Source organism: Pseudoalteromonas sp. JC28 (assembly GCF_013319255.1).
Classification (GTDB): Bacteria; Pseudomonadota; Gammaproteobacteria; order Enterobacterales; family Alteromonadaceae; genus Pseudoalteromonas.
In genome coordinates this window covers 1-57,671 of sequence record NZ_QOKX01000011.1, presented here as the reverse complement: position 1 = coordinate 57,671, position 57,671 = coordinate 1, and the positions used below count along the sequence as shown (strand labels likewise).

Here is a 57,671-nt window from a genome sequence, read left to right as displayed (position 1 = left end):
ATCAGCCTAGACTTATTGGTAACGAAAAGTGCTAATGGCTTGGTGGTTACACCGGTAAATGCATTTATTCTCGATTCTAAGCAGTTTGGGTTAGATAAAGGAATTGAAGCGCTACGAGAAATTGCGGGTCTGAAGACTATCGCGACTAGCGTGCCTGTTAGCTTCAACTTGGTTTTTGATGAACAAAATTGATGCGTTAATCAAACAGTATGTTACGACTCATGCGCCGACCGAAAATTGGTCGGCGCCGTCGTGCGGTTTTTCTGACATAAAAATTGCTGCGGATGGTCGTTGGTTTCATCAAGGGCGTGAAATTAAACGGCAATCACTTGTTGCCTTGTTTGCTAGTGTTTTAACCTTTGATGGTCAACAGTATTGGTTAAAAACACCAGCAGAAAGTTGTGAGATTGAGGTGCTTGCTCATCCTTTTATTATCGAGCAATGGCGTTATTGTGATGAAGCATCGGCTTTGGAGTTATCACCTTGTATTATCGCGATAGATAATTTAGGCCGTGAGTGGCCCATTTGTGATGTGTTTCCACTAGCCCTTGAGCATGTTAATGGAGGAGATATTCCATTTCTCACACTCAATTATGGTTTAACCGCTAGAATTTCACGAAATGTCTATTATCAGTGGGCTGAATTGCTCGAGGAAGATGAAAAAGGTCTTTATCTGATGTCGGCAAAGACGCGCTTTTATCTTAGCTAAGCGCGCCCTACGTTTGATTATTCGCTCGCTTCTTCTTGAGCTTCTTTCACAAACGGACCTAAGTACCAATCATCCAGTTTCCACGCCAATTCGTTCAATCCGATACCTTTCAAAGAAGAAAACGCGTGAACGGTGATATCACCGTCTATTTCAGCTAGCGCTCGACGTACTTGTAGTACTTCTGCTTTGCGCTTACCTTGTTTTAGCTTATCGGCTTTGGTCAACAACGCTAATACCGGTATATTGCTGCCAGTCGCCCAGTTGATGAGATCCATATCGAGGTCTTTAAGAGGGTGACGAATATCCATTAATACCACAATCCCTTTAAGACATTTGCGGCGTTGTAAATATTCACCTAATGCTTTTTGCCATTTCTTTTTCATCTCTAATGGGACTTTCGCAAAGCCATAGCCAGGTAAATCAATCAAACGCTGATCTTCACCTAGAGAAAAAGTATTAATAAGCTGAGTCCGGCCAGGTGTTTTACTGGTGCGTGCCAGCTTTTGGTCTGTAAGCGTATTGAGCGCGCTCGACTTACCAGCGTTAGAACGACCCGCAAAAGCAACTTCAATTCCAGTGTCTGGTGGCAGTTTACTGATATCTGGGGCACTTGTGATAAATTGTGCCTGATTGTATTTAACGCGAGATTTTAGCACGCTGACTCCTAACTGATTAAACTTTCGCGGATGGAATTGCGTATTTTATAACAGTATGACGGAAACCAAAAGCATTGTGAGATTTGTTCTAAACGCCGCTTTTGTCGCTAATTGACCAAACCGTCGTCCCAATATTAATTAATCTAGGTCAAGTCCCTATAAATTATAAGCTTAATATGGGCAGAAAACGTGCCAGAGAAAGTAATATCGTGTAGAATGTAGAAATTGCAATGTCAATCTAAAGTGTATACCTATCAGTAGTCACTACTGAGCAAGGCGTATTTAGATGGATCGGTGCTGTTTGGCGTTATATTTGCTAAGTTTGCATGTATGATTCATCTGATTAACATAACAACCTAATTAGTACTGATTGGTATTATTTGCCCGAGCAATAAAGAGAGCGACTTTGTTCGCGAGGGTACAAATTACAGGGTCGGAAACAGAGAATTTACCATGAAAAAAATAGCATTAACTTTAACAATGTTGCTTGGTACGTTGTCAGCAAGCAACGCATCGGCATTCGATGGTGACGCGGAAGCAGGTAAAGCAAAGTCTGCAACGTGTGCAGCATGTCACGGTCCAGATGGCAATGCCCCTGTGACTATGTATCCTAAAATCGCAGGTCAGCATGCAGATTATATCTATAAGCAGCTACAAGAGTTTAAGCTAGGTATGACGTCTGGTGGTAAAGAAGGGCGTATGGATCCTGTGATGAGTGGTATGGCTATGCCGCTGTCAGATCAAGATATGAAAGATTTAGCTGTATATTTCTCTTCTTTACCTATGTCTGCGGGTTCAACGCCTGAAGATGTTGTTGCTTTAGGTCAAAAGCTATACAAAGCGGGTGATGCTGAGCGTGGTATTCCAGCTTGTGCTGCGTGTCACGGTCCTCGTGGTAATGGTACTTCTTTAGCTAAGTTCCCGAAAGTGTCATTCCAGCACCCTGAGTACATCAAATCACAGCTTGAGAAGTTCCGTGATGGCACTCGCAACAATGACATGAATGGTATGATGCGTGATATCGCGAAGAAGCTTACGGATAAAGACATCGAAGTATTATCTAAGTACTTAGGTGGTCTACACTAAAGTCGTATAGTGAGTTTACCTCTCTCAGTGTAAACTCCTACTATTGAAAAAAGGGCAGCATAGGCTGCCTTTTTTTGTTGTTGAAGTTGTGAGATATATCTCACTTTTAATGTGAGATATTTGCTCGTGCAACATGTGAGTTTTAGCTTATTTTTAAGCTGTTGTTCAGTGTAAGTTTATGTAATTCATCTTTTTTCTGTTTAATTAAAAAAATTAAGGTAAGAAATTTGTTATTAAACAGTTGTAACTCAAGCTCAGGAGCGTAGATTATTCGTTGTCGCCAAGCAATACAAAAAAAGGGACAATTCGATACGGAAGCGTAGGTGGCAAAGTTATGTATCTAGTTGGATACGAAGGACTATCAAGAAAGCGTCAGGAAGGCCGAGAATAAGAAAATCACGGAAGTCTCATAATAAAAACAATATGGAAAGTGTCACGGAAGTCTAAAATAAAAACAATACGGACGACAATAAAATAAAAAGAATAATAATAAGACTTAAAAGTCGAAGGGAGAAGTGTCCAGTTGTGACGCTCAGATTAGTAGGCGGTAGAGAGTGATCTCTGCCGCCTTTTTATTTGGTTGCCTCTATTATACCTGATACAATAGCCGCCTTATTAAGCAATCACTGTTGACCATTGCAAGATTCAACTCTATTCAGTTGTGGCCTGTGCCAAGGTAATCAGCTTGAAGCCTACCATCAAGACAAGTATCGACTGTACTGGCAATGTCAAACCTGCCAGTTGGTGATGGTTGATCCCAAGTCGAGATTAACACCAGCTCAAGAAAAGGCCATTTATGATAGCCATGAAAACGATCTGGCTGATGAAGGCTATCGTCGCTTTCTAGCACGAGTGGCGGATCCACTGTTGGCACGTTTGGTGATACCAAGCCAAGGCTTAGATTTTGGCTGTGGGCCAGGGCCGCTGCTTGCGAAAATGCTTGAAGAAGCTGGGCATCAAGTTGCTTTGTTTGACCTGTACTATGCTAATGATGCCAGTGTACTGACTCGTCAGTACGACTTTATCGTCAGTACAGAAGTGGTGGAACATTTAGCAGAACCGGCAAAAGTATTAACGCAATTGTTAGCATGCTTAAAAGTGGGAAAGCCGCTAGCCTTGATGACCAAGCTCGTCATTGATAAAGCACGCTTTGCGAATTGGCACTATAAAAATGACCTGACACATATTTCATTTTTTAGCCAAGAAAGCTTTGCGTATTTTGCCGCGCAGCAGGATTGTGAATTAGAATTTATTGGGAATGATGTCATCATTCTCACCAAGCGTAGTTAACGCGAGAATTTTGGATAACCAATTATGACCAGAAAGAAAAAGACACGTAAAGTTGCAGCCAATGGAACACCAAGGCTGAGTAAAGAAAAGCTACAAGCGTTACGTGCACTCAAAGAGCAGCGTAGCAAAAAAACCAAAGGTAAAAAGCCGGGTTCTAGAAATGCACCAGAGATCCTAGTGAAAGAGCAATCAAACACGACGACCAATAAAGATCCGCGTGTTGGTAGCAAAAAGCCCATTTCTTTGGTTGCAGAGCCACAACCGACTAAGTCGAATACACAACCAGAGATGAAGCGCCATCTACAGCCGCAAGTTAAGTTAACTACAGCGGTAGAGACGTTAACTCCAGAGCAAGAACTTGAGCAGTTAGAAAATGATGAACGCTTGATGGCGCTACTTGAACGCCATGAGCGCGGTGAACTGCTAACAGGTAAAGATGCGAAATACTTCAATCGCGGCATTGCACGTCATCAGGAGCTATGTGAGATCTTAGGAATTGATGATGAGTTTGAAGAAGGCGATATGCTAGAAGATGATCCAATGGATCAGTTTATGAGTAATGATCTAGCAAATGAATGGTTAGATGACGACTTTGAGGAAGATGATAAGTAATGAATACTGCATGGATCATCGCAATCATTATTGGTGCCCTGATTATTGCTGGACTGGCGTTTTACGCGGGTAAATTACTATGGCAACTGAAGGTGCAAAAAGAGCAGATTGCCAAACATCGCGAGCAAAAGGCTGCTGAGCTTGAAAAGTCACGGCAGCAGCGCAATGGAAAAATTGCGGATAGCGTTAACTTGATCGCGCGTGCGATGAAGGAAAAACAATGTGAATATTCTGAAGGGTGCTTACGAGTTTGGGTACTCATCTCGCAATATAGCTTTGACGAGGAAGTTGACTTACAACAAAGTTATCCTGGTGTTTATCAGATGTATGATGAAGTCAAAGAAATGCCAACTCATGACGCGCGTAAGAAGTATTCTAAAAAAGAGATTTTCAAAATGGATAGCCAGCGTTGGCGTGCTGAAGAGCGCCTAGAAGCGGAGATCTTACAGGACTGTGAAAAGCTGATAGCGCGCTTTAAAGCGGCTGCTGGCAGTGAAAATGTTGTGTTTCAGTAAGTTGGCTTTGGAAAACGGCTAAGTGAATCTTTATCCAAACTTCAGATTAAACGCCCCAAGTGGGCGTTTTTAGTTCTAAATGAGAAATTTTTAACGCAGCTAGGGTTAGGTTTACTCTTTCAACAAGTTGAGTAAGTATTAAGTCAAATAGATATGACTTTACTGTGCGATGTATTCACACTCGGTTAGCACTAAGGCGTCTTTGCATTGGTAATATACTTCCACTTGTTGTCCTTTGCTTAAATCCTTGTGTAGTGTTTCCATCAAAGTGAAAATAAGTTTCTTGTCATCAAACTGAGTCAGCTTGACAGCATCAAAACCAAAGAACTTTTGCACCGTGCTATAAAGTGCCTTAAATATGCTCTCTTTGGCCGAGAAAATAACAGTCAACGGGCAGTGCACTTGCTCGCCGAACAGTGTAAAAATTTCAGCTTCTTCAGGATGTAGAATTTGTCGTTGTAGTTCGACTTCTTGCTTCGGTTTCATATCTCTTTCGATATCAATGCCTAAGCCTTTCACGGCGATATCATCTGTAGCAATCGCAGCCGCGATCCCTCGAGTATGCGTGATACTGGCAACAATATTAGCAGGCCAGATAGGCGCCCGATCAGAGCCGTTAAGCAGTGTAAAGTCACCTTGTCCAAAATGCGCTAGGCAAGTTTTGGCACATATTCGTCCCGCTAAAAACTCGGCTCGCCTTTTCGCTACCGCTTTATCAAGTGAAGCGGGCAGGAGTATATTTTGCTGTTCAAAGGAATGCGCGTCAAAGCTGTCAGGATCAAACTGAATGCAATGAAAATGGTGTGAGAGATAGGGGGTAAATAGGTGACTCTGAGTGCTTTGCAAAGCTGACTCCCGTTATTCGTATCCATTATTACAAGGCTGATATTGCGCCTCTAATTCGCTTTGGACGCTTAGTGTGCATGAGCTAAGCGTCCATAGCAAGATATGAACGAGAGATTGAAAGTTATTTTAGCTTACTTGCAACTGACACCAGTTGCAGGGCGAGGCTTGATACTTTTTCAGCAAGCTCTGGGTCTTTAATTTTACCTTGGTCATCAAATACATTAAATGCGCTAGGTACAGCCAATTGGTCTGCGAGTACTAAACTGCCAATGCCAGATAACACATCGCGGACATGGTTTAGACCGCGTAATCCACCTAAGCCGCCTGGTGAGGCTGCATAGAGTGCCACTACTTTGTTTCTAAATGCTGGCACTGCACCTTGTTCTGTTCTAGAGGCCCAGTCTATTGCGTTCTTGAGCACCGCAGTGAAAGAACCATTGTATTCTGGGCTTGCTAATAGAATACCATCGGCATCGCGCAGCTTGTCTTTTAAAAGTTGAGCACCTTTTGGTGTGCCTTGCGCTTCAAGATCTTCATCGAACATTGGAATATCTAAATCTTGTAACTTGATCACTTCTACTTCTGCGCCACTTTCTAGTGCAAAGTTTGCCGCGGCTTGGATGAGTAATTGGTTGTAGCTGTCTTTTCTTAAACTGCCTGCGAGTGCGATAATTTTTGCTGTAGTCATCTTGCTGATACCTTATTTTGTTTCGTTAAAGTGATAGTAGCAAAATTTTACTTGCACAAAACCGAAATAAACGCAAAGCTTGTGTGCATATATGCACAGAGGTGGTTATGGATAAATTCACAGATTGGCAGGATCTTAAGGTCGCTTATACGGTTGCCAAGCTTGGTACCTTATCAGCGGCGGCAGAGCATTTAGAGATCCACCACAGTACGGTACTGAGGCGAATAAATAGCTTAGAAGAAGCACTGGGAACGCGGTTATTTCACCGTCATGCCCGAGGTTATCAGGTAACACAGGCAGGAGAAAAGTTACTTGCGACGGCGAGTCAAATAGACGAGCGCTTGATGGAGTTGAGTACTTCTATTGTTGCTTCGGACAGCCAGCTTAGAGGTAAGCTTTTGGTGACAACGGTCAGTGGTTTTATGGATATGCTGTCGGAGCCTTGTTTGACTTTTCAGCAATTACACCCACAGGTACAACTTGAAGTCATTCTCGACCAAAAGCGTTTACGCTTAGATCATGGACAGGCGCATGTTGCGGTGAGGGCAGGACCAAAGCCCGATGAGCCCGACTACATAGTGCAGCATCTAAATACTTTAGAAGCAGGCTTGTATGCGTCTTCAAGCTATATCAAGCGTATGGGGATCCCTAAAACACTTGAAGCGTTACAGGCGCATTATTTTGTCTCTGGTGTGGCCGGGTTTAATGCAAGAGTGCCATATTTCGCTTGGGTAGATGAACATATCCCTGAGACACAAGTGACACTTAGGGTATCTGAAACGTCAGACGCGTCGCGTGCCATTGTTAACGGTTTAGGTATTGGTGGGCTACAGCATGATGTGGCAAAACGTTATCCAGATTTACAGCCGGTGTTGCATGATGAGTTAAAATGGTTAAGCCAAGTTTGGCTAGTTACCCATGTACTGGTTCACCGAACTGCAAAAGTACAGGCATTGTGTGACGTGTTAAAGCGCCATTTTGCTAATTTGAGTTGAGGCTAATAGATTGAGATCAGGCGCTATTTTTCCAGCTTTTTGCAGCTAACTTTACTGAGCACGACATAAGTATCCTTTTTCGGATAGTAGAGTACACACTGGGTGTCACGAAGCTGCAAGATGAAACTCTCATAAGCGAGATTATGGGCACCTAAAATTGGACTGCCATTGCCATCTAGGCTTTGGCCATGCTCAAGCAGTAGTGTTGGACTACGTTGAAAAACGGTGCTTGCGAGCGTCGGTGGTACGCCGCCTTTGAGTTTTACTATAGCTTGCTTGAGTTGTGATAACACCTCGGGCGTAGAAGCCGAGAGTACAGCCTCATTAACCGAAGTTGATGCAGGCGCGCTATTGCATGCTTGCATCAATAAAGCCAAAGCGATGATTTTCACCGCTTTTAGCGGCGCCATTATTGCGGCTCCTTAGGCTTCATTAAAATTGCATTTTCCCGCAGTGGATAGACTGGGAGCGTAACCGCATGCTCCTTATTTGGATACTGTGGCAGAGCAGTAGGCGCAAATTGCGCTACATTTGGGCAACGACCGGTATCTATATGTGTCAGTGCTGCGGCGAAAAGATCTTCCTCTTGACTGCCTAGCGGTGCTGAGAAGTCATCTGCGACAATACAGCCTGGCACTTGTGCGCTTAGGCCAATTTCACCACTGCTTGACGCTCCTGAAGGGGTAAAGCCATCGGCATAAGCATCAAAGCCCTTCGCATTTTCCGAACCAAACTGAATGGTATAGTAAACCGTGCCGCAGTTTTGCGCGGGCACAAAGCCATAGGGCTTACCTCGAGTGGTACCACCGATCAAAAAGACTTCAACATCAATGCCGCGCAGGCCATTAATTACATTTTCACTGGCAGAGGCCGTGCCTCGTGTCGAGAGGATATAAACTCTAGGTAAAGTTACGGTGGGTAAAGAGGTGGTTGTAAACTTGTTTTCAGCCCAGTTAATTGCTCTAGACTCAAAAGCGGTGCGCTCTTCTTCAGCAGTACGCTTGTCATTTAAGGTGCTATAAGTGAAGGTTTTGTTTAGGCTGCTGTTGCCCGCAACCATATAGCCTAGTTGCGCTGCCATAATGACGCGACCACCACCGTTGTAACGCATGTCGAGTACCAGATCGTCTATTTGCCGTGTTTTAAATAGATTAAATGCTTCAATTAATCCTTCTTGGGCTGTTGGAATAAATTGATTGAACTGCACATACCCAACCTGCTTGCCGCCATAGCTAATGACTTTAGCGTTTTGCACCGGTGAGGTTTCAATATCGACTGAAGTCAGGGTGACGGATTTTTCGTTGCCTGATTTATCTTCAAATACAAAGTTATGTGGCTCGCTTTGCTCTGGTGACAGGCCTGCATTCAGCGCAGCGGTATTATCACTTGAAATAAAGTCGACGCCATCTATCGAGAGGATCTTATCTCCACGTACGATCCCCGCATTCGCGGCTGGTGAATTAGGCTCTACTGCGGCGACAGTAAAGTTACGTGGTGGTGATGTGGATATGGCCGCCCAACGAATGCCATAACCGGTTGCAACACCCGATTGCGCTTCTTTTTGGAAGCTTTCATAAGATTCGTAGAAATGAAATTGATCTTTGGCATTGCCCGACGCCGTCGTTTGGTTTGTCTTTAATTGCTCGAAGTAATCAATAACAGTATCGAATTGTGTTGGGTCGTTATCTAGTACTTCGTCGTACCAAAGGTAGGTTTCGTTGGTAAAAGAGCGGAGCCACATTTTTTCATGCATCGCCGTACCAACCTTATCGGGATAAGGTTGGTCGTTGTTATATTTGTCTGTACCCGTCCTTGGGGAGGCGCAATAGTTAATTAACTGACTTGACGCAGGAAATTGATTAAACGTCCAAGTGGGCGGCTCGGTTTGTCCCGTGTTACTACCTGGGTTATCGGTGCCTAACGAATCGCTGCCACCGCCACCACAAGCGGCTAATAACAAGCTCATTGCTGTTGATGCGAAAACTAGAGTAATACGTTGCATCGTATTCACGTTCCTGTTTTAGTTGTATGACTAAAAACTAGCACCGCTTGGGTTATCTCGCAATCACTGTTTCTGCCAAGCCGTGAATAATTTCCGCTGTTGTGGAGAGATTTTTAACCCGTAGGTTTTTTCCATGTAAAAGTACGCATCAGCAATGCGTTTCCTAGCGTACTCTGGTGGTTCAATTCGGCGTAACTTAAAGTCAATCTTTACTGGACACGCGCCATAGTTTGCTTCAGTACTTGGTAACATGCCAAAACGAAAATTAGACCGATCCCCATTGATTTCACCAATCGCTGGAGCAAGGTTGTGAATATCTGCTTCCATCTTCCTGAATTGCTCACTGACTTTACGGCAGTGCTTTCTGCCGCCATCTTGCCAGCACTGCAACTGATGTCCAAATTCCCACGCGGGCATGATATGCTCCCACTCAATGCGCTGAGCACGGGCGTTTTCTTTGCCATTGCGAGTGTAAGGTAACCTCGGGGTATAACCACAACTTGCGGGATCAGGCACCAGCTTTTTGCCTTGCTTTTTGATATTACAATTACAATAAAGCGTGCGGGTATTGTCGGTAACTTGTTGTGATAAATGTTTCTTTGCTTTTGAGAAAGACGTGAACTCTTGAGCGTTAGCTGTTAATACAAATAAGCTAAGCGCTAAGATATAGCAATATCGTGACATAACCTCTCACCAAATGGTGGAATACAGGGAATGTCACTATATCAAAAAAATCATCAATACCAACAAGCGTGTACAGTAAGTCCCTTTATTTATTCGGTGCAGGGCGACGTTTTCGCCAAGGTGGAGATTGCAATAATAACAATATCCCTGTTAGACAAAAGAGTACACTCGTAGCGGCGAAGGAAATGAGCAAGGGGTTATTAAAATCCTCTCGTTCGTCGTAATCCATAATGTGTAGCATCCAAAAAAAATCAAAGATGCGCCACAACGTGCTACGCACCGTCACAACTTCACCGCTAGTTGCACTTAGATACAGCGTGGTGGAGAGGATATCGTTATATTCGACTCGCCAAACATCTTCCTTGTAACCTGCTTCTCTGGGGGCTGTGGCAAGTCGTTCAATATGGCTCACATCCGCTGTAATTAATAGGTGTTGCTTGGCCTGTTGTATTATTTGCTGTTGATTTGGAGTGGTAAAAGGTGCGCCTGTTATCCCGTTGAAAATGAGCTTTTCATCTTGGTTGAATTTGATGATGGGAGTATCGAGAAAATGGCCGAACTGGATTTGACGAACTTGCACCGTGCCTTGTACTAAATGATTGAGATCAGCTTGGTACGCGGCGGTGGGAAAGGGGTTATCTAAGCTTCTATGCGCTAAGTGTTTACCATGGATCTTTGCCAATGGGATCGCACTCATGACCAGCCCGCCTAATAGCCAAGCAAAGATCTGTAAAAACAATAAATAGCCAAGGTACTTGTGGAGTTTACGTGCGGGTTTTAGCAGTTTTTTAATCATCACAATATGTTATTCTAGTTGCTCGTGAGTATGATAACTATAATGCACGGTGCTTAGAATGTGACAAATTGTCGCATTGTCCAATAAGTAATGTCCTTATCACACTGATAAATAAGTCATTACTAGATTTAGCTTTACAAGGTAGCTTTTAATACATGTCTGAAATTCAATTTTTAAATGTCGATTTGGAACTGGAGTCAAAGCAGGATATCAGTGCGCTAGTTTCGGATTTAAAGAAAAATGCTATCGTGCTGCATTACGATCAAGATGACTATCGTCAATTGGCTCGAATCGAAGCAAATACTAATGAATTAACCCCTGATAAAGCGATTAACCAACTGTGTGAGTTAATTGAGTCTTGCTCTAAAGCGGCACTTAAGCAATGGCTAGGTTGTACCAAGCGAACTTTTGATATTGGCTTTAACTCAGGCAAGTCGCCAAAGTGCTTTTCGCAAGCACTACAGGCAGATACGTTGCTTAGGATCTCTGCAATAGGTGCCGGTATAGAAATTACTATCTACCCAGTAGAAGAATAAAAACTCTAAAAGCTAGATTAAATAGTTTTATATGTTAACTATGTTAATGTATTGATAATTTATTTTTGTTGTTTTATCTTGTTTATTCCACAACACGGATTATTTCTAGGAACGCAAGATGAAACAACATGTAACCCTCTCTACCCTAATGATAGCCATGCTCGGCGGAATGTCTTTCGCAAGTTCTGCGGCAGACAAGGTTAACCTTAATACCTACAGTTCACTTAAGCAGCTTGATAAATTTAACGCTGCACCAGTTCAAGTTGCTGATATAAAGAAGCAAATTGCGAAAAAATTAGCGCTATCACTTAGTCAAATAGGTCCCCAAGTTCAAACTCAACTTAGCCAGTATCAGGATGCAGTTTCACTGGAGCAGCTACAAGTTCAGGGATCAACTAAGCAGCTCATGACAGAAGCGAGCCAGTACACTCGCTCATTAAAAGGCCTGACTGACTATAGCTCTAATCTATACCAGCTGCGTATTGCTTCTAGCGAAATGCTAACAAAGTGGCAACAAGGTGAAGTGCCATTAATTGCTTTTGCGCCTAAAGGTGATGATAAGCACTGGCAATATGTAGAGGCTTTTGATGAGCACGGTCAATTGCATTTACTTGACGCACATACAATGCCAGAGCGACCTGTGCTAGTTGTTGAACTTGATAGTGATAAGGTAAAACAAGAAGGCATTCAGGTAATGAAGCAAGTGTTTGCCAAGCAAGGCTTAGTAATGCCATCAATAGAAGTGCAGAGCAACGATGATGCAGAGCCGATTTCAACCAGTGTATTGAAGAAAATCAGACTAAATGACGATGAAGAGCCTTGGGTATCTGGGGCTGCGGAAGTTTACGGCATTGTAACAGGCGTCAACCCATCCCGAGATGAGCCCGTTCTAGATATTGTGGATATGCCATATTTGGATCACGATGGTACGGACTATACGCCTAATCAAATTATCATTCACTGGGAGCGATATCGTTGGCAAGCGGCAGATTTATTGCTGATGGAGCAAGACGACAATACTAACTATCAAGACTTAGCAACAACACTTTTGGATATTGTGACGCAAGTGATGCGCGCTATTCCTGATCCTAATGTTCAAGGCTATGCGATTATCCCGCAACTGACGAATCAATTGATCAAAGCGATGCCAAGCCATTGGTTTACTAACGATGATGACTACGTTGATGTGTTTTACACCTTGTTTGAAGGACAAACTTACAACGGGCATATGGGCGCAAGTGGTAATGCGAAAGTGACGATTGAGCCACTTACAATTAACCCTCGCTAAATATTAGCCAAATATGTTATTGAAAAAAGGCCAGTTACTGGCCTTTTTTATTTATAGTTACCAAATTGCTTCGACAAACTCTGGATGGTCTACAAATGGATTTCGGTTACCCTGAAATTCATAAGCCGCTTGGTTGCGCGCTTGCTCTAGGGCATCGACAGGATCTTCGTTATGCCATCTTTTTAGCATGTTGACGACCCAAGTTTCGAATACCTGGTGTTGTGTGCCATTGAGTACTGCATTGCTGTAGCTGGTATTATTTTGCCAGTTTGCAATCACATCTTGATAACGTGTTGCCATATAAAAGTAGACACGAGCAAAATCGCCTTTGAAATTGTCAATTGGCTCAAATACAGTGCCACTGTAATTAATACCAGATGCTGAACCTAGACGACTCCCGTTACTAGAGGTATAAGAAGCGCTTCCTACTTCACCAAATGGATAGTTACTGCGCTTTGAATTTACATAGCCATCAGAAGCAAAAATATGATGGATATCCGAATTCATCGGTTCTACTTGACCGCCAAACCAAGATTTGGGGAAGGAGTGTTCTCGGTTATAGCAATCGCCTTCGCTTCTGTAACTGCCGCACTGGGATCCTGTAGAAACATAGCTAACACTATCATTTGCCGTTGGCTTCTCAGAGTAGCGATCTAAGATGCTGTTATCTTTTTCAAAATGGCGATCGCGCTCGTTCTGATCGATAAAGCCCCAAATAGCAGAATAACCTTGTGATTGGTGGTTACGAATAATCTGGTGTAACTCTGTTTTCAGTGCATAACCGCTCAGTCCAGTAGTAGAGGCATAGTAACCATCGCCTGAAGGGGGAGGCGTGGTTGAGCCAAGCGTAAAGGTATGATCTTGACGATTGCTGAACTGGCCGCCGGAAGCGAGCGTTGTACCTGCATGCGTCAAGGTATATTGGCCATTACCATTGGTGCAACAAATTCCGTCGCCATAGCTGTCTAAAATCGTAAAGGTATAACTACCGTCGTTAAGGCATAAGTTTTCATTTACTGATTGATTATTGCTATAGCCACTACCACTAGCAACGGTTGTGTTTGCTGTATTAGTGATTTGCCAGCTTGTTTCGCTACCATAATTATCGGTCATCAAAGCGAGAGTGACACTATTATTTTGACAGCTCTGAGGCGGCTCTGGTGTGGTAGAAGTTGGACCAAAGCCGTCAACGTAGACAGTTTCATTACCGTCAAAACCACTGCCATCGTAAAAACGTAAGCCAACATTAATCGCAGTGGTTGCGGTTGCGGTATAGGTATAGCTAAGTTGTTGCCACTGCCCGACATTGAACTGATCTGAATAGCCATGATAGCCGTCCACCACTAATCGTGCTTTGACACCACCTTCCGTGTGATAGACCCAAGTGCTAAATTGATAGCTTTTACCTGCTTCAACGCTTACTTGCTGTTGTAAGTCTGTGCTACTTTGCGTTGCTGTGGTTACCTGCACCGCTGCGGCAAGATTACCGTCTTTTATTGGTGTCGTAACCGAGCTAAGTGTGATGCCCGAGTCTATCGTCGTCCATCCACTAGGGACTTGACCGCTCCAGCTCTCGAAACTGCCATTTGTAACTTCTGCAGCAGCGCTTAAGCTGAGTATTGAGCAATAAGAACTGAGTATTAGGTTTATATATTTCCCGTGTTTCATTTTTAGTCTCATTATTATGATTATCTGTATTATTGATTTGTCTGTGTATGACAGTTTGATTTTGCATCAAAACTGTTACGGCAATGTTAAACTTTTTAACGGTTAAATATCGAACTTCTTTTAATCTGTTTTCTTTGGACTTTTCAATCTTCAATAACTAAAAGGAATATAAAAGCAGATTCTATTCTTTTTGATCTCTCAATTTGCCACGTATGCTTCACGCTAATAAAAGTAGGCTACGCTCTGTGCGAGCCAGTTATGCAATGAGCAAGCAAAACCTTTTGGGTACGGGGATCCATGATGTTGTTAAGTCAACTTAATGCTGCAGCAAGTCCGCTGACACATGAACAACTGCAAAAACTACAAGGCTTAGTTGGAGAGTTAAATCCAATCCAACAGGCATGGGTAAGTGGCTATTTAGCTGCAACCGCAAATTCAGCTGCATTATCAGGTATTGCTGGACAAGCAACAGCGGGCGCTGACGAGTCTGCACCTCTGACTATTTTATTTGGTTCACAAACTGGTAACGCAAAAGGGGTTGCAAACCAAATTAAAGCTCAGGCGGAAGCGCGTGGCTTGACGACTAAGTTGGTCAATATGGCTGACTACAAACCTGCCAACCTGAAGAAAGAGAAGTTCTTAGTGATTGCTGTCTCTACTTACGGTGAGGGTGAGCCACCAGAAGATGCAGAAGCATTGCATGAATTCTTAGCTGGTAAGAAGGCGCCTAAACTGGAAGGTGTAAAGCAAGCTGTGATTGGCCTTGGTGATTCAAGTTATGAATTCTTCTGCCAAACGGCAAAGGATTTTGAAGCGCGCTTGGCTGCCCTTGGTGCTGAAATTGTTGTGCCGCGAGCTGACTTAGATGTGGATTATGAAGCTGAAGCCGAGGCGTGGATCGCACAGGCGCTAGATGCATTAGAGCCTGCGCTTAAAGCTCAGCAGCAAGCAGGTGGTGGTAACGTTATCAGCATGCCGTTTGGCGTTCCTCAGGCAGCAGTAAGTCAATATACAAAGCAAAACCCATTTGCGGCTGAGCTGAGTGTGGTACAAAAGATCACTGGCAGAAACTCAAGCAAAGATGTGCGTCACATTGAAATTTCCCTTGAAGGTTCCGATATCACTTATCAGCCGGGTGATTCACTTGGCGTGTATTTCTTAAATGACCCACAAGAAGTGGCGGCGGTGATCGATGCCTTAAAACTCGACAAAGCACAAACCGTAAAAATAGGTGAACTCACCGTTTCATTAGAAACGGCGTTAATTGAACATCTTGAGCTAACACAGTCGTATCCTGGCTTTGTTGAAAAGTATGCGATTGCGACTGGGAATGAGGAGCTAAGCGCACTTGCAAACGATAAAGCGGCATTGCGTGCTTATATTGAAGAACGCCAAATCTTTGATGTGATAAAGCAAAACCCTGCCAACATTGAGGCGCAAGCGCTAGTTGATTGCTGTCGAAAATTACAAGCGCGCCTGTACTCTATCGCGTCAAGCCAAGCTGAGGTGGAAGAAGAGGTGCATTTAACCGTAGGTTTAGTTGAATTTGATACCTTTGGTGAAAAGCATTTTGGCGGCTGCTCAGGTTATTTAGCGAATCGTGCTGAAGAAGGCACGAAAGTGAAAGTATTCAGTGAGCACAACGATAACTTTAGATTACCTGTCGACAATGCCACACCTGTGATCATGGTTGGCCCAGGTACAGGTATTGCACCGTTCAGAGCCTTCTTGCAAGAACGTGAGGCGCGTGACGCTGAGGGTGAAAACTGGCTGTTCTTTGGTAATCCACACTTTACGGAAGATTTCCTTTATCAAGTAGAAATTCAAAAGTATGTAAAGTCGGGCTTATTAACACATGTAGATTTGGCATTTAGTCGTGATCAGGCAGAAAAGATTTACGTGCAAGATAGACTGCGCGAGAAGGGCGAAGCTGTATTTGCATGGCTTGAAAAGGGCGCTCATTTTTATGTCTGTGGTGACGCTAGCAGAATGGCCAAAGATGTACACCAAGCACTTATCGACATCATTAAAACCCATGGAGGGAAAGATGATGAACAAGCTGAGCAATATCTTAAAGCATTGCGTAGCGCAAACCGTTATCAGAAAGACGTTTACTAACGCGTCTTGTTATACCGTCAGCCAATTTTAATGTAGGAAAGACAATGAGCAACTCTGAAATCAAACCGAATAGTAAGCTCGATGCAAACGCAAAGTTTTCTGATAATGAGCGTTTGAAGTCACAAAGTGCCCACTTACGTGGCACAATTTCAACGGATCTGACCGATCAACTAACCGGTGGCTTTACTGCGGATAACTTCCAATTGATCCGTTTCCACGGTATGTATCAGCAAGATGACCGCGATATCCGCCCTGAGCGTACTAAGCAGCGCCTTGAGCCACTGCATAACGTGATGCTTCGCGCTCGTATGCCTGGCGGTATCATAAAGCCACATCAGTGGTTGGCGATTGATGAGTTTGCAGCGGATAAAACCATGTATGGCAGCATTCGTCTGACAACACGTCAAACTTTCCAGTTCCACGGTGTACTGAAGCCAAACATCAAAGGGATGCATCAGCTGCTGAATAGCGTAGGTATCGATTCTATTGCGACGGCGGGGGATGTAAACCGCAACGTGTTATGTACAACTAACCCGGTCGAGTCTGAGTTACACCAAGAAGCGTACGAGTGGGCGGCTAAAATTTCAGAGCACTTGCTACCCAAAACCAAAGCTTACGCTGAAATCTGGTTGAACGGTGAAAAAACCGAGACAACGGCAGAGCCGATTTTGGGTGATACGTATTTACCACGTAAGTTCAAAACTACTGTGACTATCCCTCCGAACAATGAAGTCGATGTGCATGCCAATGACCTCAACTTTGTTGCTATTGCAGATGAGGGCAAGCTAGTTGGCTTTAATGTGCTAGTGGGTGGTGGTTTGGCGATGACCCATGGTGACGTGAATACCTATCCACGTAAAGCAGATGAGCTTGGCTTTATTCCGCTTGAGCATACACTTGCCGTTGCTGAGCATGTGGTTTCTGTGCAACGTGACTGGGGTAACCGAGTAAACCGTAAAAATGCAAAAACCAAATATACGCTAGATACATTTGGTACTGAGGTGTTTAAAGCGGAAGTTGAAAACCGTGCCGGTATGACGTTTGAGCCAAGCCGTCCTTATGAATTCACTCACCGTGGCGACCGCTTTGGTTGGGTTGAAGGTATTGATGGTAAGCATCACTTAACGGTGTTTATCGAAAATGGCCGTATTTTAGATTTCCCAGATAAACCACTTAAAACAGGTTGTCGCAAAATTGCAGAAATCCACAAAGGGGATTTCCGCATGACTGCAAACCAAAACTTAATTATTGCTGGAGTTGCAGCTGAGGATAAAGCGCAAATCGAACAAATTGCCCGCGAGCATGGTTTGATAGATAGCGAGCATTCAGAGCAGCGTAAAAACTCGATGGCGTGTGTATCGCTACCGACGTGTCCACTTGCGATGGCAGAGGCGGAGCGCTATTTACCTGAGCTTGTGACAAAGGTAGAAGGGTTGCTCGCCAAGCATGAGGTTGCTGAAGAGAATATTATCCTTCGTGTAGTTGGCTGCCCTAACGGCTGTGGTCGAGCGATGCTAGCCGAGGTTGGATTCGTGGGTAAAGGACCTGGTAAATACAATATGTATTTAGGTGGTAACCGTGCTGGTACTCGCATTCCTAAGCTGTACTTGGAGAATGTCGGCGAAGACGTCTTCCTGCCAGCGCTAGATGAGTTGATTGGTCAGTGGGTCAGTGAGCGCAACGAAGATGAATGTTTTGGTGACTATGTCATCCGCAAAGAAATCGTTGCGGAAGTCAAAGTGTCAAAAACTGATTTCCACGCTTGATTTAGAACGGGCAGCTAGGCTGCCCATTGGATGAGAAAATGAGTGATTTTAAGCAAATATTGACTCTGGACAGCGCAACTCAGCGGATGCTACTGGCGGATGCTAATGCCCTACTGAGTGATAAAACTGCCGAGCAGAGAGTGGCTTGGGCACTGGAAAACTTACCGGATACTCACTTTTTGTCTTCTAGTTTCGGTATTCAAGCTGCGGTTATGTTACATCTTTTGACTCAACAGCAGCCTGATATCCCCGTGGTACTTACCGATACGGGCTATTTGTTTCCTGAGACGTATCAATTTATTGAATCACTGTCAGAGCGTTTGGCACTCAATCTTAAGATATACCGTGCTAAGCAGAGTCCTGCTTGGCAAGAGGCGGTGTATGGTAAGTTATGGGAGCAAGGCGAAGAAGGGATTAAAAAATACAATACCCTAAACAAAGTTGAGCCGATGACTCAAGCGTTACGGGAACTTAGCGCAGGCACTTGGTTCAGTGGCTTACGTCGCCAACAGTCTTCAACGCGTGCGGATAAGCCAATTGTTGAGCTCAGTCGCGGCACGGTCAAGTTTTACCCTATTATTGACTGGCATAATCGTGATGTGTATCAATATCTTACAAAGTTTGATTTGCCTTATCACCCGCTCTGGGAACAAGGTTATGTTTCTATGGGGGATGTTCACACCACCCGTAAGCTTGAACCCGGAATGACTGAGGAAGAAACACGTTTCTTCGGTCTAAATCGTGAGTGTGGGTTGCATATTGATGGTGATGGTATTTAGATCCTCAATGTTCATTTAGTAGATTTGAGTATGGCTGGTTTTTTGACTTGGAAATTCCCAGCGATCGGTCATACTTAGTCTATTATTTGTTCAAGGTCTTGGAGGTGGCTTTGATCTACTTTCCAAAGACGATGTTATTATTGCTACTTAGTTGTACCTTGTCTTTTGCTGGCCACGCTAAAACAGCGGAAGAAAGCAAAACGTTTATCAACTTTGCAGTGCAGTATTATCCTCCCTTTATTATCGAACATGCCCAAGAGCAGGGGGTGCTTATCGATATTTTCGAGCTGTTTGCAGCACAATATCATTACCAACCAAATTACCCTGTTTATCCAGAAAAGCGTTCGACTGTAGAAATCGAACGAGGAAATGTCGATGTGCGGATGGAGTCAGAGCATTGGTATCGTGGCACTATGCAAATGTGTTGGAGTGCGCCAATTTACACAATTGAAGACGTATTTGTTACACACAAGCAGGCTGAGCAATTTGATGTAAATGGCTTAAACGAGCATTTATTTTTAGGTCGATTTGGTTATACCTATCCTCAGCTAGAGCCGTATTTTGACAGTAATTTGCTGCAGCGCAAAGACTACTACTCAGAATTTGATATCTTGTCCGTGCTTGCAGGCGGAAGTGACAAAAGTCTTGCTTTTTCTATTGTTGGCGCACCAACACTACGTTGGTTACAGCTGAAATATCCAGTATTAAAAAGTACTATCAGCGTGCGCGGCGTTTCGGATGTCGCGCCGTTGCAATTGCAGTTTGGCCGCACTCAAAGAGCGAAAAAATTGTGTGATGACTTTAATCACTTTTATGCTGACTTTAAAAAAACGGAGCAATTTAAGCAGATACTGTTAAAGTATGGGCTCTAAGGAAAGTCAGAGTATGAAGATGAAAGCCGCAAGTTACTTAATGATTATGATAATGCTGGTGGCGTTAGCCAGTTTGTTTGTATTGAAGCGCCCTGATGGCAAGCCATGGTTAAATGTAAATTCGTTGACCAACAAGGTTGAGCAGCAGGTAACAGCATTAACGGATCAAGGTGTGACAGCGTTTGATAAAGTGAAAACACACACGAAGGAATTTGTGAGTGACGACACTCAGCAACCTACATCTGGGGTACAAGTGTATCGTTGGCAGGATGCTAAAGGACAATGGCATTACTCTGATAAACCCAATCCAAACGGCGAGTCGCAGTACTATCAATTAGATGAGCGTAAAATTACCGTGGTAGCAGCTGAAGACACAAGTATTCTGAATAAACAACCAGCGCAAGCTGTAAGTAAAGAAACCGCTTCGGCATTACCAACGGCATTAAATCCAAAAGCGGTAAAACAGGTGATGGAAGATGCGAAAAACATCCAACAGCTGATGGACGATAGAACGAAACAGCTTGAAAAGGCGCTGGAGGAAAACCAGCGCTAAAGTCGTTGTTCAATATATTCTGCAATGGCGAGACTTGCGGTCAATCCCGGTGACTCAATCGCCATTAAGTTAACAAAGCCTGATATTCCATGGGTTGCCTCGAACTGAATTACAAAATCACTTTGCTTTTCTTTGCTTAATTTAGGTCTTATCCCAGTGTAATCCGCTGTCAGTCTATTCTCATCCAGAGTCGGCCAGTATCGCTTTATTGCGGTGACAAAGCGCGCTTTTTGGGAGTCATCAAACTGATAATCTATGTTTTCAATGTAGTCGGTATCAGGGCCAAACTTGAGTTGCCCAGCTAAATCCAATGTCGCGTGTACGCCTAATCCATGCGTGTTAGGTAGAGGGTAGATGAGCTGTTGAAATGGGTGCTTACCATGATAGCGATAGTAACGGCCACGACAATAATAGGCGATGGCTTTGTCGCTATCGCCGGTAATTTTATTGAATACATCTGGGGCATTCAGCCCCGCGCTGTTTATCAGCTGGTCACAGCCCATTTCGAACTGCTCGCCATTGCAGCGCATCGCAACAATAAAATCACTGCCTAATTGCTGTGCGTGAATAAACTCACTTTGCGTCGCAACAATCCCCCCATTACTTTCAATCTCAGCGATGAGTGACAGCATAAATTGGTGGCTGTCTACAATACCGGTGGAGGGAGAGAATAGTGCGCTATGTATTTTCAAATAGCTGAGCTGTTGCTCAATGGTCTTGGATGAAGCAAAGTCAATATCCGTGACAGAGTTAGCATGGGCACGCGTCTTAATTTGTTCTAGGCTTTTCGCTTCCTCTGCGTTTGTCGCAATAATGAATTTACCGAGTCGCTGAAAGGGAATGTTTAGCTGCTCACAGTGCGTGTAAAGGAGTGCTTTTCCTCGAACACAGAGCTGGTGCTTTAAGCTACCATAAGGATAGTAAATGCCCGCATGGATCACTTCACTATTACGGCTACTCGTATGCTCACCAATACGAGATTCTTTATCGATAACAATAACGCTGCGGCTCTGGCTGAGCTTTGCTGCTATCGCTAAGCCTACAACGCCTGCGCCAATAATTAGGGTGTCGACCTTTTCCACAAACTGAGTACCTTCATAAACGTAGACGCTCAGGGTGCAGTAAAACCAACCCAATATCAAGCTGGTATACGCTAATCTCGGTGCTCTCGACGCATTAGCAAAATGGTCAGATATATTTTAGTCGGTAAAGAACAAATGAGACCGAGCGCGACACAGCTCGCACCAATTATAAAACCGCTCGGACCAAGATCATTCAGCCAGTCGGTCGTTAACATGGTGTGGCCCGTGAAAATTAAAATCAATCCCGCTACGATGAGCATATGCAGAGGCCAAAGCTTTTGAGTTGACACAGTACCACCTCACTATTTTGTGTGTTGCAATAATAATGAGGTGGATTTGGTTTTTTGTAGTTGTGATAGATCAAGTTTTAGCGTGATACTACTGCGGCGGTCATTCTGGAAATGCAGCATAGTTCATTGCGACTGTTAGTGATGCGGATCTCCCATACAGATGAACGTTTTCCTAGGTGCACTGGCTTAGCTATAGCTGTGAGCATGCCTGTTCTCGATGCTTTTAAGTGATTAGCATTGATCTCTTGCCCTACACAGTAGAATTGTTCGGTATCTACAACAAAGTTTGCTGCGTAACTTGCAACGGTTTCCGCTAAAGCAACGTTTGCGCCGCCATGGACCATACCCATGGGGTTATGATGTTCAGGAATCGCAGGCATAGTAGCAACTAAGTAGTCGTCACCCACCTCGCTGATTTCTATCCCTAACGTTTTCATAAGCGTACCTTTACCTGTCATGCCATCTTCCAGCTTTTTGCATAACTCTACACTTACGGGTTTAAACCAGATTGCCATACTTGTCTCTCTTTTGAATACATATGCTTACATTTTTTTACTATGGCGATTTTTTTTCGTAGTTACAATCGTTTCATTAACATAAAGGGGAAAGTATGAAAGCATTATCACTGATAGGACTGTTAATTTATTCAGGTTTCAGTATGGCCAACTCTCACGAAGTAAGTGTTGGTTTCGGAGAGTTTTTAGAGATTGAGGATGGATTCTTAGGTGTTCAGTATCGACACTACCTTACTGAGTTAGAGAATGATGGTACACCCTATGGTTTACAGGGGTATCTGCAAAAGAGTAATAACTTCTCTGTAGGTGGTTTTAAAAATGATGATTGGCATCTTTATCAAGCTGATGCTGAGTTCTTTATTGGACGAGACTGGCGAGTTGCCGTTGATGTAACTCAATTTAGAGATGACTCTGCACTTTTTACTGCGACGCGAGATACGATAGCGCTGGTACAAGTGGGACGTTTTGTTAGTGAGAATATGCAGCTTGGTGTTACGCTCATTGGCGAGCGCTCAGAATTTGATAACTACGGAGTGGATGAACGAGATACAGAAACGGCAATAGCGCCATTTTTTCGTTATACAGAGATTGATAATGGCGTTGGATGGGATGTAAAAATGCAAAAAGTCGCAGCCGACATCGACTTTTGGCAGATCCATGCTGGCTATTATTTGGCTAAGAATTGGCAGATCTCTGCATCAGCTCGATTACGTGAAGATGATTTTGATCAATCCGTAGTGGAGTTACAGACTGATTATTGGTTTAGTTCACAATCGGCGCTGAAGTTTGGAATTGGCAGTGCGCTTGATGATGGTGGCATCAATACAATTACGCTGATTTACACTCAAAGGTTTTAAAAAAGACGGCCGGTGCCGTCTTTTCCATTAAAGTATTGCCAAATGAGGCCTATAGCATTTGTCTTAAGACGTACTGTAAAATCCCGCCATGTTGGTAGTACTCCCACTCTTTAGGGGTATCGATCCGGATATCCGCCGAAAACTTGATTTCTTTGCCATCCGCATTTGTTGCCGTGACTACCACTTCGGTTGATGTGTCGTATATCCCTTCAATTTCAAACTCTTCTTCGCCAGTTAGTCCCAGTTCTTCGTGGCCATCATCTGGTTTAAATTGTAGCGGTAATACCCCCATACCAATGAGGTTAGAACGGTGAATACGCTCGTAGCTTTTAGCAAGTACGGCTTTAATCCCAAGTAGTAAAGACCCTTTAGCAGCCCAGTCTCGTGATGAACCCGTGCCGTACTCACTGCCCGCGAGCACAACGAGTGGCGTATTACGCTGCTGATAATGCTCCGCAGCATCGAAAATACTCATAAGTTCGCCCTCAGGTAATAGGCGAGTAATACCACCTTCGGTACCCGGAGCCAATTGATTGCGTAAACGTACGTTTGCAAACGTACCTCGCATCATAACTTCGTGGTTACCACGACGCGAACCATAAGAGTTAAAATCAGCTTGTTTCACTCCTTGCGCTTGTAAATACTCCCCAGCTGGTGCCGAAGCTTTAATATTACCTGCTGGAGAAATATGGTCAGTCGTCACTGAGTCGCCCAGTTTAGCGAGACAGCGTGCGCCTTTGATACTTGGGATCCCAGGTGGCTCTTTACTCATATTATCAAAGAAAGGGGCTTTTCGAATATAAGTAGAGCTATCTTGCCAATCATAGCGCTCACTCTGATTTACCGCGATTTGTTGCCAATGTTGGTCGCCTTGGTAAACGTCTGCATAGTTCTTCTCAAACATAGCTTGTGTTACTGTCTGAGATACAAGTTCACTGACTTCAGAGACCGATGGCCAAATGTCTTTTAAGAACACATCTTGGCCATCATCGGTTTGGCACAATGGCTCATTGTAGACATCGATATCAGTGCGACCTGCAAGTGCATACGCAACGACAAGTGGCGGCGAGGCGAGGAAGTTCATTTTTACATCTTGGTGGATCCGCCCCTCAAAGTTGCGGTTTCCTGATAAGATGGAACTGACAACCAGCTGATGTTTAACGATGGCTTCGTTAATTTCTTTCGGTAAGGGACCTGAGTTGCCGATACAAGTCGTACAACCATAGCCCACTAAATCAAAACCTAGTTCAGCAAGCGGTTCCAATAGCTCGGCTTGTTTTAGGTAATCGGTAACTACTTTTGAGCCAGGAGCCAATGAGGTTTTTACCCAAGGCTTAGGCTTTAAGCCAAGTGTCTTTGCTTTTTGTGCAACAAGGCCTGCGGCAAGAATAACACTTGGATTAGAGGTGTTTGTGCAACTTGTGATGGCGGCAATTACGCAGGCGCCATCGACTAATTCAAACTCTTGCTCTTTAAATGTAACCTTACCGACGCCAAGCGTCGCGGGCTCATCTTGATCAACTCGAGAAGTCCCGCCTTCACCAACAGTGCGAGCTTCATCTTGATCTGACACGGCATTTTTTTCACTGCGCTCATGTTGGAATTCACCTAAATGGGCTTGAATTGTTTTGCCTGCGTCATTGAGAGGAATTCTATCTTGTGGGCGCTTTGGACCTGCAAGGCTTGGAACCACTGTCGCTAAGTCTAGTGTCAGTACGTCGGTGTAAAGTGGTTCATCTCCTGGTTCTCGCCACATGCCTTGATGTTTGGCATAACCTTCGATTAATGCAATTTTTTCTTCATCACGATTGGTTAGTCGTAGATACTCCAAGGTTTCGTTATCAATGGGGAAAATACCGCAGGTTGCCCCATATTCAGGTGCCATGTTGGCGATGGTGGCACGATCGGCAAGTGGTAAGTCTGCTAAGCCATCACCAAAGAATTCGACAAACTTACCCACTACGCCGTGTTCACGTAGCATTTGTGTCACGGTGAGTACCAAATCAGTTGCGGTTGTGCCTTCAGGCAACTGTCCTTCCAGTTTAAAACCAACGACCTGAGGAATGAGCAGCGAAATTGGCTGACCAAGCATGGCGGCTTCGGCCTCAATGCCGCCTACGCCCCAACCTAAAATGCCAAGACCGTTGATCATTGTGGTATGAGAGTCAGTTCCCACTAATGTATCAGGGTAGGCGAATGGCATACCATCGATTTCTTTTTCGAATACGACACGTGCTAAATACTCTAGGTTAACTTGGTGCACGATCCCGGTTGCGGGTGGCACCACTTTTAGATTGTCAAACGCGCCTTGCCCCCAGCGCAAAAATTCATAGCGCTCTTTGTTGCGTTGGTACTCTAACTTTGCATTAAGATCAAAGGCGCCATCGTGGCCATATTCGTCTACTTGTACAGAGTGGTCTATGACCATTTCAGCGGGTGATAAGGGATTGATTTTATTTGGATCGCCACCGAGTTTTGCCATAGCGTCACGCATTGCTGCAAGATCCACGATGGCTGGTACGCCTGTAAAATCTTGCATCACGACACGCGCGGGCGTAAATGCAACTTCTTTACTGGGTTTATCTTCCGGCTTCCAGTTGAGTAAGGCATCGATGTCTTGAGCAGTCACGTTCTTGCCATCTTCATGACGCAGTAAATTTTCTAATAAAATTTTAAGCGAAAACGGTAATCTTCTTGCCCTATCGCTTAAAGCTGGAAGTGAGTGAATATGGACCTGACGCTCGCCGACGGTAAGCTGAGTCAGGGTGTTATATGAATTATTCATGCTTGACCCTTTCCTTATACCAACTGCACTTAAGATTTGCTCTATATAAGAGGGAAGTAGAGCATCCAATTAAATGAATTGGTTTTGTTCTAAAAATGCATAACAAGGTGCATAGAATGTACCAGTTGCAGACTTGCCGTTTTTTTGTACTGCTATAGTCCTAGTGTTGATTGGACACTTTTTCAAGGGGGAAGTGCACTTTCGCGAAGCATCGGTGCACTAAAAAGGTGAGCATTTTTGTAATTAAATACGTCAGCGTGTGAGATTGCTAGCCAAAGGAAATGGGTTTTCGGCCTGTATTTTTGTCCACTTGTGTGTAAGATTTTCCTGACTTTTGTCGTTTTTTCTTACTCGGCGTTGGTGCCGTTTCGGCGCGTGGAGTGGCAACTGCACGCGGTTGCGGCGTTGCATCAGGTGCTAAGGTTAAATGAAATTCATCACCATTAAAATGCAGAATATCGCCTGAATAAATCTTTTTACGTTTTTGCGTACATATTTCATCGTTGACTGCTACATAACCTTCAGTGATCAATAACTTAGCATGTCCACCAGTTTCTGCTAAGTCGAGCACTTTCAAAAGGTTACACAATTCTATCGGCTCTTCTTCGAGCTCAATTTCAATAAACCCATCTTGCATTTTCATAACCTCAACATGCCGTATTTACCTAACACAGCTAGTGTCTTATTGCCTTATACGACAGTATATAAAATTACTGCGGTGAATGACGAAACTTTTTCGTTAAATCCGGGGTCTTTAACATTACTGAAGCATTTGGTGTGTATCTTGCAAGCCGTCCACGCGATTTGTTTTTATCAGTATTTTATGGAGGCAACGATGGGTATTCGCACAGCATTAAGAAAAGAGCTTATGAATGTAGATAAGACAGATCTAATGACCGCGGATGATGTACGTCACTATGTCAATGAGTCTCTCACACAAGCCAAGGATAAGCTTTCTGTCATCTCCCGATTTAATGAGCATCATAGTCAGGTGCAAGCCGGGCTGCCAAGTCAGGAACTGCACTTACGTCATCAACAGCATCGATTGTTTAAAGATATTCTTTACCCTAAATCTTCTGTTGAAAATTGGTTGTCTAGGTGTTAATTTGAAGCATTAATAAGACTGAGGTTGAAGCATACTTCCCTAGGAAGGTGCATTTCAAACCGAGGCGTAACACCAAGGATGACAATGCAACGTATCTTCGCAATTGCTACTTTATTATTGGGTGGCTGTAGCACCCAAACTTTACATATCTTTGAATCCGGCCTCGATGAAGGTACTAGAGCTAACTTAGTTCAAGCATTAGAAAAGCGAGATATTCATTATCGTTTTACCGAGCTTCCCGTACCGCTACAATATGAGAGTGCACAATTAAATATTCCACCGATGACTTCAGGCGACAATTGGCTTAGGGATATTGAATATGTAGTGAAAGAGATTGGTTTTGATACGCTGACAATTTCAGAATTTAATATGGAAGGGCACCGTTATACACCGAATAACGCGGGGTTGTATCTGGTGCAAAACAGAGCTGCTCAAGCATTGCCAGATCTATTGTTTGCCCACCAATGTAAAGATGATTCTATCCAATTGCAGCTGAAACCCAATGGTCATTGGCAGCAGGTTGGCACTGAGTATCGGGGGCGTTGGATCTATAAAAGTAATTCTCTTACGCTCACGTGGCATGAGAAATCCGAGCAGCACCCCTACCAGCAAGTGTATGCCGAGCGTGAACATACAGTGCAGACATTACAAGGACCCAAGCCTGCAAAAACATTTACCCGCCAGCAGCTTTTCGATGGGCCTGTGCCTGTATTTAACTGTGACTTACAAGTGATCTTTGCTGAGTGAGTTAATAACTCGTTGGGCTCGTGACACTTGCTGCAGGCCGAGTTTCACCTGTTTCGTGGCGGGGACAAATGGAGTAGGAGCCGTTTGCGAGCTCTGAATCACAGGATATTCATGAAGCAAATTAGCATACATGGATTGAGTACTCGGTTTCAGCAAGAAATCAATAAATAGCTCGGCATTGTGTGCATTGGGTGAATGCTTTGCTATCGCAACCGTGGTGGTAGAAATAGGCGTTTTTCCCGAGTGCATTTTCAGAAAGTGGATCTCTAGCTGTTCGGCAAGTGCCTTATCGCGCTTATTCTCGGAGTGCTGCATCATGCTCCAGTAATAGTGATTCGCCAGCGCAAATTCACATTGGCCTTGTGCAAGCGCTCGCAGTTGATCTCTATCTCCTCCAGCAGGACGCTTTGCTAATAGCGTATTAGCGTGGTTGAGCCATGAGGAGTCATTGCTATTTGAAGAAGCGTAGAGGCTCGATGCTAACGTCAAGTTATAACTATGAGACCACTGGCGAATGCAAAATTTACCCTTGTAAAGCGATTTATCTAAATCCGAAAAGTGCTCGGGCAAGGGTGTAGAAACACCTTTTTTACGGAATAATGCGCGTGTCCTTATCGAAACACTGAGCCAACGCTTATCATCATCCTTGAGTTCAGGATTTACTGCTTGCCAATTTGTGATCTTGTCGATAGGACGCAGTAGTGCTTTGTAATCATGCAGCTGAATTAGGTCGGAGGTGAGCAACACATCGGCCTTTGAGTCCGCGCCATCGCTTTTGAGACGCTCAAGCAGTTGTGCTGATTTACCATTTACGAGGTTTACGGTGATCCCAGTCTCTTTTTCAAATGCCTGGAGGACAGGTTGAATTAATTCATATTTTCTAAATGAATAGACGTTTACTTGCGAGGTGTGGGGTTGCTTCGCAACCGCTTGACCAAAATGTACCCAAAAGAGCAAAAAAAGAAAAAGTTTACTTTTATTCATTGCAAATAAGAATTATTATCGAATAGGTGTAGCATACAATGTTCGATGAAGATGTCCAGATTTAAACGACGCGTTTTTACAAATGCCATTCTCCATAGTGCTCAGCAGGTTTTTAAGCGAAGGCTTCCTGTGTTGGGGTTCATATTGTTGTTCGCCTGTTTGATATATGTTGGCTTGATAGCGAATGTTTACTACCAAAACCAATCAGAAAGCAAAAGCGCGCAGGAGTTGACGCGGTTAGAGTACTTACTGGATAGTAAGTTGCAACACGTTGCCCACCTACTGTATTCGATAGACGCCTACCTCAATACCCATCAAGATGCTGACTTTTATGAGATAGCGCAATCACAGCTTACCACGGCGAATTTAGGGTTGAGTATGGAAACATACGCAGTGGTTTCACCTGAACAATTCTCCATATTAGAGAAAGTGCAGCGAGAAAGAGGGTATTTTGACTTTAAAGTTAGAGGCAATGTAGATGATCAGGCTAACCAATGGCTGGTGGTTACCCGTGCCGCACCTGTGTCTGAAGTTGGCCAGACAGTCGGGCAGGCGGAGGTACTTGAGAGAGATATTTTTGCAGAGCGGGATGAGAATGACTTAACGACCTATGTCCAGCCAAATAGGCAAAAACTCAGTGTATTGATAGAGCAACCGCGTTTTGGAGAGTTTAAAACGCTACTGGGATTAAGTTTTGAGTTACCTTTTTTATTGGATTCACTATTTGGCCAATTATATCAGCAGCGTAAGCAACACTTATTGGTCTCTTCAAAAAAAGAAATTATTTATAGCTCCGATTGGCAGACACGTTTCGACCTTCAGAATTTAACGCCAAGTGCGGTACACACCATTAATTTTTATGGTTTGCCCATTACCATGCAGTTGTATGATGAGGCGTGTTTACATCCAAGTTGGTTAAATAACCATAGCGTACTGATTGTACTCTTTTTAGCTATTCTGGCCGCCTGTATTTTATTGGTGTGGCTCCAGCTAAGACAACTGAAAAACCGCAATGACACCGTCAATAATTTAGTTGTTGAAAGAACTAAAAGCTTAGAGGTGTCTAACCACAGGTTACAAGTCGAATCTAATAAGCGCTTAGGGGCTTTGCAGCAACAGGTCGCTGCAGAGCGTAAGTATAAAAGTTTATTCGTTAATAGCCATGAAGGTTTATTTGTACTAGACCGCCTGGGCTACATTATTGACTCCAACCCCGCTTTCAATGCGTTACTTTTTGGTGGGCGTATTCCTTCGCCAAATACAGACTTTAGTGCGCTTATGCGAGACTCTGAGTGTCATGAGCAGTGGAACCAGATTGTTGCCACGAAGCAAGCTCACCAAGAAATGGAGTGGTTAGCAAAAGCGGAATCGGGAGAGCATATCTGGCTTAGACATTCAGGGCATTGGCTGCATCAACCGGATAGTTGCCAGTATGAGGGGAGAGTGACGGATATTACTCAGGCTAAACTGTTCCAAGAACAATTGCGATATAAAGCGCAACATGACAGCTTGACCGATCTGCTAAATCGTCAGAGCTTTGTGTCTTTGGTTGATAAGCTCCGTGAGCGTAAATGCGCCAAGTTTACTTTGCTATATATTGACTTAGACCGCTTTAAGCTAATAAACGATACCTTAGGCCATCAAGCCGGCGATAGGCTGCTTATCGAGTTTGCAACAAGAATGCGTATGCTGCTTAGTAGCTATGCCGATATTGCTCGGCTTGGCGGTGATGAATTCGCCGTCCTTATTTACGATGAGCATCTACATGAACCAATTGAGGGGGTGCTTGAAGATATTCTTGCACGGATCCGAGCGCCATTTCTGTACCATGGTAACAGCCACTGTGTAAGTGGTAGCGTTGGCGTACGTCACTTTACCGTTCCGTGTCTACATTGCGATGCTGAGAAGCTACTGCATGATGCCGATATTGCAATGTATGAGGCAAAGAAGCGAGGCAAGAACACTTATCATATATTCACTAATGCTATCGCTTGCGAAGCAGGTCGAAAGATCCAGATTGAGCAAGCGTTACAGGCAATAGTTATGTCTCGCGAACTAAACCTGAATTTGCAACCCGTTTATTGTCAAAAAGGGCAGAATTTAAAAGGGTTCGAAGCGCTACTACGCTGGAATAGCCCAACGCTCGGAGAAGTAAGTCCTGCGGAATTTATTCCCATCGCAGAACAATGCGCGAAGATTTCAGAGCTTGGTCGCTGGGTATTTGATCAGGCGATTAAGTTTATCAATGCCATAGGAGACAGCACCCTTTTTGTCGCGGTTAATGTTTCTCCGTTGCAACTCCAGTCGCAGGAATTTATCGATTGGTTAGTGTCTCGCTGTGAGGATGAAAATGTTGCGATGAAACAAATTAAGCTTGAATTGACAGAATCCGCCATGATGGCAGAGGAAAACATGCTTATAGGGCCGCTGGAGCAACTTCATCAGGCGGGATTTGGCATCTATATTGATGACTTTGGCACAGGTTATAGCAGCCTTGCCCGGCTCAATCATCTTCCTGTGGATGGCATTAAAATAGATAGGGCTTTTATGTCCGGCATTGAGCTGGGCGGTAAGGCGACGCAACTCATTGAAGCAATTTGTGCGATTGCGCACAGCTTTAACCTTGTCGTGACAGCCGAGGGCATTGAAACGGCAGCGCAGCTTGATACGTTATCAAGGCTTTATTGTCATCAAACGCAAGGCTATTTTATGTCGAAGCCGCTGGTTGTGGCAGAAGCTAAACGCCTCGCTTTGCCGAGCAAAAAAGTGCATCAGTTATTTGCCTAGTTAACCTGAGGTTTGGATAACAAAGTGACATCTTATGAGGTAATAGAAACAATGGTTGAAAAAGTAAAAATACCTATTGACCTTAACATGGGTTGAGGTTTTAACCTGCCTTCATCAACTTTTGGAGTCAGTCATGGAATTAGAAGCGAATATCAATCAATATCTTAGCAGCTTATCGTTACAGCACTTTGCTGGGATTGAGCTGGTCACCGAGTTACAACAAAAACACCTCTCTCGTTACGCCTTCTCAAGTATTAATGCCATGTATGGTGAGCGTATGTTGCTTGACCCATTACCACTATTTAACCGCTTAGTGATCAACAAACAAGGAGGCTACTGCTTTGAGCATAACAAGGTGGCATTTTTAGCGTTGCAACAGCTTGGGTTTACGGTAAGGCCGATTCTTGCGAGAGTAATGCTAAATGGTAGCCTCTCCAATCCTCGTTCTCATCGGATGACATTGTTAAATTTGGACGGCGAGCAGTATTTGGTTGATGTGGGGTTTGGAGTGAAGTCTCCTCGTGTACCGATTAACATCAATCAGACCTTAATTATCCAAGGTCGGCAGTCTTATCAGGTACAAAAAACAGCAGACACAGTTAAAGTTACTTTGTTAGAGGAAGGAGAAGCACCGCTCACTTTATATCATGTCGACCTTGCTGAAGTGTTCGAATCCGATTGTGAAGTGGCACACTTTTATTCCCATCAACATTCTGAAGCGGCGTTTGTGAATAACTTAGTGGTTTCTCGAATTACAGATTGCCATCGTTATTTACTGCGTAATCAGAGTTATTTTGAATGGCATGAATGTGATGGCTGTGTTACTGAAACTGCAGTTGAGAGCTTTGCTCAGCTGGAGCAGTTGGTCAAAGAGACATTTTTGCTTGAAACGCCAAGAGCGGTTTTAAAAAGCGTATACGATAAACTCCTAACTCGCGTCGCAAATAAACCAGTCGAACGTTAATTCGACTGGTTTTATGTGAATTAGTTTACGGTATTATCACCTTCTAGCTTAGTCTTCCAACCTAGAAACCACAAAATAGGGGTTAAGATACTCGGCTTTTTGATTATAGCGCAGAGGCTCGCCATTCACTTGGCTGACCTTTGCCCCTGCGATACTCGCCACCGCGTGTCCGGCCCCGGTATCCCACTCTGAAGTTGGGCCAAGACGAGGGTAAACATCGGCTTTACTTTCTGCCACTAAGCATAACTTAAGTGAACTGCCTTTAGGCACCATGTCGACTTGCTCGAAGCGGGTAAGGTACTCAGCTAAATCTGGTGAAGGATGTGAGCGCGAGCCAACTACTTTGATTAAACCTTGATTGGGCTTGGTGGTGACTTTGAGCTCTATGCGAGCTTCACCCGTTTGCTTGAACGCGCCAATACTTTTTTCTGCAAGGTAGCTTTCATTAAGTGCTGGAGCATGAACAACACCAAGAATGGGTTCACCGTTATTGATAAGTGCAATATTTACCGTAAATTCGCCATTTTTCTTGATGAATTCCTTGGTGCCATCAATGGGGTCAACCAGCCAATACTCTTGCCATTGTTGGCGTTCTTGCCAATCTATACCCGCGCTTTCCTCGCTTAATATCGGCATTTCGGGAGTTAGAGTCTTTAGGCCTGCAACAATAATTTTATGTGCAGCGAGATCTGCCTCAGTGACGGGACTTTCATCTTCTTTATATTCAACATTAAAGTCCTTGGCATAAATCTCCATAATCGCTTCACCAGCGCGAATACTTAGATTTAATACTTCTTCCAGCAGATCCGTATGATTCATGACTTACCCTATTAAATTTTTTGACAGTAGATAGTGTATTAGATGCTGGACAGATTCTTCCAGCGACTGCTCGGAAGTATTTAAACATATTTCTGGACTGATTGGGGGCTCATACGCCGAATCAATGCCAGTAAAGTGTTTTATTTCTCCAGCACGTGCTTTTTTATACAAACCTTTAGGGTCTCGTTGCTCGCAAACTGCAAGCGGCGTATCTAGGTATACTTCAATAAACTCGCCGCTTGCGACTAAGTTACGCACCATATCTCGTTCTGCTTGAAAAGGAGAGATAAAAGCGGTGAGTACCATTAGTCCCGCATCGACCATGAGTTTGCTGAGTTCACCCACTCGACGAATGTTTTCGACTCGGTCTTCATCGCTGAACCCTAAGTCTTTACACAGTCCATGCCTGACATTATCTCCATCAAGGAGGTAGGTATGTATGCCTTTTGCTTGTAGTGCATGCTCAAGAGCATTGGCCACGGTGCTTTTACCTGAGCCTGAAAAGCCTGTAAACCAAAGCACGCAAGGCTTATGACCTTTTAATTCGCTACGTTTTGTTTTATCTACGGCATAGTTATGCCAAACAATATTTTCGTCCATACTTTGCTCTATTAAAATGGAAAGACAAATGGAATAACAGTCAGTACCGTCGCTGAATAAATCAACGACAAGGGCAGTCCCATGGTGACGTAATCACGAATTCGATAGTTGCCTGCGCTATACACCATGAGGTTAGTTTGATAGCCAAAAGGTGAGATAAAGCTCGCGGATGCGCCAAAGGCTACCGCCATTACAAATGGCAATGGACTTACATCAAAGCCACTTGCCAGCGCATAAGCTACTGGGAATGAAAGTGCAGCCGCGGCATTGTTAGTGATGAGTTCGGTAAATATCACAGTCATCACAAAAATGGCGATAAATGCACCGTAAGGACCAAAATCCCCTAACAACCACAATAAGCTCGAAGAAATCTCGGCTGCCAGCCCGGTTTCAATCATTAACTTCGCCAGTCCTATCGCACTGCCAACAATAGCGACAAGCTCAATAGGAAAACGGCGTTTCATCTCTGGGACTTTAATTGTACCGAGCACCACAAGGGCAGCGAGTAACACGATTAACCCTTTTACCAGCGGTACAACTCCAAAGATGCTAAGGCCAACCACTGTCGCAAAACTCGCAAGTACGGTGTTGGACTTATTGCGAGATAGATGTGTTTGTAAATCTAGGCCCGAGATATACACAAATTCGCGTTTGAGATTGGGGAGTGCATAAAAATCGCTGCTTGGTGCTAGTATTAAAGAGTCACCCGCTTGTAATTCGACCTGACCGATTCCACCTTGTAGGCGATCATGACCACGACGTATCGCAATAATAGCAGCATGAAACTGCTCTCTAAAGCGGATCTCTTTAATGGTTTTTCCAAGAAAGCGTGAAGACTGACTGACGACCACTTCCACCAAGTGCTCAACGTCTTTCTCGTGTTTATCATGGACTATCTTTAATCCATCGAAACGCTGTAACAGTGGCACTGAGTTGATGTCGCCCACAAATAGCAGAACATCACCAGCAAGAATTTCTTGTTGTGGCGTAACGGCGCAGATCCGTCGTTCACCACGAATGATTTCAGCAAGAAATAAGTCTTTGAGGTCGCGCAGGCCGTTTTCTTCAACCGTGCGGCCAACTAGCTTGGAGCTTGGCTCAACTTTCCCTTCTAAATAAAACGGCACGACCTCATCATTATTTTTGCCGTTGTCGGGCAAATATTTGAGCATAATCGTGATGGTCAATAAACCAACACTCAGGACGGCAAGACCAACTAAGGTAAAGTCAAAAAAGCCCAGCGGTGCCATCCCTGCTTCTACGGCAAAGCCATTAACAATAAGGTTGGTAGAAGTACCTATTAGCGTTAACGTACCACCTAAAATAGCGGTATAAGAAAGCGGTAATAGCAGCTTAGAAGGCGCGTGTGTTTTGCTCTCTTTAACGGTGGTGATCAGCGAAGCAACCACCGCAGTGTTATTGGTAAAAGAAGACAAAAAGGCGGTGGATAAACCCAGTTTAATCACCGCTTTTGCGAGACTACCTTGTGCCATTGAGTGGGCGAGTTTTTTGACTAAGGTTGTTTTTTCAATCGCAATAGAAACTAGGATAAGTAGCACAAGCGTGATTAAAGACGGGTTCGCATAATTCACCAACATCGATTCAAGATCGATGAGGCCAGTCAAATAACTAGTGGCGATTGCGCCTGTGAATAGCCATGCAGCGTTAATGCGTGTGGCAAAAAGACACACGACTAACGCTAGCATAATGCCTGTTAAAATGACTTGTTCCATAATGACGTCATACCTCGTCTAACAGGCTAAATTGCATTATTTTAGCTTCGAAATATCAAGCGCTTGCCAATGAGGGAAGTGCTTGCGAACTAATGCATTAAACTCAATCTCAAATTCACTAAACTGACTTGAGGACGTTGCTGTTGCGGCTTGAAGCGTTTCCACCATACCTGCACCTATGGTTAGGTTAGATAGGCGATCAATTAAGATAAACGAGCCGGTTTCACGATTATTTAAATACTCATCCGCAACGACATTTTCTGTCAGCTCGATGGTTACGATAGCAATTTCATTTAATGACAATGAATCGGCTTGGCCGTGCTCAAGTGTATTCACATCGATAGTGTGCTCGATATTTTTCACGATTGCCGCGGTTTTCTTGCTACCCAATTTAAGGTTATAACTTTTACCCAATTGTAGTGGTGTTTCGTGCATCCATACCAGCTTAGCAGTGATCTGATTCGTCACCTGAGCAGTCGACTCTGCAGGCACAATCACATCACCACGACTCACATCGACTTCGTCTGCTAATGTGATAGTGAATGCTTGTCCAGTTTCCACTTGAGTTAGATTACCATCAAAAGTCACGAGTTCTTTAATGGTTGAAGTCTTACCTGATGGCAATACTTTAACCGCTTGGCCAACGCTTAAGCTACCAGAGGTTAATGTGCCTTGGAAACCACGAAAGTCTAGATTAGGACGCACAACATATTGCACCGGGAAGCGCGCTTCAAAACCATGATTAGGCTCTGCCGCAGGAGAGTCTTCCAGCAGTTCCAGCAATGGTTTGTCTTGATAATAAGGCGTTTTTTCTGAGCGATTTACAACATTGTCGCCTTTAAGTGCTGACATTGGCACAAAGCGAATATCTCGTACGTTCAGTTGTTCAGCAAATTTCAAATAGTCGGCCTTTATGCGCTCAAATACGGCCTCATCAAAATCAACAATATCCATCTTGTTTATCGCGACAACGAACTGTTTGATACCCAGTGAATCACAGATAAAGCTATGGCGTTTAGTCTGAACTTGCACACCATAACGGGCATCGACAAGGATAATCGCCAAATCACTGGTCGAAGCACCCGTAACCATATTACGTGTGTATTGCTCGTGTCCCGGCGTATCAGCAATAATAAATTTACGCTTCGCTGTCGAGAAATAGCGGTAAGCCACATCAATGGTAATACCTTGCTCACGCTCCGCTTGTAAGCCATCAACGAGTAACGCTAAATCTAGATCTTCACCCGCATTGCCGACTTTTTCATTGTCTTTGTGTAGTGCAGCTAATTGGTCTTCATAGATTTGATGGCTATCGTGCAGGAGACGGCCGATCAGCGTTGATTTACCGTCATCTACGCTGCCGCAGGTCATCATACGCAACAAGCTCTTGTCTTGCTGACGCGCTAAGTAGGTTTCAATGCCTAATTCTTTCACTTCATTTGCTGTTGACATTAGAAATACCCCTCGCGCTTTTTCTTCTCCATTGATCCTGATGAATCATGATCAATCACTCGTCCTTCACGTTCTGACGACGTAGATAACAACATTTCTTCGATAATTCCAGTGAGCGTATCGGCTTCTGATTCAACAGCCCCCGTTAGTGGGTAACAGCCAAGCGTTCTGAAGCGTACTGATTTCATTTCTGGCACTTCACCTTCAGCAAGTGGCATGCGGTCGTCATCGACCATAATTAACGTCCCGTTACGCTCGACAACCGGTCTTGGCTTCGAGAGGTAAAGTGGCACTATCTCAATACCTTCTTGGTAGATATATTGCCAAATATCGAGCTCTGTCCAGTTTGATAATGGGAAAACACGAATGCTTTCGCCAGGGTTCACTTGACCGTTATACGTATTCCATAACTCCGGACGTTGGTTTTTAGGATCCCAGCGGTGGTGTTTATCTCTAAATGAGTAAACTCTTTCTTTTGCGCGAGATTTTTCTTCATCACGGCGCGCACCACCAAAAGCCGCATCAAAACCATATTGATCTAGCGCTTGCTTAAGGCCTTGTGTTTTCATGATATCGGTATGCTTAGATGAACCATGAACAAATGGACTTATGTTCATCTCTAGCCCTTCTGGGTTTTTGTGCACAAGCAGTTCAAATCCATACTCTTTTGCTAATCTATCGCGAAACTCGATCATTTCTCTAAATTTCCAATTGGTATCAACGTGGAGTAGAGGAAAAGGGATCTTCGCAGGGTAGAAAGCCTTACGAGCAAGATGAAGCAGTACCGACGAGTCTTTACCAATCGAGTACAGCATTACCGGGTTTTCAAACTCTGCGGCAACCTCTCGGATGATCTTTATGCTCTCAGCTTCGAGTTGCTGGAGATGGGTTAAAGCCATGATTAATGTCCTACTTATAAATTTAACTATCTGTTACGGTTATTACGCGACTTGCGTAATGGGTTGAGCAAAGCTACTGATTTGATTGTTCTTATTAAACCAAGCTAATTGCTCATGTAATGCTGCTACTTCACCAATAATCAATAGTGCTGGCGACTGAATATCATGCGCAGTAATAGTCTGTGCAAGTTGATCTAATTGTGTTCTTACTACACGCTGAGATTTACGCGTGCCATTCTCAACAATTGCTACAGGTGTATTCGGCGAGCGGCCATGAGCGAGTAATTGCGCCTGAATGTGCGGCGATTTAATCACTCCCATGTATACAGCAAGCGTTTGATTCGCCTTAGCTAAGCCTTCCCAGTCGAGTTCTTGTCCATCTTGCTTGCAATGCCCAGTCACAAATTGAATAGCTTGAGCATGATCTCTATGAGTTAATGGAATACCAGCGTATGCGCTACATCCTGCTGCAGCAGTAATGCCCGGAACAATTTGATATTTAACGTTATTTTCTGCCAACACCTGCACTTCTTCGCCACCGCGACCGTAAATAAATGGGTCGCCGCCTTTTATCCTACAAACCTTTTTACCTTGTTTGGCTAAATCAACCAAAATCTCGTTGGTGTGTTCTTGTTTAACACTATGATTACCGGCTTTTTTGCCCACGCAGATTAAATCAGCGTCACGACGTACAAGATCCATGATTTCGTCAGATACCAGATAATCATACACTACCACATCGGCTTGTTGCATTAGTTGTAATGCCTTAAGCGTCAGTAGCTCAGGGTCGCCAGGACCCGCACCGACGACATAAACCTCGCCTTCAGGGGAGGGAGTGCTTTCTAGCATGGCTTCAAGTTGAATTTGTGCATTTTCATTGTTACCAGCTTGTACTTCACTTACCACATTTGAATCAAAGACAGATTCCCAAAACTGACGGCGGTCAGCAAAGTGTTTAAAGCGCGCTTTCACTTTATGTCTGAATTGACCGACAAGCGTTGCCAGCGGACCTATATGCTGTGGAATAAGGGTTTCTAACTTCTCTCGTAATCGTCTTGCAAGGACGGGCGCAGTTCCAGCACTGGATATGGCAATCGTTATAGGGTTTCTATCCACGATTGACGGAAAAATAAAATTACACTTTGGTTGGTCGTCGACTACGTTAACGAAAAGGTTTCGCGCTTCAGCAAGCTCTGCCACCTCTGCATTTACGGCTTCAATATCCGTTGCCGCAACGACTAACATGGCATTATCTAGGTCTGATGCATCAAATGGCTTATGTCGAAGTGCAACGCTTGCATCCGCTGCTAGTGATAAAAGCTCAGTGCAAAACTCAGGTGAAACCAAAGTGACTGCTGCATTGGCTTTCAAAAAGGCGCGACACTTCCTCAGCGCAACCTCACCACCACCTACAATCAATACAGGTTTATTTTCTAGTTTGGTAAAAATTGGCAAGTATTGCACGATAACCTCTGCTAAACATCACGACGGTTGATATCAATATTGATTGATATCAGTAATAGAGCGCAGCATATAGAGTTGCAAATGTGGGAAAAAATAATTTAAACCGACTCCATATAACCAAAAGTTATAAAGAAAGTGGTTAAATGTAATTTTCTTTTTGTTTCATTAGGTTAACTTAAGTTTTTGCTGTGATTTGACGATTATAGTGTTTGGTTATGAGATATTCATTTAATGAACAATAGTAAAAACCGCGTCCGACAGCTAATTGTATGCGGACATTTGTCCTATTGTTGGTCCTGCTGTATGCATTTAACTAGGGTCTGTTGACCTTTGCTGTTTGATTTTTGTTCTTCTGAGTGGGTTTTGGTCGCGGCGCTCAATTTGCCGCCTAGTAATCTAGGCAAAAGTTGAGCAACAATGAACAAAGCGCACTCAGGTGAACCCAAAGGGCAGCGCTTGATTGGCATTTCTTCTGTGTTGCCCCACAAGGATGTGGGGTAAGGTGACTTTGCAGGAGCACAAAGTCTTTATCGCCTAACTCACATAGAGCAACTATGCTACGCAGGCTCTGCCTTGTATAAATACCAATCAAGTTGCTGCAAAAACAAACTTGAAAGATGAACAGGCCCTAGGCTTATTACATAGAATGAAAAGGAACACGGTAATGACTTTACAATCTGATGCTCGGTTGTCGCTGAGTTTAATGGATTTAACCTCTTTGAAAGAGGACGATACGCCGGCAAGTATTCTCGCATTATTGAATAGCATTAACCCTGATATCGGACTACCAGCGGCGATTTGTGTGTATCCGCAGTTTGTGATGTTAGTAAAAGAAGAGTTGGAAAAGCGTGAGTGGCCGCAGATAAAAGTGGCAACGGTGACCAACTTCCCATCTGGAGAACAAAAGCTCCAGCAGGTCGTTGCACAAACTCATTCAGCAATCGCAGATGGTGCCGACGAAATTGATCTTGTGCTTCCTTATCAGCAGCTGATGGCGGGTGACCCAGATACACCTTGGCAATATGTGCATTCAAGCAAGCTTGCTTGTCAAGGTAAAGCAAAGCTCAAGGTCATCATCGAAAGTGGCGTATTGGCTAAACCAAAGCTCATTGCGGAAGCCGCGCAGCTTGCCATTATGGCGGGCGCGGACTTTGTTAAAACAAGTACAGGAAAGGTTGCTGTCAATGCTACACCTGAAGCGGCTGAAGTTATCCTTAAGACAATCAAAAGCAGCGGTAAATCGGTTGGATTTAAAGCGGCCGGTGGAGTAAAGTCAGTAGTTGAAGCACAGCGATATTTACGATTGGCTGAAGAAATTATGGGGGCCGAGTGGCTCAATGCCAAGAATTTTAGATTCGGTGCTTCAAGCTTATTGAGTGATGTAGCAGTGGTTGTGAATGGACAGAGCGAGTGAAGCAGAAAAAATAAAACTTGAGCATGACGCTGCTAAACTGTTTTTACGCAGTTATGAAAAGCAGTTTGCAGTGCATATGCGCCATATTTGGCACAATGAGCCCAATAAGCCGGACGTCAGTTGCTATCAAGGAAAAATACAGCTTGATATAGAAATAGCCCATTTTTATGCAAGTGAGAAAGAAGCGATGGCTGTGCTTGGGCGTCAGTTGTCTCTCTCCACGCAAAGAGAGCTGGCAGCAATGAGTCAAGCCGCTGACTCCGAACAACTGAGTATCGGCTTACAGCGGCTGCTCAATCAAAAAGCCAAAAAATACTATGATTCACAACGTGTTTGGTTGTTAATTCGAAATGCTAGCCCCATCTATCATCTTGACGATTTTAAGCGCTTAAAAGCCACTTGGGAGATCCCTGATTGTCATCCATTTGAGCAAGTTTGGGTGCTTTGTGATTTTTATCACGGAGATTTATTGCGTCTTTTCTGAAGACGTCGTAAAACCAAGTTTAGATTAAATGTTACTTTGCATATCTTTTACACTTGTTTTCGTTTGCTTCGTCAGTATAATGGGCATCCACTTTGCAGGGGCGTAGTTCCAATTGGTAGAACAGCGGTCTCCAAAACCGATGGTTGCGGGTTCGAGTCCTGCCGCCCCTGCCAATTCAGCAACAAGTCCACATTTAAAATAACGTGACCCAAAACCACTTAAGTCGCTTATTTGTAAATTTGGATTGAATGGATTTACCCTGTTCTATGCAGGGTTGTTGTGTCTGTATTTAAGGTAAAATTGATTATGAGCACTAATGTTGAAAACTCGTCAAGCTCGATGGACACGGTAAAGTGGCTAGCTGCTATTGCACTTCTAACTGGTGCTGTAGTTGGTAATTATCTATATGCCGATTTATCTGTTTTAGTACGCGCTGTTGGCGTAGTTGCAGCTATTGCTGCGGCTTTGGGCATTTTGGTAACGACTGAAAAAGGCCGTACCTTTATCGCTTTTGCTAAAGAATCACGTATTGAAGTACGTAAAGTTATCTGGCCAACGCGTCAGGAAGCGACTCACACTACTTTCATCGTGATCATTGCAACGGTGATTATGGCATTAATCCTATGGGGATTAGATGGTATACTTTTCCGTGCAGTAGGCTTTTTAACTGGATTGGAGATCTGATCCCATGTCGGATGAGAACAAAGAAAAGAAATTACGTTGGTACGTGATCCAAGCGTTTTCGGGTTTTGAAAAACGCGTAGCACAAACCATTATCGAGCATATTAAAATCGAAGGGTTAGAAGACCTATTCGGTGAGATCCTTGTGCCGACTGAAGAAGTGGTTGAAATGCGTGCAGGTCAGAAACGTAAATCTGAGCGTAAATTCTTCCCTGGCTATGTATTAGTTCAAATGGTAATGGACGATGCTTCTTGGCACTTGGTGAATAGTACACCGCGTGTAATGGGCTTTGTTGGTGGTACGTCAGACCGTCCTGCACCAATCAGTCAAAAAGAAGCGGATCGTATTCTTAACCGTCTACAAGAAAATGCTGAAGCACCGAAACCTGCTACTTTATTTGAGCCGGGTGAAGTGGTTCGTGTTACAGATGGTCCATTTGCTGACTTCAACGGTGTGGTTGAAGAAGTGGATTACGAAAAGAGTCGCCTGAAAGTTTCGGTACTTATTTTCGGTCGTTCAACACCTGTAGACCTAGAATTTGGTCAGGTTGAGAAAGACAAATAAATTCTAACTTGAAAAAGTTGTCAAAGGCCGCTGATTAATCTATAATCAGCGGCCTTTTTGTTGTACGCAAAAATATGCGGCAAAAAGACTGAATTTTTTAACTGGGAAGCCGTTTGAGTACGCGTCCTCGCGCGCACGAGGCAAAGACCCACAATTGAGGTATTATCATGGCTAAGAAAGTTGAAGCTCTAATCAAGCTACAAGTTGCTGCTGGTATGGCTAACCCTAGTCCTCCAGTAGGTCCTGCACTAGGTCAACACGGTGTAAACATCATGGAATTCTGTAAAGCGTTCAACGCACGTACAGAGTCTATCGAAAAAGGCGCACCTGTTCCTGTTGTTATTTCTGTTTACAGTGACCGTTCTTTCACTTTTGAAATGAAGACTCCACCTGCGGCATACCTTCTTAAGAAGGCTGCTGGTATCAAGTCTGGTTCTGGTCGTCCTAACACTGAAAAAGTTGGTACAGTTACTCGTGCTCAACTTGAAGAGATCGTTGAGACGAAACGTCCAGATCTTACTGCTGCTGATATGGACGCAGCTGTACGCACGATTGCAGGTTCTGCACGTGCAATGGGCTTGAACGTAGAGGAGTAATTGAGAATGGCTAAATTAACTAAGCGTATGCGTACTATCCGCGAGAAAGTGGATGCGACTAAAGAGTACGAAATCAACGAAGCTGTTGCTCTTCTAAAAGAACTTGCTACTGCTAAGTTCGTTGAAAGTGTTGACGTTGCTGTAAACCTAGGTATCGATGCTCGTAAATCTGACCAAAACGTACGTGGTGCAACTGTACTACCTCACGGTACTGGTCGTGATGTACGCGTAGCGGTATTCACTCAAGGTGCAAATGCTGAAGCTGCTAAAGAAGCTGGTGCTGATTTAGTAGGTATGGAAGACCTTGCAGAGCAAGTTAAGAAAGGCGAAATGAACTTTGACGTTGTTGTTGCTTCTCCAGATGCAATGCGCGTTGTTGGTCAGCTAGGTCAAATCCTAGGTCCACGTGGTCTTATGCCTAACCCTAAGACAGGTACTGTAACGCCTAACGTTGCAGAAGCTGTTAAGAACGCTAAAGCTGGTCAGGTTCGTTACCGTAACGATAAGAACGGTATCATCCACACTACTATCGGTAAAGTAGACTTTGACGCTAACCAACTTCAAGAAAACCTTGAAGCGCTAATCATCGCGCTTAAGAAGGCTAAGCCTTCTACTGCAAAAGGTACTTTCGTGAAGAAAGTAAGCATCTCTACTACGATGGGTGCTGGTGTTGCTTTAGACCAAGCTACTCTAAATACTCAAGTAGTATAATTTAGAGTTTAGCGTTTACATGGCGTAAAAATTAGACTATAATTTTGCGCCATTTTGTAGAGAAGTGTACTTCTTTACAAAGCAAAGAATTCGGGTTGAAGCGCATAATTTCGAAAATTGTTTCCATCATGGTCTACAATGAATCGATAAATTGCGCTTCCGTCCAAGACCGTAGGTGGCTTCGGCCTTAATCGTCCTACGTAGACGGTGTGAATCCCAGCTAGATTTTCCTAATCTTCTGGCTCTCGCCGTAAAAAGCATCTCTGCTAAAGTTTTTAGCAGGGTAGAGTAGAACTGAAAAACATGTTTGTTTTTCTATAAACCAGGAGTAACACCCATGGCTTTAAATCTTCAAGACAAAAAAGCAATTGTTGCTGAAGTCAACGAAGCTGCCAAAGGTGCTCTTTCAGCAGTTGTTGCTGATTCTCGTGGTGTAACAGTAGGTGCAATCACTGCTCTTCGTAAAGAAGCTCGTGAAGCTGGTGTATGGATGAAAGTTGTTCGTAACACCCTAGCTAGACGTGCGGTTGAAGGCACTGATTACGAATGCCTAAATGAATCACTAGTTGGTCCAAGCCTAATCGCTTTCTCTTCAGAGCACCCTGGTGCTGCTGCGCGTATCTTTGCAGATTTCGCGAAAAAGAACGAAGCATTTGAGCTTAAAACTGCTGCATTCGAAGGCAAAATCGTTGACGTAGATATGCTTGCTAAGCTACCTACTTACGACGAAGCTGTTGCACGCTTAATGAGCGCTATGAAAGAAGCGTCTGCTGGCAAATTGTGTAAAACAATTGAAGCGGTACGTGTACAGAAAGCTGAGCAAGCTGCTTAATTTAAGCAACGCTCCTTTCTTTAATAAATTTTTTGAACCGCATGGGTTCGTAAATAATTAGGAAATTTGAAATGTCTGTAACTAAAGACCAAATCCTTGACGCTATTGCTGAAATGTCAGTAATGGAAGTTGTTGAACTAGTTGAAGCTATGGAAGAGAAGTTCGGTGTAACTGCAGCTGCTGCTGTTGTTGCTGCTGGTCCTGCTGAAGCTGCTGAAGAAAAGACTGAGTTCGACGTAATCCTAGCTGCTGCTGGCGGTAACAAAGTTGCTGCAATCAAAGCGGTACGTGGCGCAACAGGTCTAGGCCTTAAAGAAGCTAAAGCGCTAGTTGAGTCTGCTCCTGCACCTATCAAAGAAGGTGTATCTAAGGAAGAAGCTGAAGCGCTTAAGAAAGATCTTGAAGAAGCTGGTGCTGAAGTTGAGATCAAGTAATCTAGCTCCCGCTAGGTTCGCTGCCTGAGAAATCAGGCAAGGGCTGGTGATTATTTAATCACCGGCCCTTTTGCGCTATAGAGATATGCATTTCTATCGTGCATAAATCTTCGAATTTCACTGTAATTTTCAATAACTTAGAAGTTTTTGTTGAAAATCGCAATGGCATTTGAAGTAACACTGATTTGATGACATTAACGATTTGAATATAGCCTGAATTGTGCTCATATAAGCCGTTAGTTAAGCAAGTTAGTGTGACAATTTAGATGTTGTTATCATGGCTTAGATGCCAGTGAAGTCTGTTCAATTTTGGACAGGTTGGGTCAAAGATCAGCAAGCTGAGGAACCCCATGGCTTACTCTTATTCTGAAAAGAAACGTATCCGTAAGGATTTTGGTAAACGTCCACAGGTTTTGGACATACCTTTCCTACTGCAAATGCAGTTGGAATCGTTCGATAAGTTCATTGCGCCTGATGCCGATGGTGATACTGGATTGGAAGCTGCTTTCCGTTCTGTATTCCCTATCAAGAGCTACTCGGGCAATTCTGAACTTCAATACGTCAGTTATCGTATTGGCGAGCCAGTATTTGACGTTAAAGAATGTCAAATTCGCGGTGTGACATATTCTGCTCCACTTCGCGTTAAACTACGTCTTGTGCTAATGGACAAAGATGCACCTGGCACAGTCAAAGACATAAAAGAGCAAGAAGTTTACATGGGCGAAATCCCGCTCATGACAGACACCGGTACTTTTGTAATCAATGGTACTGAGCGTGTTATCGTTTCTCAGCTACACCGTTCACCTGGTGTATTCTTTGATAACGACCGTGGTAAATCACACTCATCTGGTAAAGTGTTATATAACGCACGTGTGATCCCTTACCGTGGTTCATGGCTTGACTTTGAATTCGACGTTAAAGATAACCTTTACGTTCGTATTGACCGTCGCCGTAAACTACCAGCATCTATCATCTTACGTGCGCTAGAGTTCACTTCAGACGAAATCTTGGCACTATTTTTTGAAACGACAAGTTTCGAAGTAAAAGATGGCAAAGTGTTGATGGAACTTGTGCCTTCACGCCTACGTGGTGAAACCGCTGCATTTGATATTAAAGATGCAAACGGTGACGTATTGGTTGAAAAAGGCCGTCGTATTACTGCACGCCACATTAAGAGCATCGAAAAGCAAGGCATCGACACTCTTGAAGTACCGCATGAGTACATCATCGGTCGTGTTGTTGCTAAAAACTATATCGACGAATCAACAGGCGAAGTGATTGCAGAAGCGAACTCTGAACTATCACTAGAGCTTATGGCTGAATTGGTGAAAGCGGGTCACTCAAAGATCGATACGCTTTACATCAACGAAGTAGACAGCGGTGCGTACATGTCAGAGACATTACGTGTTGATTCTACTAACAATCGCCTAGAAGCATTGGTAGAAATCTATCGCATGATGCGCCCTGGTGAGCCACCAACAAAAGAAGCTGCAGAAGCGTTATTTGATAACCTATTCTTCTCTGAAGAGCGCTACGACCTTTCAACTGTTGGTCGTATGAAGTTCAATAGCCGTGTTGGTTATGATTCAGACGAAGGTGACGGTACGCTATCTAAAGAAGATATCGTGAGCGTGATGAAGGTATTGATCGACATCCGTAACGGTAAAGGCGATGTTGATGACATCGACCACTTAGGTAACCGTCGTATCCGTTCTGTAGGTGAAATGGCTGAAAACCAATTCCGTGTAGGTCTTGTACGTGTTGAGCGTGCGGTACGTGAGCGTCTAAGTCTTGGTGACCTAGATAACGTTATGCCACAGGATTTGATCAACGCTAAGCCAATCTCTGCAGCAGTAAAAGAATTCTTTGGTTCTTCACAGCTTTCACAGTTTATGGACCAGAACAACCCGCTTTCAGAAGTAACGCACAAGCGTCGTATTTCTGCATTAGGTCCGGGTGGTCTAACTCGTGAGCGTGCTGGCTTCGAAGTACGTGACGTACACGTAACGCACTACGGTCGTGTTTGTCCTATCGAAACGCCTGAAGGTCCAAACATCGGTCTAATCAACTCGCTATCTACTTACGCGCGTACAAACGACTATGGTTTCTTAGAGACTCCATACCGCAAAGTAGTAGACGGTATCGTTACTGACGATGTTGATTACCTATCAGCAATTGAAGAAGGTCAGTTCGTTATCGCACAGGCGAATACAACGCTAACCGATGACAACCAATTTGCTGAAGAATTGATTCCATGTCGTTTTAAAGGTGAATCAACCTTTATGCCAAGCGACAGCATCCAGTATATGGACGTATCTCCACAGCAGGTAATCTCTGTGGCTGCAGCGCTTATCCCATTCCTAGAACACGATGACGCGAACCGCGCATTGATGGGATCGAACATGCAACGTCAAGCTGTACCTACACTACGTGCTGATAAGCCGCTAGTTGGTACTGGTATTGAGCGTACACTAGCGAAAGACTCTGGTGTAACAATCGTTGCTAAGCGTGGCGGTATCGTTAAGTATGCTGATGCAAGCCGTATTGTTGTTAACGTTAATGAAGATGAGCGCATCCAAGGTGAAGCGGGCATCGACATCTATAACTTAACTAAGTACACACGTTCAAACCAAAACACTTGTATCAACCAGAAACCAACTTGTATGGTTGGTGAGCCGGTGGTACGTGGTGACGTGCTTGCTGATGGTCCTTCAACAGACCTAGGTGACTTAGCACTTGGTCAGAACCTACGTGTAGCATTCATGCCTTGGAATGGTTACAACTTCGAGGATTCAATCCTACTTTCAGAGAATGTTGTAAAAGAAGATCGTCTAACGACTATCCACATTCAAGAGCTTCAGTGTATTGCTCGTGATACTAAGCTTGGTCCAGAAGAAATCACTGCGGATATTCCAAACGTAGGTGAATCTGCACTAGGTAAGCTTGACGAATCAGGCGTTGTATATATCGGTGCTGAAGTGAAAGGCGGCGACATCCTTGTAGGTAAAGTAACGCCTAAAGGTGAAACGCAGCTAACACCTGAAGAAAAGCTACTACGCGCTATCTTCGGTGAAAAAGCGTCTGACGTTAAAGACAGCTCACTACGTGTACCAAACTCTGTATCTGGTACGGTTATCGACGTACAAGTGTTTACGCGTGACGGTGTTGAAAAAGACAAACGTGCACTAGAAGTTGAAGATATGCAGCTTCGCGAAGCGAAGAAAGACTTCAACGAAGAGTTCAGAATCCTTGAAGGCGGTATCCTGACTCACGCTCGTAACCTACTGATTAAATCAGGTATGAGTGAAGAGCAGCTTGCTGGCTTTAACACTGAGAAGCTACTAACGCAAAGTCTTGCTGATGAAGAGCACCAAGCAGAGCTTGAGCAACTAGCTGCACAGTATGACGAGCTTAAAGCTGACTACGATAAGCGTTTCGAGAACAAGCGTCGTAAGATCACTCAAGGTGATGACCTAGCGCCTGGCGTACTTAAGATTGTTAAAGTATACCTAGCTGTTAAACGTCGTATCCAACCTGGTGATAAGATGGCGGGTCGTCACGGTAACAAGGGTGTAATCTCAACTATCGTTCCTGTTGAAGACATGCCTTACGATGATAAAGGTCGTACTGTAGATATCGTACTTAACCCGCTGGGTGTACCATCTCGTATGAACATCGGTCAGATCCTAGAAACTCACATGGGTCTAGCTGCTCGTGGTATCGGCGAACGTCTTGAAGAAATGATGAAAGAGCAACGCGAAATTCACGAGCTACGCGAATTCATCAAGAAAGCTTACGAAATCGGTGACTGCCGTCAGAAAGTAGATATTGCTAACTTCTCTGATGATGAAATCCGTCGCTTGGCAGATAACCTTAAAGGTGGTCTTCCAATCGCAACACCAGCATTTGATGGTGCACGTGAAGCTGAAATCAAAGACATGCTAGAGCTTGGTGGTTATCCAAGAAGTGGTCAGGTAACGTTATATGATGGTCGTACTGGTGATGCATTTGAGCGTCAAGTAACAGTAGGCTACATGTACATGCTGAAACTGAACCACCTTGTTGATGACAAGATGCACGCGCGTTCAACAGGTTCTTACAGCCTAGTTACTCAGCAGCCGCTGGGTGGTAAGGCACAGTTCGGTGGTCAGCGTTTCGGTGAGATGGAGGTATGGGCACTAGAAGCATACGGTGCTGCCTACACACTACAAGAAATGTTGACAGTGAAGTCGGATGACGTTAACGGTCGTACTAAGATGTATAAGAACATCGTAGACGGTAACCACAAGATGGAACCGGGTATGCCTGAGTCGTTCAACGTACTGTTGAAAGAAATCCGCTCGCTAGGTATCAACATCGAGTTGGAAGAAATTTAATCCGACCGCCGCAGTGCGCTGCGGCGTTGCATAACTGCAACCGGACTGAAAAGAATGTAGGGGTGAGCGTGGCTTGCCCTCAAGATTAACCTCCGACAGGAGAGCTAAGGTGAAAGACTTACTTAAGTTTCTGAAGCAACAAAATAAGACCGAAGAATTCGATGCAATTCGTATTGGTCTTGCTTCGCCAGACATGGTGCGTTCATGGTCTTACGGTGAAGTAAAGAAACCTGAGACAATCAACTACCGTACTTTCAAGCCTGAGCGTGATGGCTTATTCTGTGCCCGTATCTTCGGCCCAGTAAAAGATTACGAGTGTTTGTGTGGTAAATACAAGCGCTTGAAGCACCGTGGTGTTATCTGTGAAAAGTGTGGCGTTGAAGTAACGCTAACAAAAGTACGTCGTGACCGTATGGGTCACATCGAGCTGGCTAGCCCAGTTGCGCATATTTGGTTCTTGAAATCACTTCCGTCACGTATCGGCCTAATGCTAGATATGACGCTTCGTGATATCGAGCGCGTACTTTATTTTGAATCATTCGTGGTAACTGAGCCAGGTATGACTACGCTTGAGCGCGGTCAACTACTAGGTGAAGAAGAATACCTAGATGCACTTGAAGAGCACGGTGATGAGTTTGAAGCGAAGATGGGTGCAGAAGCTGTACTTGATCTACTTCGTGACCTAGACCTTGGTCAGTTAATCGCTGAAATGCGTGAAGAGTTGCCAACAATCAACTCTGAAACTAAGCGTAAGAAAATCACTAAGCGTCTTAAACTAATGGAAGCGTTCCACCAATCAGGTAACAACCCTGAGTGGATGGTAATGAGCGTGCTACCGGTTCTTCCACCAGATCTACGTCCTCTAGTACCACTAGACGGCGGTCGTTTTGCGACTTCAGATCTGAACGACCTTTACCGTCGTGTGATCAACCGTAACAACCGTTTGAAGCGTCTTCTAGACCTAGCTGCACCAGACATCATCGTACGTAACGAAAAGCGTATGCTTCAAGAAGCGGTTGATGCGCTACTTGATAATGGTCGTCGTGGCCGTGCAATTACAGGTTCTAACAAGCGTCCACTGAAGTCGCTTGCTGACATGATCAAAGGTAAGCAAGGTCGTTTCCGTCAAAACCTTCTAGGTAAGCGTGTTGACTACTCAGGCCGTTCTGTTATCACCGTTGGTCCTACACTGAAACTACATCAGTGTGGTCTACCTAAGAAGATGGCACTTGAGCTATTCAAGCCATTTATCTACGGTAAACTAGAGCGCCGTGGTATGGCGACAACCATCAAAGCTGCGAAGAAGATGGTTGAGCGTGAAGTACCAGAGGTTTGGGACGTACTAGACGAAGTTATCCGTGAGCACCCGGTTTTACTTAACCGTGCGCCAACACTTCACCGTCTAGGTATCCAAGCATTCGAACCTGTACTTATCGAAGGTAAAGCGATCCACCTGCACCCGCTAGTGTGTGCGGCGTATAACGCTGACTTCGATGGTGACCAAATGGCTGTTCACGTACCACTGACGCTTGAAGCGCAGTTGGAAGCGCGTGCATTGATGATGTCTACCAACAACATCCTAGCACCAGCTAACGGTGAACCAATCATCGTTCCTTCACAGGACGTTGTACTAGGTCTTTACTACATGACTCGCGATCGCATCAACGGTAAAGGTGAAGGTTTAGTATTTAAAGATGCTAAAGAAGCTGAAAAAGCATACCGTGTAGGTGCTGCTGAGCTTCACGCTCGTGTTAAAGTGCGTATCACAGAAGTGACTATCGACGAAGAAACACGTGAGCGCGGCACGTTAACTCACCTAGTAGATACGACAGTAGGTCGTGCAATCCTTTCATTGAATATCCCTGAAGGCTTGCCGTTTGAACTGATCAACAAACCACTAGGTAAGAAACAAATTTCTGGTCTTCTTAACGAGTGTTACCGTCGTCTAGGTCTTAAAGATACAGTTATCTTTGCTGACCAAGTGATGTATACCGGTTTCCACTACGCGATGAAGTCAGGTGTTTCTATCGGTATCAATGACATGGTAATCCCACCAACTAAAGGTGAGATCATCGATCGTGCGGAAGCTGAAGTTGCAGAAATCAACCAACAGTTCCAATCAGGTCTTGTAACTGCCGGTGAGAAATACAACAAAGTTATCGATATCTGGTCACGTGTAAACGAAAACCTTTCTCGCGAGATGATGGCTAACCTTTCAAAAGAAACGGTTATCAACGCTGAAGGCAACGAAGAAGAGCAACCGTCATTTAACTCAGTGTTTATGATGGCAGACTCAGGCGCTCGTGGTAGTGCTGCTCAGATCCGTCAGCTAGCGGGTATGCGTGGTCTAATGGCACGTCCAGATGGTTCAATCATCGAAACGCCGATTACAGCGAACTTCCGTGAAGGTCTAAACGTACTACAGTACTTTATCTCGACGCACGGTGCGCGTAAGGGTCTAGCGGATACGGCACTTAAGACAGCGAACTCGGGTTACCTAACTCGTCGTCTAGTAGACGTAGCACAAGATTTGGTTATCAATGAATCAGACTGTGGTACCGAAGAAGGTCTAGTAATGAAGCCGCTAATTGAAGGTGGTGACGTTGTAGAGCCGCTTCGTGAGCGCGTACTAGGTCGTGTTGTTGCTGAAGACGTGGTTAAGCCTGGTACAACAGAAGTACTGGTTGAACGTAACGTAATGATTGACGAAAAACTGTGTGACCTTCTAGAAGAGCACTCAGTAGACGAAGTTAAAGTACGTTCTGTAATCACCTGTCAAAACGACTTTGGTGTGTGTGCACACTGTTATGGTCGTGACTTGGCGCGTGGCCACATCATCAACCCTGGTGAAGCAGTTGGTGTAATCGCGGCACAGTCAATCGGTGAGCCGGGTACACAGCTTACGATGCGTACGTTCCACATCGGTGGTGCGGCATCACGAGCTTCTGCAGAGAACAGTGTTCAAGTTAAGAACAATGGTAATCTGAAACTTCACAATGCGAAGTTTGTAATCAATGCTGATGGCAAAATCGTTATCACGTCTCGTTCAACTGAGATCACGATAATCGATGAGCACGGTCGTGAGAAAGAGCGTTATAAAGTTCCTTACGGTGCAGTATTAACTGTACAAGATGGTGCTGACGTTAAAGGTAACGATATCGTTGCTACTTGGGACCCGCATAGTCACCCAATCATCATTGAACATGAGTCAAAAGTATCGTTCAGCGATATTGATGATTCAAACACTGAAGCACAGACTGATGAATTAACTGGTCTAACACGTGTGGTTGTTAAGGATCTTGCGAAAGTAAACGCGAAAGAGCCTAAACTAATCATTGAGAACGAAGAACGTGGTCTTCAAGAGATCCGTCTACCTTCATTCACAACGATTGAAATCACAGATGGTGCAACAGTACTACCTGGTTCGGTACTGGCTCGTATTCCACAAGAAGGTTCAAAGACTCGTGACATCACGGGTGGTCTACCTCGAGTTGCTGACCTATTCGAAGCGCGTAAGCCAAAAGATCCTGCAATTCTTGCAGAAATCACAGGTACCGTTAGCTTCGGTAAAGAGACTAAAGGTAAGAAACGTCTTGTGATCACACCGGAAGAGGGTGATGCATACGAAGAGATGATCCCGAAATGGCGTCAGCTTAACGTGTTCGAAGGTGAGCAAGTGGCTAAAGGTGAAGTAATCGCCGATGGTCCAGAGTCTCCGCACGACATCCTACGTCTACGTGGTGTTACTGATGTATCTAACTACATCACTAACGAAGTACAAGAAGTATACCGCCTACAGGGCGTAAAGATTAACGATAAGCACATTGAGACTATCGTTCGTCAGATGCTTCGTAAGTGTATCATCCTTGACGGTGGTGACAGTGAGTTCCTAGTAGGCGAGCAAGCTGAAGTTGCACGTGTAAACATCGCTAACCGTGAACTAGAAATGCAAGGTAAGATCCCAGCTAAGTTTGAAATCCAACTAATGGGTATTACTAAAGCGTCACTTGCGACTGAATCGTTTATTTCTGCGGCATCGTTCCAGGAAACAACACGTGTTCTAACCGAAGCTGCGGTTAACGGTAAGAGCGATGAGCTACGTGGTCTGAAAGAAAACGTAATCGTGGGTCGTTTGATCCCTGCGGGTACAGGTTTCGCATACCATGAAGAGCGCATCAACCGTCGTAAGCAAGGTGAAGCAGCTGTTGAAGAGCAAACAGTAAGTGCTGAAGAGGCAACTCAAGCGCTAACAGATGCACTAAACGCTGATTTACTAGGTGGCAACGAGTAATCCTCGCCATTTAGCTAATTAATTGAAAAACCGCTGTGTGAATGCAGCGGTTTTTTTATGCCTTTTCAACTCGCTGGTCGAATTGCCATCAAAGCGTCACATCAATATGTATACTGCAACAAAGGTTTTTCAATGCAATCGTCAACTTTTGTTAACTTTCAATAGCTTCGCAGACAAAACCATCCGAATTGCATGCATTTACTTAGCGCTGATGACGACTTTTGGTTGACAGGTTAAACTTTGGTCATTAAAATTCGGCCACCCATTTTAGTCGTTCAAGAAAATTGGATTTGGCCTAAATGGTAAGATTTTATTTTTCAGTAGTAATTTATTAATTCAGGAGCTATTTAATGGCAACTATTAACCAGCTAGTGCGTAAGCCACGTCGTAGCAAGGTTACAAAGAGCAACTCAGCTGCTCTTAAAGCTTGTCCACAAAAGCGTGGTGTATGTACTCGCGTATATACAACAACACCTAAGAAACCAAACTCTGCATTACGTAAAGTAGCGCGTGTACGTTTAACTAACGGTTTCGAAGTAACTTCATACATTGGTGGTGAAGGTCACAACCTACAAGAGCACAGTGTAATCCTAATCCGTGGTGGTCGTGTTAAAGACTTACCAGGTGTGCGTTTCCACACTGTTCGTGGTGCACTTGACTGTGCAGGCGTAAACGACCGTAGACAGGCTCGTTCTAAGTACGGTGCAAAACGTCCTAAGGGCTAATGGTTCTCCGTTAGTAAGGCCAAGCACTTAAGTTTTAAATTTTTATATATTGTTTTGGGAATCCGTGTTTAGCACGGACCTGAAGATACCGGAGAAAGAAAATGCCTAGAAGACGCGTAATAGGTCAACGTAAAATTCTTCCAGATCCGAAGTTCGGATCAGAGCTTCTTGCTAAATTCGTTAACGTAGTAATGCTTGACGGCAAGAAATCTACTGCTGAAAAAATCGTATATGGTGCGCTAGACGTGGCTGCTGAAAAATCAGGCAAGTCGCACCTAGAAATCTTTGAATCTGCACTTGATAACGTTCGCCCACAGGTAGAGGTTAAATCTCGCCGTGTTGGTGGTTCAACGTACCAAGTACCAGTTGAAGTACGTCCAGTGCGTCGTAACGCACTAGGTATGCGTTGGTTGGTTGAAGCTGCACGTAAGCGTGGCGAAAAATCAATGGGTCTTCGTCTTGCTCAAGAGATGATCGACGCTGCTGAAAACAAAGGCACTGCGGTTAAGAAACGTGAAGACGTTCACCGTATGGCTGAAGCGAACAAAGCATTCGCTCACTACCGTTGGTAATCTGCTAACACCCTTTAAGAGGATATTATGGCACGGACAACTCCGATTGAGCGCTACCGTAACATTGGTATATGTGCTCACGTAGATGCGGGTAAAACAACTACGACCGAGCGCGTACTTTTCTATACTGGTCTTTCTCATAAGATTGGTGAGGTACACGACGGTGCCGCAACTATGGACTGGATGGAGCAGGAGCAAGAGCGTGGTATCACGATCACTTCTGCTGCAACGACGTGTTTCTGGAAAGGGATGGATGCTCAGTTTGATGAGCATCGTGTAAACATCATCGATACTCCAGGACACGTAGATTTTACTATCGAAGTAGAGCGTTCATTGCGCGTACTTGATGGTGCTGTTGTTGTGTTATGTGCTTCATCAGGTGTGCAACCGCAAACTGAGACCGTTTGGCGTCAGGCAAACAAATACGAAGTACCACGTATGATTTTCGTCAATAAGATGGATCGTACGGGGGCTAATTTCTTGTCTGTTGTTGAACAAGTTAAAAAACGTCTCGGTGCTACACCTGTGCCTATTCAGCTACCAATTGGTGCTGAAGATGAATTTAAAGGTGTTATTGACCTTATCAAGATGAAAGCGATTAACTGGAATGAAGAAGACCAGGGAATGACTTTCAACTATGAAGAGGTCCCTGCAGATCTTCTTGAGCTTGCTGAAGAATGGCGTTCTCATCTAATTGAGAGCGCTGCAGAAGCTTCTGAAGAGCTAATGGAAAAATATCTTGAAGATGGTGAGTTGAGCGAAGAAGAGATTAAATCAGCCCTTCGTCAACGCACATTGGCCAATGAAATTGTGCCAATGACGACAGGTAGTGCATTCAAGAACAAAGGTGTTCAGGCTGTGCTTGACGCTGTGATTGAATTCATGCCTTCGCCTACTGAAGTAAAAGCTATCCAAGGTGTCTTAGAAGACGAATCCGAAGATACGCGTGAAGCTGACGATAATGCACCGTTTGCGGCGCTTGCATTTAAGATCGCAACCGATCCATTCGTTGGCACACTTACTTTCTTCCGAGTTTACTCTGGTAAAGTTAGCCAAGGTGATTCGGTACTAAATCCTGTTAAAGGTAAAAAAGAGCGTTTTGGACGTATTGTTCAAATGCACTCAAACTCGCGTGAAGAGATTAAAGAAGTTCATGCGGGTGACATCGCGGCTGCTATCGGCCTAAAAGATGTAACTACTGGTGATACACTTTGTGCTCAAGAAGCGCCAATTACGTTAGAGCGTATGGAGTTTCCTGAGCCTGTAATCTCGGTCGCAGTAGAACCTAAAACAGTAGCTGACCAAGAAAAAATGGGCGTTGCGCTTGGTAAACTTGCAGCAGAAGATCCTTCATTCCGTGTAGAAACGGACGAAGAATCGGGTCAGACGATTATCTCTGGTATGGGTGAACTTCACTTAGATATCATTGTCGATCGGATGAAGCGTGAGTTTAACGTTGTGTGTAACGTTGGTAAGCCTCAGGTTGCATACCGCGAAACTATCCGAGCTTCTGTTGAAGCTGAAGGTAAGTTTGTGCGCCAATCTGGTGGTCGTGGTCAATATGGTCACGTTTGGTTGAAGCTAGAACCAATGGATGTCTCTGATGATGATGCGCCAATATACGAATTCGTTAACGAAATCGTAGGTGGTACAGTACCAAAAGAGTATATCCCAGCGGTTGATAAAGGTATTCAAGAGCAGATGAAGCAAGGTGTTCTTGCCGGTTATCCGCTATTGGGTGTTAAAGCTACTCTGTTTGATGGCTCGTTCCACGATGTTGACTCAAACGAGATGGCGTTTAAGATCGCAGGTTCGATGGGCTTTAGAAAGGGCGCGCTTGAAGCAAGTCCAGTTCTACTTGAGCCTGTCATGAAAGTAGAAGTAATCACCCCTGAAGAAAACATGGGTGATGTAGTAGGCGACTTAAACCGTCGTCGTGGCATAATTGAAGGCATGGAAGAAGCATTTGGTGGCTCGAAGCAAATTAATGCTCAGGTACCGCTTTCTGAAATGTTTGGTTATGCAACAGACTTACGCTCCGCTACACAAGGGCGCGCATCATACTCTATGGAATTCCTAAAGTATGCTGAAGCGGCTAAAAACGTAGCTGATGCAATAATTGCAGCTCGCGCTGTTAAGTAATTTTAGTTCGGTCCGGTCTTAGGGCTGGACTTTAATTTCTTTATAGGAAATTTGAAAATGGCAAAAGAAAAGTTTGAACGCGTAAAACCGCACGTAAACGTAGGTACAATCGGCCACGTTGACCACGGTAAAACAACTCTAACTGCAGCAATCACTAACGTACTTGCAAAAGTATACGGTGGTGAAGCAAAAGACTTCGCATCAATCGATAACGCTCCAGAAGAGCGTGAGCGTGGTATCACAATCTCAACTTCACACGTTGAGTATGACACACCAACTCGTCACTATGCACACGTAGACTGTCCA

At 44.2% G+C, this 57,671-nt stretch carries 53 protein-coding genes and 1 tRNA gene (1 of these 54 running past the window's edge); 34 read left to right on the top strand and 20 right to left on the bottom strand.

The window, feature by feature from the left end; genetic code table 11:
- Together DS891_RS21445 and DS891_RS21440 are read left to right on the top strand one after the other, a co-directional pair.
- Positions 1-192 carry the 3' portion of a YceI family protein gene (locus DS891_RS21445; protein ID WP_010607779.1) on the top strand. 378 nt of this gene lie to the left of the window's left edge, so only the last 192 of its 570 coding nucleotides appear in the window; its start codon lies beyond the left edge, outside the window; the stop codon is at positions 190-192.
- Entirely contained in the window at positions 179-709 is a 531-nt protein-coding gene (locus tag DS891_RS21440; RefSeq protein ID WP_174170894.1) for a DUF1285 domain-containing protein, read from the top strand. Before DS891_RS21445 ends, DS891_RS21440 begins: the two co-directional genes overlap by 14 nt.
- Positions 710-726: 17 nt before the next feature.
- Here DS891_RS21440 and yihA read toward each other — a convergent pair whose 3' ends face one another.
- A complete protein-coding gene (gene yihA, locus DS891_RS21435) occupies positions 727-1,365 on the bottom strand; it encodes a ribosome biogenesis GTP-binding protein YihA/YsxC (RefSeq protein ID WP_010607781.1) in 639 nt (212 codons plus the stop codon).
- Positions 1,366-1,818: 453 nt separating this feature from the next.
- On the opposite strand from yihA, the gene DS891_RS21430 reads away from it, so the two are divergent.
- The 4 genes from DS891_RS21430 (at position 1,819) to DS891_RS21415 (ending at position 4,868) form a co-directional block, all read left to right on the top strand.
- The gene (locus DS891_RS21430) at positions 1,819-2,451 is read left to right on the top strand and encodes a cytochrome c (RefSeq protein ID WP_010607782.1); all 633 of its coding nucleotides are present in this window, start codon (positions 1,819-1,821) and stop codon (positions 2,449-2,451) included.
- 636 nt (positions 2,452-3,087) lie between these two features.
- Complete coding sequence (locus tag DS891_RS21425; protein ID WP_010607783.1) at positions 3,088-3,741, top strand: class I SAM-dependent methyltransferase; 654 nt, start codon at positions 3,088-3,090, stop codon at positions 3,739-3,741.
- Between the two features lie 24 nt (positions 3,742-3,765).
- On the top strand, positions 3,766-4,353 hold the full coding sequence (yihI, locus tag DS891_RS21420; RefSeq protein ID WP_010607784.1) for a Der GTPase-activating protein YihI: 588 nt from the start codon (positions 3,766-3,768) through the stop codon (positions 4,351-4,353).
- Positions 4,353-4,868: a DUF2489 domain-containing protein gene (locus DS891_RS21415; RefSeq protein ID WP_010376294.1), complete on the top strand. Its 516-nt coding sequence runs from the start codon at positions 4,353-4,355 to the stop codon at positions 4,866-4,868. Before yihI ends, DS891_RS21415 begins: the two co-directional genes overlap by 1 nt.
- Before the next feature lie 159 nt (positions 4,869-5,027).
- Here the strand turns inward: DS891_RS21415 and DS891_RS21410 are convergent, their stop codons facing one another.
- Both DS891_RS21410 and DS891_RS21405 read right to left on the bottom strand, forming a co-directional pair.
- On the bottom strand, positions 5,028-5,714 hold the full coding sequence (locus DS891_RS21410; protein ID WP_174170893.1) for a 4'-phosphopantetheinyl transferase: 687 nt from the start codon (positions 5,712-5,714) through the stop codon (positions 5,028-5,030).
- A gap of 121 nt (positions 5,715-5,835) precedes the next feature.
- On the bottom strand, positions 5,836-6,402 hold the full coding sequence (locus tag DS891_RS21405; RefSeq protein WP_010607787.1) for an NADPH-dependent FMN reductase: 567 nt from the start codon (positions 6,400-6,402) through the stop codon (positions 5,836-5,838).
- A 107-nt stretch (positions 6,403-6,509) separates the two neighbouring features.
- Here DS891_RS21405 and DS891_RS21400 point away from each other — a divergent pair, with 107 nt between their 5' ends.
- Positions 6,510-7,397 carry a LysR family transcriptional regulator gene (locus DS891_RS21400; RefSeq protein ID WP_174170892.1) on the top strand — a complete coding sequence of 296 codons (888 nt, stop codon included), beginning with the start codon at positions 6,510-6,512 and terminating at the stop codon, positions 7,395-7,397.
- Between the two features lie 23 nt (positions 7,398-7,420).
- Here the strand turns inward: DS891_RS21400 and DS891_RS21395 are convergent, their stop codons facing one another.
- From DS891_RS21395 to DS891_RS21380, 4 genes are all read right to left on the bottom strand, one after another.
- The gene (locus DS891_RS21395; RefSeq protein WP_010607789.1) at positions 7,421-7,807 is read right to left on the bottom strand and encodes a hypothetical protein; all 387 of its coding nucleotides are present in this window, start codon (positions 7,805-7,807) and stop codon (positions 7,421-7,423) included.
- On the bottom strand, positions 7,807-9,399 hold the full coding sequence (locus DS891_RS21390; protein ID WP_174170891.1) for a S41 family peptidase: 1,593 nt from the start codon (positions 9,397-9,399) through the stop codon (positions 7,807-7,809). Before DS891_RS21390 ends, DS891_RS21395 begins: the two co-directional genes overlap by 1 nt.
- A gap of 63 nt (positions 9,400-9,462) precedes the next feature.
- Positions 9,463-10,083, bottom strand: coding sequence for an endonuclease (locus DS891_RS21385; RefSeq protein WP_174170890.1), 621 nt, complete (start codon positions 10,081-10,083; stop codon positions 9,463-9,465).
- A gap of 85 nt (positions 10,084-10,168) precedes the next feature.
- On the bottom strand, positions 10,169-10,879 hold the full coding sequence (locus DS891_RS21380; RefSeq protein WP_174170935.1) for a hypothetical protein: 711 nt from the start codon (positions 10,877-10,879) through the stop codon (positions 10,169-10,171).
- A 155-nt stretch (positions 10,880-11,034) separates the two neighbouring features.
- Between DS891_RS21380 and DS891_RS21375 the strand changes: the two genes are divergently transcribed.
- On the top strand, positions 11,035-11,415 hold the full coding sequence (locus tag DS891_RS21375) for a hypothetical protein (protein ID WP_010376275.1): 381 nt from the start codon (positions 11,035-11,037) through the stop codon (positions 11,413-11,415).
- A 118-nt stretch (positions 11,416-11,533) separates the two neighbouring features.
- Positions 11,534-12,703, top strand: a complete 1,170-nt coding sequence (locus DS891_RS21370; protein WP_174170889.1) for a DUF3103 family protein — start codon at positions 11,534-11,536, stop codon at positions 12,701-12,703.
- A 57-nt stretch (positions 12,704-12,760) separates the two neighbouring features.
- Here the strand turns inward: DS891_RS21370 and DS891_RS21365 are convergent, their stop codons facing one another.
- Positions 12,761-14,371 carry an endonuclease gene (locus DS891_RS21365; protein ID WP_174170888.1) on the bottom strand — a complete coding sequence of 537 codons (1,611 nt, stop codon included), beginning with the start codon at positions 14,369-14,371 and terminating at the stop codon, positions 12,761-12,763.
- A 300-nt stretch (positions 14,372-14,671) separates the two neighbouring features.
- Between DS891_RS21365 and DS891_RS21360 the strand changes: the two genes are divergently transcribed.
- From DS891_RS21360 to DS891_RS21340, 5 genes are all read left to right on the top strand, one after another.
- On the top strand, positions 14,672-16,489 hold the full coding sequence (locus DS891_RS21360) for an assimilatory sulfite reductase (NADPH) flavoprotein subunit (protein ID WP_174170934.1): 1,818 nt from the start codon (positions 14,672-14,674) through the stop codon (positions 16,487-16,489).
- A gap of 44 nt (positions 16,490-16,533) precedes the next feature.
- Positions 16,534-18,255, top strand: a complete 1,722-nt coding sequence (gene cysI / locus DS891_RS21355; RefSeq protein WP_174170887.1) for an assimilatory sulfite reductase (NADPH) hemoprotein subunit — start codon at positions 16,534-16,536, stop codon at positions 18,253-18,255.
- Positions 18,256-18,293: 38 nt separating this feature from the next.
- Positions 18,294-19,034 carry a phosphoadenylyl-sulfate reductase gene (locus DS891_RS21350; protein WP_174170886.1) on the top strand — a complete coding sequence of 247 codons (741 nt, stop codon included), beginning with the start codon at positions 18,294-18,296 and terminating at the stop codon, positions 19,032-19,034.
- 104 nt (positions 19,035-19,138) lie between these two features.
- A complete protein-coding gene (locus DS891_RS21345; RefSeq protein ID WP_368032238.1) occupies positions 19,139-19,906 on the top strand; it encodes an amino acid ABC transporter substrate-binding protein in 768 nt (255 codons plus the stop codon).
- Between the two features lie 13 nt (positions 19,907-19,919).
- Positions 19,920-20,459: a DUF4124 domain-containing protein gene (locus DS891_RS21340; RefSeq protein ID WP_174170885.1), complete on the top strand. Its 540-nt coding sequence runs from the start codon at positions 19,920-19,922 to the stop codon at positions 20,457-20,459.
- Here the strand turns inward: DS891_RS21340 and DS891_RS21335 are convergent.
- From DS891_RS21335 to DS891_RS21330, 3 genes are all read right to left on the bottom strand, one after another.
- On the bottom strand, positions 20,456-21,541 hold the full coding sequence (locus tag DS891_RS21335) for an NAD(P)/FAD-dependent oxidoreductase (RefSeq protein WP_174170884.1): 1,086 nt from the start codon (positions 21,539-21,541) through the stop codon (positions 20,456-20,458). The two genes, DS891_RS21340 and DS891_RS21335, sit on opposite strands and share 4 nt — an antisense overlap.
- Before the next feature lie 71 nt (positions 21,542-21,612).
- Positions 21,613-21,831, bottom strand: coding sequence for a hypothetical protein (locus DS891_RS24655; protein WP_102055937.1), 219 nt, complete (start codon positions 21,829-21,831; stop codon positions 21,613-21,615).
- 77 nt (positions 21,832-21,908) lie between these two features.
- A complete protein-coding gene (locus DS891_RS21330) occupies positions 21,909-22,346 on the bottom strand; it encodes a hotdog fold thioesterase (protein ID WP_010607802.1) in 438 nt (145 codons plus the stop codon).
- A 95-nt stretch (positions 22,347-22,441) separates the two neighbouring features.
- Between DS891_RS21330 and DS891_RS21325 the strand changes: the two genes are divergently transcribed.
- Positions 22,442-23,203, top strand: a complete 762-nt coding sequence (locus tag DS891_RS21325; RefSeq protein ID WP_174170883.1) for a hypothetical protein — start codon at positions 22,442-22,444, stop codon at positions 23,201-23,203.
- A 49-nt stretch (positions 23,204-23,252) separates the two neighbouring features.
- Here DS891_RS21325 and acnA read toward each other — a convergent pair whose 3' ends face one another.
- Together acnA and DS891_RS21315 are read right to left on the bottom strand one after the other, a co-directional pair.
- Positions 23,253-25,988 (bottom strand): aconitate hydratase AcnA, encoded by a 2,736-nt coding sequence (gene acnA, locus DS891_RS21320; protein WP_174170882.1) that lies wholly within the window; start codon positions 25,986-25,988, stop codon positions 23,253-23,255.
- Positions 25,989-26,256: 268 nt separating this feature from the next.
- A complete protein-coding gene (locus tag DS891_RS21315) occupies positions 26,257-26,625 on the bottom strand; it encodes an RNA-binding S4 domain-containing protein (RefSeq protein ID WP_010607805.1) in 369 nt (122 codons plus the stop codon).
- 198 nt (positions 26,626-26,823) lie between these two features.
- Between DS891_RS21315 and DS891_RS21310 the strand changes: the two genes are divergently transcribed.
- Both DS891_RS21310 and DS891_RS21305 read left to right on the top strand, forming a co-directional pair.
- Positions 26,824-27,093, top strand: a complete 270-nt coding sequence (locus DS891_RS21310; RefSeq protein ID WP_010607806.1) for a hypothetical protein — start codon at positions 26,824-26,826, stop codon at positions 27,091-27,093.
- Between the two features lie 84 nt (positions 27,094-27,177).
- Positions 27,178-27,840, top strand: a complete 663-nt coding sequence (locus DS891_RS21305) for a hypothetical protein (protein WP_174170881.1) — start codon at positions 27,178-27,180, stop codon at positions 27,838-27,840.
- On the opposite strand, the gene DS891_RS21300 is transcribed toward DS891_RS21305, so the two are convergent.
- Positions 27,817-28,797, bottom strand: coding sequence for an extracellular solute-binding protein (locus tag DS891_RS21300; RefSeq protein WP_254606007.1), 981 nt, complete (start codon positions 28,795-28,797; stop codon positions 27,817-27,819). The two genes, DS891_RS21305 and DS891_RS21300, sit on opposite strands and share 24 nt — an antisense overlap.
- Positions 28,798-28,953: 156 nt before the next feature.
- Between DS891_RS21300 and DS891_RS21295 the strand changes: the two genes are divergently transcribed.
- Together DS891_RS21295 and DS891_RS21290 are read left to right on the top strand one after the other, a co-directional pair.
- Entirely contained in the window at positions 28,954-31,611 is a 2,658-nt protein-coding gene (locus tag DS891_RS21295; RefSeq protein WP_368032236.1) for a putative bifunctional diguanylate cyclase/phosphodiesterase, read from the top strand.
- Positions 31,612-31,744: 133 nt separating this feature from the next.
- Positions 31,745-32,575 carry an arylamine N-acetyltransferase gene (locus tag DS891_RS21290; protein WP_174170879.1) on the top strand — a complete coding sequence of 277 codons (831 nt, stop codon included), beginning with the start codon at positions 31,745-31,747 and terminating at the stop codon, positions 32,573-32,575.
- Between the two features lie 48 nt (positions 32,576-32,623).
- On the opposite strand, the gene cysQ is transcribed toward DS891_RS21290, so the two are convergent.
- The 6 genes from cysQ to cysG are packed head-to-tail and all read right to left on the bottom strand — an operon-like array spanning position 32,624 to position 39,542.
- Positions 32,624-33,394 carry a 3'(2'),5'-bisphosphate nucleotidase CysQ gene (gene cysQ / locus DS891_RS21285; protein ID WP_010376240.1) on the bottom strand — a complete coding sequence of 257 codons (771 nt, stop codon included), beginning with the start codon at positions 33,392-33,394 and terminating at the stop codon, positions 32,624-32,626.
- Between the two features lie 3 nt (positions 33,395-33,397).
- The gene (gene cysC, locus DS891_RS21280) at positions 33,398-33,994 is read right to left on the bottom strand and encodes an adenylyl-sulfate kinase (RefSeq protein WP_174170878.1); all 597 of its coding nucleotides are present in this window, start codon (positions 33,992-33,994) and stop codon (positions 33,398-33,400) included.
- Positions 33,995-34,005: 11 nt separating this feature from the next.
- Positions 34,006-35,730: an SLC13 family permease gene (locus DS891_RS21275; RefSeq protein WP_029215936.1), complete on the bottom strand. Its 1,725-nt coding sequence runs from the start codon at positions 35,728-35,730 to the stop codon at positions 34,006-34,008.
- A gap of 33 nt (positions 35,731-35,763) precedes the next feature.
- The gene (gene cysN / locus DS891_RS21270; RefSeq protein WP_174170877.1) at positions 35,764-37,179 is read right to left on the bottom strand and encodes a sulfate adenylyltransferase subunit CysN; all 1,416 of its coding nucleotides are present in this window, start codon (positions 37,177-37,179) and stop codon (positions 35,764-35,766) included.
- Complete coding sequence (gene cysD / locus DS891_RS21265; protein ID WP_010376235.1) at positions 37,179-38,078, bottom strand: sulfate adenylyltransferase subunit CysD; 900 nt, start codon at positions 38,076-38,078, stop codon at positions 37,179-37,181. The genes cysN and cysD overlap by 1 nt, the downstream gene beginning before the upstream one ends.
- Positions 38,079-38,120: 42 nt before the next feature.
- Positions 38,121-39,542 carry a siroheme synthase CysG gene (gene cysG, locus DS891_RS21260; RefSeq protein ID WP_174170876.1) on the bottom strand — a complete coding sequence of 474 codons (1,422 nt, stop codon included), beginning with the start codon at positions 39,540-39,542 and terminating at the stop codon, positions 38,121-38,123.
- 664 nt (positions 39,543-40,206) lie between these two features.
- Between cysG and deoC the strand changes: the two genes are divergently transcribed.
- From deoC to DS891_RS21185, 15 genes are all read left to right on the top strand, one after another.
- Positions 40,207-40,956: a deoxyribose-phosphate aldolase gene (gene deoC / locus DS891_RS21255; protein WP_102055951.1), complete on the top strand. Its 750-nt coding sequence runs from the start codon at positions 40,207-40,209 to the stop codon at positions 40,954-40,956.
- On the top strand, positions 40,940-41,440 hold the full coding sequence (locus DS891_RS21250) for a hypothetical protein (protein ID WP_174170875.1): 501 nt from the start codon (positions 40,940-40,942) through the stop codon (positions 41,438-41,440). Before deoC ends, DS891_RS21250 begins: the two co-directional genes overlap by 17 nt.
- Positions 41,441-41,536: 96 nt before the next feature.
- A tRNA-Trp gene (locus tag DS891_RS21245) sits at positions 41,537-41,613 on the top strand.
- A 133-nt stretch (positions 41,614-41,746) separates the two neighbouring features.
- Positions 41,747-42,124 (top strand): preprotein translocase subunit SecE, encoded by a 378-nt coding sequence (gene secE / locus DS891_RS21240; protein ID WP_010376231.1) that lies wholly within the window; start codon positions 41,747-41,749, stop codon positions 42,122-42,124.
- A gap of 4 nt (positions 42,125-42,128) precedes the next feature.
- Entirely contained in the window at positions 42,129-42,686 is a 558-nt protein-coding gene (gene nusG, locus DS891_RS21235) for a transcription termination/antitermination protein NusG (protein ID WP_010376230.1), read from the top strand.
- Between the two features lie 167 nt (positions 42,687-42,853).
- Positions 42,854-43,282, top strand: a complete 429-nt coding sequence (gene rplK / locus DS891_RS21230; protein ID WP_010376229.1) for a 50S ribosomal protein L11 — start codon at positions 42,854-42,856, stop codon at positions 43,280-43,282.
- A 6-nt stretch (positions 43,283-43,288) separates the two neighbouring features.
- A complete protein-coding gene (rplA, locus tag DS891_RS21225) occupies positions 43,289-43,993 on the top strand; it encodes a 50S ribosomal protein L1 (protein ID WP_010376228.1) in 705 nt (234 codons plus the stop codon).
- A 337-nt stretch (positions 43,994-44,330) separates the two neighbouring features.
- Positions 44,331-44,825: a 50S ribosomal protein L10 gene (rplJ, locus tag DS891_RS21220; RefSeq protein ID WP_010376227.1), complete on the top strand. Its 495-nt coding sequence runs from the start codon at positions 44,331-44,333 to the stop codon at positions 44,823-44,825.
- 71 nt (positions 44,826-44,896) lie between these two features.
- Positions 44,897-45,259: a 50S ribosomal protein L7/L12 gene (gene rplL, locus DS891_RS21215; RefSeq protein WP_070982798.1), complete on the top strand. Its 363-nt coding sequence runs from the start codon at positions 44,897-44,899 to the stop codon at positions 45,257-45,259.
- Between the two features lie 350 nt (positions 45,260-45,609).
- Positions 45,610-49,635, top strand: coding sequence for a DNA-directed RNA polymerase subunit beta (gene rpoB, locus DS891_RS21210; protein WP_102055954.1), 4,026 nt, complete (start codon positions 45,610-45,612; stop codon positions 49,633-49,635).
- Positions 49,636-49,744: 109 nt separating this feature from the next.
- Positions 49,745-53,926 (top strand): DNA-directed RNA polymerase subunit beta', encoded by a 4,182-nt coding sequence (gene rpoC, locus DS891_RS21205; RefSeq protein WP_010607820.1) that lies wholly within the window; start codon positions 49,745-49,747, stop codon positions 53,924-53,926.
- A 350-nt stretch (positions 53,927-54,276) separates the two neighbouring features.
- A complete protein-coding gene (gene rpsL / locus DS891_RS21200) occupies positions 54,277-54,651 on the top strand; it encodes a 30S ribosomal protein S12 (RefSeq protein WP_010367657.1) in 375 nt (124 codons plus the stop codon).
- 101 nt (positions 54,652-54,752) lie between these two features.
- Positions 54,753-55,223, top strand: coding sequence for a 30S ribosomal protein S7 (gene rpsG / locus DS891_RS21195; protein WP_010376219.1), 471 nt, complete (start codon positions 54,753-54,755; stop codon positions 55,221-55,223).
- 27 nt (positions 55,224-55,250) lie between these two features.
- The gene (gene fusA, locus DS891_RS21190) at positions 55,251-57,365 is read left to right on the top strand and encodes an elongation factor G (RefSeq protein ID WP_102055956.1); all 2,115 of its coding nucleotides are present in this window, start codon (positions 55,251-55,253) and stop codon (positions 57,363-57,365) included.
- 57 nt (positions 57,366-57,422) lie between these two features.
- On the top strand, positions 57,423-57,671 hold a 249-nt coding region (locus DS891_RS21185; protein ID WP_254606005.1), incomplete at its 3' end, for a GTP-binding protein.

Excerpts from the sequence above, each read along its gene's own strand:
- DS891_RS21440 (WP_174170894.1), top strand. The coding sequence starts at position 179 with ATGAACAAAATTGATGCGTTAATCAAACAGTATGTTACGACTCATGCG.
- DS891_RS21430 (WP_010607782.1), top strand. The coding sequence starts at position 1,819 with ATGAAAAAAATAGCATTAACTTTAACAATGTTGCTTGGTACGTTGTCA.
- yihI (WP_010607784.1), top strand. The coding sequence starts at position 3,766 with ATGACCAGAAAGAAAAAGACACGTAAAGTTGCAGCCAATGGAACACCA.
- DS891_RS21415 (WP_010376294.1), top strand. The coding sequence starts at position 4,353 with ATGAATACTGCATGGATCATCGCAATCATTATTGGTGCCCTGATTATT.
- DS891_RS21405 (WP_010607787.1), bottom strand. The coding sequence starts at position 6,402 with ATGACTACAGCAAAAATTATCGCACTCGCAGGCAGTTTAAGAAAAGAC.
- DS891_RS21400 (WP_174170892.1), top strand. The coding sequence starts at position 6,510 with ATGGATAAATTCACAGATTGGCAGGATCTTAAGGTCGCTTATACGGTT.
- DS891_RS21395 (WP_010607789.1), bottom strand. The coding sequence starts at position 7,807 with ATGGCGCCGCTAAAAGCGGTGAAAATCATCGCTTTGGCTTTATTGATG.
- DS891_RS21390 (WP_174170891.1), bottom strand. The coding sequence starts at position 9,399 with ATGCAACGTATTACTCTAGTTTTCGCATCAACAGCAATGAGCTTGTTA.
- DS891_RS21385 (WP_174170890.1), bottom strand. The coding sequence starts at position 10,083 with ATGTCACGATATTGCTATATCTTAGCGCTTAGCTTATTTGTATTAACA.
- DS891_RS21380 (WP_174170935.1), bottom strand. The coding sequence starts at position 10,879 with ATGATTAAAAAACTGCTAAAACCCGCACGTAAACTCCACAAGTACCTT.
- DS891_RS21375 (WP_010376275.1), top strand. The coding sequence starts at position 11,035 with ATGTCTGAAATTCAATTTTTAAATGTCGATTTGGAACTGGAGTCAAAG.
- DS891_RS21370 (WP_174170889.1), top strand. The coding sequence starts at position 11,534 with ATGAAACAACATGTAACCCTCTCTACCCTAATGATAGCCATGCTCGGC.
- DS891_RS21365 (WP_174170888.1), bottom strand. The coding sequence starts at position 14,371 with ATGAAACACGGGAAATATATAAACCTAATACTCAGTTCTTATTGCTCA.
- DS891_RS21360 (WP_174170934.1), top strand. The coding sequence starts at position 14,672 with ATGTTGTTAAGTCAACTTAATGCTGCAGCAAGTCCGCTGACACATGAA.
- cysI (WP_174170887.1), top strand. The coding sequence starts at position 16,534 with ATGAGCAACTCTGAAATCAAACCGAATAGTAAGCTCGATGCAAACGCA.
- DS891_RS21350 (WP_174170886.1), top strand. The coding sequence starts at position 18,294 with ATGAGTGATTTTAAGCAAATATTGACTCTGGACAGCGCAACTCAGCGG.
- DS891_RS21340 (WP_174170885.1), top strand. The coding sequence starts at position 19,920 with ATGAAGATGAAAGCCGCAAGTTACTTAATGATTATGATAATGCTGGTG.
- DS891_RS21330 (WP_010607802.1), bottom strand. The coding sequence starts at position 22,346 with ATGGCAATCTGGTTTAAACCCGTAAGTGTAGAGTTATGCAAAAAGCTG.
- DS891_RS21325 (WP_174170883.1), top strand. The coding sequence starts at position 22,442 with ATGAAAGCATTATCACTGATAGGACTGTTAATTTATTCAGGTTTCAGT.
- acnA (WP_174170882.1), bottom strand. The coding sequence starts at position 25,988 with ATGAATAATTCATATAACACCCTGACTCAGCTTACCGTCGGCGAGCGT.
- DS891_RS21315 (WP_010607805.1), bottom strand. The coding sequence starts at position 26,625 with ATGCAAGATGGGTTTATTGAAATTGAGCTCGAAGAAGAGCCGATAGAA.
- DS891_RS21310 (WP_010607806.1), top strand. The coding sequence starts at position 26,824 with ATGGGTATTCGCACAGCATTAAGAAAAGAGCTTATGAATGTAGATAAG.
- DS891_RS21305 (WP_174170881.1), top strand. The coding sequence starts at position 27,178 with ATGCAACGTATCTTCGCAATTGCTACTTTATTATTGGGTGGCTGTAGC.
- DS891_RS21290 (WP_174170879.1), top strand. The coding sequence starts at position 31,745 with ATGGAATTAGAAGCGAATATCAATCAATATCTTAGCAGCTTATCGTTA.
- cysQ (WP_010376240.1), bottom strand. The coding sequence starts at position 33,394 with ATGAATCATACGGATCTGCTGGAAGAAGTATTAAATCTAAGTATTCGC.
- cysC (WP_174170878.1), bottom strand. The coding sequence starts at position 33,994 with ATGGACGAAAATATTGTTTGGCATAACTATGCCGTAGATAAAACAAAA.
- cysN (WP_174170877.1), bottom strand. The coding sequence starts at position 37,179 with ATGTCAACAGCAAATGAAGTGAAAGAATTAGGCATTGAAACCTACTTA.
- cysD (WP_010376235.1), bottom strand. The coding sequence starts at position 38,078 with ATGGCTTTAACCCATCTCCAGCAACTCGAAGCTGAGAGCATAAAGATC.
- deoC (WP_102055951.1), top strand. The coding sequence starts at position 40,207 with ATGACTTTACAATCTGATGCTCGGTTGTCGCTGAGTTTAATGGATTTA.
- DS891_RS21250 (WP_174170875.1), top strand. The coding sequence starts at position 40,940 with ATGGACAGAGCGAGTGAAGCAGAAAAAATAAAACTTGAGCATGACGCT.
- secE (WP_010376231.1), top strand. The coding sequence starts at position 41,747 with ATGAGCACTAATGTTGAAAACTCGTCAAGCTCGATGGACACGGTAAAG.
- nusG (WP_010376230.1), top strand. The coding sequence starts at position 42,129 with ATGTCGGATGAGAACAAAGAAAAGAAATTACGTTGGTACGTGATCCAA.
- rplK (WP_010376229.1), top strand. The coding sequence starts at position 42,854 with ATGGCTAAGAAAGTTGAAGCTCTAATCAAGCTACAAGTTGCTGCTGGT.
- rplA (WP_010376228.1), top strand. The coding sequence starts at position 43,289 with ATGGCTAAATTAACTAAGCGTATGCGTACTATCCGCGAGAAAGTGGAT.
- rplJ (WP_010376227.1), top strand. The coding sequence starts at position 44,331 with ATGGCTTTAAATCTTCAAGACAAAAAAGCAATTGTTGCTGAAGTCAAC.
- rplL (WP_070982798.1), top strand. The coding sequence starts at position 44,897 with ATGTCTGTAACTAAAGACCAAATCCTTGACGCTATTGCTGAAATGTCA.
- rpoB (WP_102055954.1), top strand. The coding sequence starts at position 45,610 with ATGGCTTACTCTTATTCTGAAAAGAAACGTATCCGTAAGGATTTTGGT.
- rpsL (WP_010367657.1), top strand. The coding sequence starts at position 54,277 with ATGGCAACTATTAACCAGCTAGTGCGTAAGCCACGTCGTAGCAAGGTT.
- rpsG (WP_010376219.1), top strand. The coding sequence starts at position 54,753 with ATGCCTAGAAGACGCGTAATAGGTCAACGTAAAATTCTTCCAGATCCG.
- fusA (WP_102055956.1), top strand. The coding sequence starts at position 55,251 with ATGGCACGGACAACTCCGATTGAGCGCTACCGTAACATTGGTATATGT.